This window comes from Cytobacillus sp. T106, assembly GCF_040492155.1.
Classification (GTDB): Bacteria; Bacillota; Bacilli; order Bacillales; family Cytobacillaceae; genus Bacillus_AB; species Bacillus_AB infantis.
The window spans coordinates 459,700-516,606 of record NZ_JBEUMK010000003.1 but is presented as its reverse complement, the minus strand read 5'-3'; the positions used below and the strand labels follow the sequence as shown (position 1 = coordinate 516,606).

Genomic DNA, 56,907 nt, shown 5'->3' with positions numbered 1-56,907 from the left:
CCGCCACATCCTTTGCGAGCTTGCCTCCCGTCCTGATGACATCCCCATTGGCCAGGACCACTTCAAGGCCCATGACATAATCTCTGGTCACACCATATTTAAGGCCTCGCAATCCGCCGGAGTTTTCATTTATATTTCCTCCGATTGTAGATATTTTCATGGAACTTGGATCAGGAGGATAAAAAAGTCCTTTTGCTTCTGCTTCGCGTATCAAGTCAAGTGTGACAAGCCCGGGCTGAACAGTAATGGCGAGATTCTCTTCATCAAGGTCAAGAATTCTGTTCATATGCTTGAACAGAATAACAAGCCCGCCCTCGGTCGGGCATGTGCCGGCGCACAAATTTGTGCCCGAGCCTCTTGGGACGATGGGAATGGAATACTCGCTGCATACTTTTACAATTTCAGATACTTCGCCTGTATTTCGCGGGCTAATGACCGCATCAGGGAGGGATTGAAAATTCGGGGTGGCATCATAGGAATAAACCAGGCGCACCGCATTAGAGTCATCATATTGGTCTTTGCCTGCAATCGCTGTCAATTTCTCTTTAGCAGCTTTCGGTATCATAACAGGAGCCTCCAGTTGCAGCCGGCTTCTGCCGGCAGTACTTTTAGCTTCATTATATGGAAGGATATTTAGAATTTCTATAGATATTAATACGAATATTATCCGCTTAATTAGTGATCATTTGTATGTTCATCCAATAGCAGGCATGCCATATAAAGGATGAACAGCTGCTGTGCATTTCCCGTGCCCAGCCCAGTCAGATCCTCAATCTTCCTAAGGCGATAGTGAAGTGTATTGATATGTATATGCATGCTTTCAGCAGTCTTTTTCAATGAATGGTTCTGCCTGAACAGCTCTTTCAGTGTTGCAAGTACGTCGGGGTGCTGCTGCAGGGGTCCGATGGTCCTTTTAATATAATCCAATTTGGTTTCAGGCTTGATTTCATCCATCAGCATCTCCAAGGTAAGATTTTTATCAAATCTCAGGCCCCTGGCTTTCTTTGCAGCCTTCACAGCCCGTTCCGCCTGCCTGAAGGAACGGGAGAGTGCAGAGGAAGCGGCCGGCTGCCCAGCCCCTCCAGAAAGCGGAGAACCGGAACTTCTGTCGAGATACCAGTAATACCTGGATACTCTGTCCTCAAGCCTTTGGATGTGCTCTTCTGAATGATGTGCGAAGAGCGCAACAATTCGATCATGACCCCAGCGTATGAAAAGGTCATTACTGTTTTTTTCTGGCCAGGATAGGAGCCTTTGCCAGATTTCCCTTGAAGGAATCTTTTCAGGTTCGAGGAATTCTGCTATAAACACCAGCCGGTCAAGCCTGGTATCGACCTTAAGCATAAGCGCCCTGTCTATAAAAGAACTGCCGTGCCCCCGCTCCTGCAGCCAATCAAAGACAAAGCCTTCAAGGGCCCTTGACTGCCAGTCAATCTGTTCGCTGTAGAAATTTTCGCTGATTAAAAGCTCTGTCATTTTCCTAATAATTTCTCCGTAAGGAGCTACCTTTTCCGGGTCGCCTGTGATCCCAATCACTGCGGCAACTTCTTTTTGAAAGAAAACAGGAAGATTGATCCCGGCTTTGACGCCTTTCAGCTTTTTTTCATCATCTGCTGTGATGATTCTTTTATCCCGTTTTTTAACAGACTGGAGTGCTCCTTCATGGAAGGCTCCAACTCTATCTGGAGATGTGCTTGAAACGATGATTCCATCTGTATTGACCACGATGATTTCTTCTTTCAAGACCCCCCGGACCTCGCGAAGGATCTTTTCGGCAAGTGCTGGCAAAAGCATGATCGAGCCTCCTGATTTTGTTGATATAATTATTATCTTTATACTTAATTATATAAAAATAAAAAAAATCACGCTAATAGCCTCATAATCCTTTTAAACCCTTCTGTTTTTCTTTATGATAGGGGATAGGCAATTTAGGAGGGAAAGATCATAATGTGGGATGAAATAAAAGAAAGGCTGGATAAATTATCCCCTGCCCAGGTTATCACCGGCTACTATTTGCTTGCTGTCACCATTTCGGTGCTGCTGCTGCGCATTCCTGCAGTCCATCAGCCCGGTGTTGAGGTTTCCTGGCTCGATTCGGCCTTCACGGCTGTCAGTGCCGTTAGTGTAACGGGGCTTTCAGTTATAAATATATCTGAAACATACAGTACCTTCGGGGTCTTTATGCTGATGTTCGTCCTGCAATTCGGGGGAATCGGCATCATGACGCTGGGTACTTTTTTCTGGATCTTGCTAGGCAAGAAAATCGGTTTAAGGGGAAGGCGGCTCATCATGGTCGACCATAACCAGTCGAACCTGTCGGGCCTGGTCAATTTGATCAGGGAAATCCTGAAGCTGATCCTAATTATTGAAGCGGCGGGGGCACTTATACTGGGTGTGCACTTCCTCAGTTATTATGATACATTCCAGGAAGCCATGCTGCACGGCCTGTTCGCTTCGGTCAGTGCTACGACAAACGGAGGCTTTGATATTACCGGTGCTTCCTTGATCCCTTATGCGGATGATTATTTTGTACAGCTTATACATATAATCCTGATCACACTTGGGGCAATCGGCTTTCCTGTTCTGATAGAAGTAAAGCATTACCTTTTTGACCGGAGAGATTATAAAAACTTCCGCTTTTCCTTATTCACAAAGCTGACGAGCGCCACCTTTGCCGTGCTGCTGGTGGTTGGGACGGTTCTAATCCTCCTCCTGGAAGGAAGGCATTACTTCAGCGGAATGAGCTGGCATAAAACGTTCTTTTATGCTTTCTTCCAATCTGCCACAACCAGGAGCGGAGGCCTTTCGACTTTGAATGTCAATGATTTTGCGGAGTCTACCCAGCTGCTTCTGAGCGGGCTAATGTTCATCGGAGCTTCCCCAAGCTCGGTCGGTGGAGGGATCAGGACCACGACTTTCGCCCTGAATGTCCTCTTTCTTTATCAGTTTGCCCATGGGAACAGGGATATTAAAGTATTTAAAAGGGAAGTCCATCAGGATGATGTATTAAAATCCCTGGTCATCACCATTTTAGCTGTCGGCATGTGTTTCTTTGCAGTTATTGTGCTCAGTCTGACTGAGGCCCATAGCGTGACAGCTATTATTTTTGAAGTGTGTTCGGCCTTCGGAACGACAGGATTGTCGATGGGGATAACCCCCGATCTGTCAGCGGTCGGGAAGTGCGTGATCATCATACTGATGTTCATTGGAAGAATTGGGCTGACTTCCTTCTTATTCATCATTGGAGGAAAAGAAAAGAAGTCAATCTATCATTATCCAAAGGAAAGAGTCATCATTGGGTAAAAGCATATAACCATGGTTATATGCTTTTTTATCTGGGCAAAAGCCCCAAAACCCGGGCCTCGAGTCATCATAAGCCACGGGATGTGGGTTATGCAGACGTTGCCGCAGTACGTGGTTTTTAGTCTGCGTTCCTTAGTGGGCAAGCCGCTTCCGCACTTCGTTTAGTCCGTTCCCCTGCTCACGTCTTTTTCTGGGTGCATGAAGGGGGAGCTTTGGGGTTTTTGTTTTTTTTCGAGTAGTTCTCTGTTTTCGTCTGTATTCCAGCCGATGTCGTTTGTCGGGTGGATCCATTGTTCCCCTGACATGACAGCAGGGTCGGTTTCATCGGTCCATTGTTCCAGCGGGGAGTTTTCTGAAGCGTAGAAGCTGTCGCCGATTGTAACCCCAAAAGAGTTTTTGAATGGCTCTTCCAGCTTCAGATGCGTCCCTTTTAAGCTGGGAGCGGATATTTGGTGGGGCAGTGTGCCATCAATGCCAATCTGCTTCCCTTTTTTCATCTGTTATGTGCACATCCTTTCTTTAATGCGAAGAGGTTAGGCTACAGAGCTGGACAAGTATTATTTTTTCAAGCTGGCTTCTATTTTATAAAGAAGCAGGACCTGCAAATAAAGGAAAGAGCAAGAAAGAATTCTTTCGGGGTGGAACGAAGAAAATATAGGAGAAACAATGACTTAGGAGGAATCAATATGGCGAAGCGAAAAGCTGAACATGATGCGGTAGAAAAATATTCTAAAACGCCGAAGAAAAATGTTGCAGAATCAGAATTCTCCGCAGAGTTTACACATGGGGAAGAGACTGCTAAAGGAGCCAACCGGAATTCCAAGCAGGGAAGAAAGGGGAGGGGCTGATGAAAAGGAAACCTGAGGGTGACTTGAAGCAGGAGACCTCCAATGTTGAGTTCGGCCTGGAATTTGGGGACATGAACGCAAGCAAATTCTACGAACATCCAGATGCCTTCAGGGAGAAGAACCAGAAGGAAAGAAACAGTAAATAAGAGATGACCGTGCGGCCGATTTGGACCGGTTTTGAGGATTTGGTAGAAAAATTCAGGAAATGATTAAAATATCCGGGAAATAACTAAAAAAACTTTATCTTTAAACAAATAAAGGCTTCAATTGGTAAATAATAGATCCGCGCCAGTTACAAAACCTAAATTCAGCCGGCTATGAGCACAGCACACGGCTTGAAACGGTCATTCTGAACAAAAAAGCCTGAAACTGCAGCAGTTTCAGGCTTTTTTTCAGAAATTAAGCTGGTTTAAGTGTATTTTTGGTGCAAGAAAAAATTTGTGTCTGTTCATTTGAAGCATCGAAAAAGGCGATGATACTGGAAGCTTCCCGTATAATTTCTCCCGTTTCCAGATACGCGCTGATATTAAATTCAACCTGGTCAAGAAGAGTATGTTTGTGAAGGTCCTTCTCGCTCAGGCGCAGATTTTCAAATTGGCTGCCCAATGAAGCTGGGTTCCTTGCAATTTCCTGATAGATAGCGGATCGATCGCTCTTTTCATAGCCGGCTTCCCACCATGGTTTTCTAGGCTTATACTTCTGGTTTGCAAGATAGTCCAATTTCATAAGGCCTTCAATGACCCTTAGATCTTCCAGCTGCTTATATTCGAGGAATTGCTGCAGCCTGCGGAATAGATCTTCGAGCTGATGACCGATCCTGGACCAGCCCATCTCTTCCCAATAACCTCCAAACTCCTGGAAAAAGTCAAAAGGGGTCGGGAACGAACGGGTAGTCAAATACTCAATAGTATGGTCCATGCGATGGTCATTCCAGTATTTTTCCAAAACATCTTCAACCTGTTTGATCCTGATAATATCTTCAAATGGCAGTACATTATTGCCGAGGATTTCATATGGCGAATGATCCATATAAGTGTATCCGTGCTTTTCTGCACTCAGCCTCAGGCCTGTTCCGCGCAGCATTTTTAGGAAACCAAGCTGAAGCTCTTCTGGCCTCATGGCGAACACATCGTTAAAGGTCTTCTTAAACGATTCATAATCTTCCTCAGGCAGACCCGCAATCAAATCAAGATGCTGATCGATTTTTCCGCCGTCTTTGACCATTGTAACCGTCCTTGTCAATTTGGCAAAGTTCTGTTTTCTCATGACCAATTCATTTGTTGCATCATTTGTCGACTGGACGCCGATCTCAAAACGGAATAGTCCAGGAGGGGCTTCCTTGTTGAGAAAATCAATGACTTCCGGCCTCATGATATCAGCAGTGATCTCAAATTGAAAGACAGTCCCCGGCCGATGCTCATCAATCAGAAAACGGAACATCTCCAGCGCATAGCTTCTGCTGATATTGAAGGTACGGTCCACAAACTTAATCGTTTTAGCTCCATTATCCATTAAATATCTGATATCTTCTTTAATTTTCTCTCTGTCAAAATAACGGACGCCAACTTCAATGGAGGAAAGGCAGAACTGGCAGGAGAAAGGGCAGCCTCTGCTCGTTTCTATATAAGTGACGCGTTTGGAAAGATGCGCTTTGTCTTCTTCAAATCGGAAAGGGGATGGAAGTTCGCGCAAATTCAGCTTATTTCGCTGCGGGTTGAACTTCACCTGGCCATTTTCCCTGTAGGCAATACCATGGACATTTTCCATTTTTTTATCACCATCAAGCTCTGCAAGAAGCTGCTTAAACGTTTCTTCTCCTTCACCGATGACGATATAGTCAAATGCTTCTACCTTTCCCATCCATTCCGGCACATCGTAGGAAACCTCAGGGCCTCCGGCAATAATCTGGATGGCAGGATCGATTTTTTTGATGATATTAATGACCTTGATTGTTTCTTCAATATTCCATATATAACAGCTGAATCCGATAATATCCGGTTTTTTTCTAATCAGATCGGTCACGATATTCATGACAGGATCCTTAATGGTGTACTCTGCCAGCTGAATGTCATACTCAGGCTCGGCGTAAGATTTTAAATACCTGATGGCAATATTGGTATGGATATATTTAGCGTTCAATGTGGTGCAAACGATATTCATAATAGTAGAACTCCTTTAAGAGTAGTGCAGTTCAGAACAACTTATTATTATACGTTATTGTTGACAAAAAAAGTAGCTGTAAATCATCTGACCCGCTTAGGCAATCTTCTTTTTTCCAGCCCGGGGATTCCCGATCCCCGGGCTGCCCAAAGTAAAAAGCCCGCCGTCCGGCGGGCTTTCAATCAGCTTAACAGTTTTCTCCTATAAAACTCCAGCCATGTTTTTCCCCGCAGCTGAAGCTGCTTCAGCCTGGAGGTGTTAAGCTCTATAAGCGGCTGGGCAAAAGAAGTTGCAATCCTGCTTGAAAGGATAAGCGTAAGGATCAGGGATATCCCTGCTAAAAGCAGGAAATTCTCGGGCTCATGGAAGTAATCCTGAACCACGCTCTCCCGGAAAATTCTCACAAAGAACCCATGCAGAAGATAGACATATAAAGTGTTCTTGCCGAGATTCGTAAAGAAATATTTTTTTCTTGGTACGAAAGCCAGGAACGAAAACACCATGATGAGGCTGAGAATGTAAAAGGACAGCCTGGTCAGCAATGCTTTAAAAGAAGCTGCGCCCATTTCAGCGTATGGCTTTGATCCAAGCAGCCATTTATAATTGATATCCGGATAAAAATAGAAGCCGATGAACACGATCGCAAAGATGCCTAATGCAGCAAACCTGAATTTTGGCCTGAATAGCATATATAGCTGTTCTTTCCGTAAAAAGTATCCGATCAGGAAAAGCGGGAAGAACACAAACGTCCTGGATAAGCTTAAATAATTGGATACCGTGTCAGCATAGCCGATCAGCAGCCCAATCAATATAGCAGCTCCGATGGAATAAGCAGGCTTGAATTTTGCGAACAAAAGCAGCATGATATTCCAGCAGAACAAGCTCAGCAGAAACCATAGTGACCAGTGCGGCGTAAAAGGATCGAGAGAGATTGTTGATTTGTTATAAAGATAATAATAGAACACAGAATAAATTGCCTGGAAAATTAAATAAGGCAGAATCAGCTTTTTGGCAATTTTCTTCACATATCCCTGTTTCCATATCCCTCTTGCAAAAAATCCTGAAACCAGAATGAAAGCCGGCATATGGAAGGTATAGATGACCTTGTACAGGGTGTAGATTGTTTCATTATCTTCAATAAAGGAACGTAGCAAATGCCCAAAGACAACAAAAAAGATCAAAATGAACTTGGCGTTGTCAAAGTAATAGTCTCGCTGTTTCATAACTCCTCCTTGATTAAAGACCCCCATAAAACTTTTATCTATAATACCCAGCCTAACATGCAGCTAAACAGTTGTGCCGTGTTAATTAGAGGATGGCATACCAGTAAATTCTAAAACAGAATCTGCCGGTTTTTTCTGAAACTTTGGAAAGTATTTCTTCAAAATCAAAAATCTATATATTATAATGAATGTTAATAGTCTAAAAGTTACATAGTTTTATTTCTGCTTATTAGGACAATAGTTTGGTTCAGCGAAGAAGAAATAGGGGGAATAGATGTGAAAGGGGAAAAAAAGGCAAGGGTTAAAAAGGCTAAAGCCAAAAAGCCGAAGATAAAAAAGGAAAGAGGCAGGAAATGGCCCGCCTTGGCTGCAAAGCTGATGAATACTAAGTTCTGGAGAAAGCTTAAGCTGGGACAGAAATATGGAGCGGCTCTATTCATTACTATTGGTCTTTTTGCCGTTTCAACCATCATTACGTTTGTATTGCTGACGATGGTTAATGTAAAGATGAATACAGTTGAAGAAACAGGGGATAAGACGATCCAGACAACAGAAATCGCAGCCCTGTTCAATAATAAAGGAAGCACTATCGGAAATTTCATCATTGATTCTAATCCTAAACACCTCAATAGTTTCAAAGATCTTGAAGAAAGCATGGACAAGCTCAAAAAACAGGTGCAGCCTTCACTCAGGAATGAGGAGACAAAAAGCCTCTATAAGCGGATTGATCAAAATGACAAGCAGATAACAAAGATTTTCAATGATGTCATCATCCCTGAAGTAAAGCTTCAGAATGTCAGGGGCTACCGCCTGGGCAAATTACAGGTGGATAATATTATCACAGAAACAGTCGGCCAGTTGGACGAGCTGCGAAGCATTCTCAAGGAAGACCAAAAAAGTGCTGTTGCATCAGCCAAAGCCGGAACCATTCTGACGATGATTGTATTGGCTGTCTCCGTCGTTGTTTCTTCTGTTCTGGGAGTGGCGAGCATCCTCCTTATCGGGCGACTGATCTCCGGCAAGCTGAGCCAGATTGTCACCTTATCGAATGAGGTTGCAGCAGGAAATCTTAATGTAGAATCGGTGGAAATGGAAGGGGAGGATGAACTCGCAGAGCTGAGCCGTGCCTCTAACTCCATGAAAGAAAAGCTTCAGGCAATGATACAGGAGATTTCAGCCGTGTCCACTTATGTGACTGACAGAAGCGGGGAGTTGAATATCTCGGCGAATGAAGTCAGATCGGCAAGCCAGCAGGCAGCATCCACCATGCAGGAGCTTTCAGGTGGAGCAGAAGAGCAGGCCAATTCTGCAACAAGCCTTGCTGAAATGATGGAAGATTATCTGGGTAAAGTTGAGTATGCCAATAAGAGCGGCGCTGCCATCAGGAAAGATTCAGGCGAAGTTCTGAATATGACGAAAAATGGCGATGAGCTTATGAAAGAATCACAGCAGCAGATGCTGCGCATCAACGAGATCATGAAATCTTCTGTACAAAAGGTGCAGGGACTGGATGAGCAGACTAAGCAAATCTCTAAGCTTGTGCAGGTTATCCATGATATAGCAAACCAAACCAATCTGCTTGCCCTTAATGCTGCCATTGAAGCTGCAAGGGCTGGTGAGCATGGTCGAGGCTTTGCCGTGGTGGCGGATGAGGTAAGGAAACTGGCTGAACAGGTATCTTTCTCTGTGTCAGACATTACCAGGATTGTTAAAGGGATTCAGGCAGAATCCAATGACGTCGTCCTTTCCCTTAAGCATGGATATGAGCAGGTAGAAGAGGGGACCGGCCAGATTGAGCATACAGGCCAGACATTCCAAAATATCTATCAGTCTGTCAACAGGATGTCTGAAAACATCAATGAAATTTCCAGGAGCCTCGAACAAATTTCAAGCAGTTCTGCGGTAATGAATGACTCAATTGAAAATATTGCATCCGTTTCCGAGGAATCTGCAGCAGGGATTGAACAGACGAGTGCCTCCATCAGCCAGACAAATCATTCGATGGAGGAAATTTCTGATAATGCCCAGTCATTGTCCGAGCTCGCAGATCAGCTGAACGAGATGATTTCTAAATTCAGGCTATAAATGAACAAAACAGGCTGCAGGCAAAACTCATTTTTGCCGCAGCCTGTTTTTCATAGAGTCTAAGCTGTTTCGTCTCAACAGAAAAGGGAAAAAATTGCTGGTAATTGTCTAAAAATTGTTTTTTTTTAACCCCAACAGTAATAAAATGTAAGTGTTGTAGTATACAAGCCATAAAAGCCGATAGAATTTTCCAGCACAGTTGGAAAGGTATAAGATAGATGTCAGGCAAGTCTATGTCTTCGAGGAGGAAAATAGGTGGGGGCTTTATCTGATATAGCAAGAAAACAAATGGAGGAAAGGATAGCCGTGCTTGAACTGGAAAATGAAAGGCTGAAACAGGCGGCAGAGCAAATGGGAAAGTCTGTAGTAGCCAATCATGTTTTTGATTCCGCAGCAGATGGAATGATCATCTATACTGAACAGCGGGAGATTATTGCGGTTAATCCTGCCATGTCTCGGTTTTTAGGTACTGAGAAGGGACAGTTCGAGGGACTTAGGCTGGATGACCTGGTTCCCGTCGATTATCATTTTAAGCTGGAAAAGCAGAAAAAGCTGCTGCAGTCCCAGGAAAAAGTCAAAGGTGTTCTGCCGATGGCCAATAACGGCAGCCTTGCCTACTTTGAATTTACAACGAGCCGCCTTCCTGATAGCCGCCTCCTTTTGTCCATATTCAGGGATGTTACAGAGAAGAGACGGCTGGAGCAGAAAATCCGCAAACATGAAGACTTGTATAAAGACCTGTTTGTGGAAGCGCTCGATGGGATCGTTTACTGGAAGGATAAAGGGACAATCATCAATGCAAACCAGGCAGCATGCAGAATATTTGAAAGCACCCATGATGAACTTCTTGCCGGGAAGGTGGATGATTTTGTTCTTCACAAGGATGAAAGCTATTTCCAAATTCTCGAGGAGCTGTACAAAGAGGGACAGGTAAGGAATGAGCTGTTTTTTCTCATGCCAAATGGGCAAAAGAAGCTGCTGGAATTCACCGTTAAGCTGAACGCCGTTGAAGGCTATCATATGACGATTTTCAGGAATGTCAGTGAGCGGCATAAAATGGAAGAAGAACTGCGGGAAAGCGAAAGGAAATTCCGCAGCATTTTTGAAGGTGCCCTGGAGGGGCTGATACTGTGGGATGAAAACTTTACCATTGTCGATATCAATGCTTCAGGAGAAAGAATGCTGCAGATGAGTCAGCATGAAATTGTGGGACAGTCCCTGCTTGCGCTGCTGAATGATTGTAATATAACAGAAGAGGAGCTGCGCATGCATCTGGAGGAACTGTCAGGCAGCGGCCAATCCAACGGGACGATTTCTTATATTTTGAAATCCGGCAGAAAAATGCATTTTGAGTTCTCTTTGAAGCAAAATGTCTTCTCAGGGCTCAGCCTGACGACTTTTAAGGATATTACAGAGAAGCTGGAGATGGAGGACCAGCTGAAGAAGTCTGATACACTGAATGTGATTGGGCAATTAGCAGCGGGAATCGCCCATGAGATCAGAAATCCAATGACAGCTTTGAAAGGGTTCATTCAGCTTCTGGAAGACAGTGCAGGGAGCGGAAATTCCATGTACTTCAATATTATTACCTCTGAACTGCAGAGAATCGACTCCATTATAAATGAATTCCTGATTCTGGCGAAGCCACAGGCCATTCAGTATGTCGAGAAAGATATTATCCAGCTGATGAAAGAGACAGTTGAGTTCCTGACTGCCCAGGCAGTTCTCCATAATGTCCAGTTCAGGACAGATTATGCCAAGAACCTTCCCCTGGTCTTCTGTGAGCCGAACCAATTGAAGAAAGTGTTCATAAATATTATTAAGAATGCGATTGAAGTGATGCCAAAGGGCGGAATCATTACCATTTGCATTCAAAAAAACAGGACAGGCAGCATCCGGATTTCCATAAGGGATGAGGGATCCGGCATTCCGCCGGAAAAATTGCGAAAGCTGGGAGAGCCGTTTTATACAACGAAAGAACGGGGGACCGGGCTGGGCTTAATGGTCACATATAAAATAATTGAAGAGCATGAAGGTAATATTGAAGTGGAAAGCAAAATGGGGGAAGGAACCGTTTTTCATATCGATCTCCCCATAAAGCGGGGCGGGTACCAGGATCCAGGCGGCATTTTTACTTTATAGCAAAAAAGAAATACCGATTGTTCAAATTTGTATCATTCAGCAGAATGATGCATTTTTTTTGCAAAAGAATTGACTGTTGTAATCTAATTTGATATAAATCTAATTAGACATACATCAAATTTGGAGGCTGATCTCATGCAGTTAGACAGACTGGTGGCATTTCATAAAACGATGGGCGACCCTGCCAGAATACGGATTATAGCACTATTATCGAATGGGCCTCTGCATGGCCAGGCAATTGCAGGCAAATTGGGCCTTACTCCCCCGACGATCACCCATCATTTAAACAAGCTAAAAGCTATTAATAGCATCTATCAGCGCCGTGATAAGAACACCATCTATTATTACGTGAATGAATCGGTTATCAAACAGCAGGCAGAGGTTCTCATTAACCTGTTTGATAAAAAGGAAGGAGAGATGGAAGAAATGCTGGAAATGCATAATGAGAAACAAAAGGTTATCGAAAATTTCATCACAAAAGAAGGGAAGCTCAAGAATATACCGGCACAGCGCAAGAAAAAGCTGTTTATCTTTGAGCATATTGCTTCAGGTCTGAAAATGGGAAAGAAATATCCTGAAAAAGAGCTTAATGAGTATATAAAGAAATTCCATGAAGACTATGCGACGATCAGGAGAGAATTTATCGTCAATCATTTCATGTACAGGGAAAACAGCGTTTATGAGTTGAACCCCCGTGAAATGTGGGCTAAGCCGGAGTAGCTTGATATGGCCTATATGTATGAGCATATACCTGGAACTGATTTTGTCCCAGTCTTTGCTTCGGCTGTTCTTGATGGCCTTATACCAGGTGAGGTACAGGAGAGGCAAGGAAGTCTGCTGATATCCCTCACTAGCGGCATCCACTATGCCGCGGGACGAGCGGGAGAAGGGTCATTTGACCTGCTGGCAGGAAAATTGGATGAAGCAGAGAAAAATGGGAGGCGGTTCACACTTTTTTCCGGCTCTGCCGAACTGGATCAATTCATATCCGGCCAGTTTGGAGAGAGGCTCAATAAGCATCACCGCCATTCCTTTCAAAATTTTTCGCCGGTTCCTAAACTGTCTACCAAAAGCAGCGAAGTCTCCTTTTTTCCGCTGGATAGGGAGTCAGCAGGTGAATATCCTGAGTTCCGAATGGATTATTTCAGCACATACTGGGGATCCATTGAGCATTTTCTGAGATCCGGATTCGGCATCAGGGTGCTGATGGGAGAGCAGGCAGCCGGTGAATGTGTTTCTATATTCAGGAGCAATGAATTTGCCGAAATGGATATCCATATAGCAGAAAGTGCCAGGGGAAAGGGGCTGGGAGCCATGCTTGCTGCGAGATTCATTAAAACTGCCCTGGGAAAAAATCTGCAGCCGCGCTGGGATTGCAGCGCGGCCAATCTGGCAAGTAAGAAGCTTGCAGAAAAACTGGGTTTTTCTGAACCTGCGGAATACCTTGTTTTCACCCTGCCGAAACAAGGCTGACAATCCTGCATAAATCCTTTGCATCTGCGATTTCCCTGCGCTGAAGGATCAGGTTTCTCCCTGCAGCCAGTGCAGCTCTCTTGGCAGCCAGGCGCGCCTTTTTGTCTTCTATCCCGTCAAGGTCAGCAACATGGGCCAGTCCGATTGTCCTTCTTATCAGCTCACAGCCTGCAAAGCCAACCGCATCTTCCCAATATTTCTGAAGCACAGCGGATAGAAAACCTTCTGTTCCAGCAAAAGGATCTTTATTATCCTTCTGCCATAAAAGAGAGAAATCATCTGAGAAAGTTCCCCAGAATGTTTCAATATGATGATCTATAAGTCTCGTTTTCTCAGGATTGGCGATAGACTGGAATAACAGATTGGCAATCACCTGTCCGATATCAAAACCTGCAGGGCCGTAGAAAGCAAATTCCGGGTCGATGACTTTTGTCTCCGCATCGGAAGCAAAGATGCTTCCTGTATGCAAATCACCGTGAAGCAGCGCCTCCGCTTCATTTAAGAAAATTTTCCTGAGGCGCGCTGCCTCGAGTTTCAATGCTGAATCAGCCCATAAGGCTTCTGCATCGCCTTTCAGCTCTTCTTCAAAATCATTGGTCGGGCTATTGAAATAAGGATCTGCAAATATCAGGTCTTCCGTAATTTTGCACAGCTCCGGGTTGTAAAAATCTTTGGCAAGCTTTTTCTTATCAGCCTGAAGAAGGCCGTAGTCCGAGGTATAGAACAAAGTTCTTGCCAGGTAGTTTCCAAGATGGCCGGAAAGCAGCGGATATTCTTTTCCAGAGATCAGCCCTGTACGGCTGATCTCCAGGTGTGAAAGATCTTCCATCACAGTCACCGCGAGCTCTTCATCATTGTAGAAAACTTCCGGCACAAAATCCGGAGCAAGCTTTTTAAAAAGTTTAAGCGCTTCTGCTTCAATAGCAGCCCTTTTCAAGGTCAGCGGCCAGCTTTCGCCTACTACCTTGGCAAAAGGGAGAGCCTGCTTGATAATCAGGCTTTTTCCTGTCCCGTTTTCCTTGATCCTAAAGACAAGGTTAAGATTTCCGTCGCCTATTTCTTCCGTGGCTAAAGATGCATTTCCGGGAAACTGGCCAAGGCTTACAGCGAGTTCCGCGGCTGTTTTTTCTGTCAGCGGAGCATATTTATTTTTTACGAGTGTCATCATTTTTCCCTCCTGAATTTGGAGGCTTTATTTATCCATCAGGACATAAAAAGGCCTCTTTCTCATGCTGAAAGAGGCTTGAAGTATTGAGCTTCGCACCTCTTATCTGCCAGAAAGCCAAGCTTTCTGCTGGAATTAGCACCGTGCCTTATGGAGGAATTCTCCGGCGCAAGGATTGCGCCCCATCTCACGATGGAATTACGGTCGGTTGCTGGGCATCATCGGGCCAAGTCCCTCTGCCTGCTCTTGATAAGAGAATATAAGTTTGTATAAACGGCTGCCGCCAGCCATTTGAAAAAATAGTAACAGCGGCATATGTTTTCTGTCAATAAAAATTTAAAAAATTCTAATAGAATTCCGGTTTGCGGTCAGTAAAAACCGGGATGCGTGCCCTCACTTCCTCTACAAGCCTGAGGTCGAGATCTGCTGAAAGGATTTCTTCGTGCTCTGAAGCCTCTGCAACGACTTCGCCCCATGGATTGATGATGATGGAGTGGCCGGCAAATTGATTGGCCGGATCAGATCCGGCCCTGTTGCAGGCAACCACATAGCATTGATTTTCAATGGCTCTTGCAATCAGCAGCGCGCGCCAATGGGCGAGGCGGGGCAGGGGCCATTCAGCCACGACGAAAATGGCTTCTGCTCCTTCAAGTGCATGCTTGCGGATCCATTCAGGAAAACGGATATCGTAGCAGATAAAGCCGGCCATGGGATGGCCATTCAGATTGAAAGAAGCATCCCCGCTCCCGGGTGACAGGTGGAGATGTTCATCCATCAGTTGAAAAAGGTGCAGCTTGCTGTATTGGTGCAGCAGTTCACCTGTGCTGCTGACTGCAAGCAGGGTGTTGAAAACACCATCCTCTGTTTTATTTGCGATGCTTCCTCCAATGAAGGCAGCATGATGCTTATGGGCCATAGTCTGCAAAAACCGGATGCTTGATTCTGCGTGCCTGTCCCCGATTTCTTCCAGTCGGGTTAAATCATAGCCCGTTGTCCACAGCTCAGGCAGCACGATGATATCGGGATTGTCTTTGCTTGCGCGCTCGATCAGCGTTTCAGCTTTTTCGTAATTTTTCTCAGGGCTGCCAAAGGAGATGTCCATTTGGATGCAGGATATTTTCATAGGGTAAACCTCCGTATGCAAAGGATAAAATAATAAAATTTTAGAATATTTCTTTACTTCCTGCCTTTTACGTTATATCTTTGTCATTGGTTTTTCAAATAAAAATTTAATCCACATGTAAAGCAGGTGACTATGTGATGAAAATATTTCCTCAATCTGAACTGTTGCAAAGTCTGCCAAAGCAGTTCTTTGCAACATTGGTGCAAAAAGCAGCCAGGTATGCCGGGCAGGGGCATGATGTCATCAATCTTGGCCAGGGAAACCCTGACAGGCCCACACCGCCGCATATCGTCAGGAAACTTCAGGAAGCAGCCGAAAATCCCCTTAATCATAAATATTCCCCTTTTCGCGGTCAGCACAGCCTGAAAGCTGCAGCAGCTGAATTTTACAAAAGGGAATACGGTGTGGACCTTGATCCGGAAAAGGAAATAGCTATTTTATTCGGCGGGAAGGCTGGCCTGGTTGAAATTCCTCAATGTCTTCTCAATCCAGGGGAAACGATCCTTGTTCCTGACCCGGGGTATCCTGATTATTGGTCAGGAGTGGCCCTTGCGAAAGCTTCTATGGCTGTCATGCCCCTGAAAGAAGACAATCATTTTCTGCCGGATTATGGTGAGCTTTCTGAGCAGGACATCGAATCAGCCAGGATGATGTTCCTCAATTATCCGAATAATCCGACCGGAGCCACGGCTACGAAGGAATTTTTCGAAGAAACGGTCCGCTTTGCAGCGGAAAATGAAATTTGCGTTGTTCATGATTTCGCCTACGGTGCAATTGGCTTTGACAGCAAAAAGCCAGTCAGCTTCCTGCAGACGGAAGGGGCAAAGGAAACAGGCATTGAAATTTATACACTCTCTAAAACTTACAATATGGCAGGCTGGAGAGTGGGGTTTGCGGCTGGGAATGAAAGTGTGATTGAAGCCATCAATCTTATGCAGGATCATCTGTATGTCAGCCTTTTTGGTGCTGTGCAGGAAGCGGCAGCAGAGGCTTTGTCCGGGCCGCAGGCATGTGTGGATGAACTGGTGCAGGTCTATGCTTCCAGGCGGAAAGCTTTTATTGAAGGCCTTAGGGAGATAGGCTGGGATGTTAAAGCACCGCAAGGATCATTTTTTGCCTGGCTGAAAGTTCCGGAAGGCTGGACGTCTGAGCAATTTGCCGATGTTCTGCTCGAAAAAGCGCAAGTAGTTGTGGCTCCCGGCATCGGATTTGGCGAATATGGAGAAGGATATGTCCGCGCAGGTCTGCTTGCAGATGAAGAGAGGCTTAAAGAGGCAGCAGCAAGGATCGGAAAGTTGAATATTTTTTGAAAAATCAATTGACATGTTTTAATAATCATGTCATAATCCAAATGAATTATTGATTATCTGAAAACTTTAAATTCCACATAGATTTCGTTTTCTTATCAAGAGCAGGCGGAGGGACTAGCCCTATGAAGCCCGGCAACCGACTTTGTAAAAAGCACGGTGCTAATTCTTGCAGCGTTTGAGCTGATAGATGAGAAGATGTTGGACACAGCTCTGACCTCTTCTTTCTGAAGGGGTCTTTTTTATTGATTCTATTTTATTATCGTAACTATTCGCAGGTGAGAGAACCGCGATCAGCATGACCATACATAAATGCAGGGGGAACAGGATTATGAGTGAAATTATCGCGTCATATTTACTGAATGGTTCCAGCGGTGATCTGGAGAAAAAGGCAGAGGAAATTGCCTTGGGATTGACGGTAGGATCGTGGACAGATCTGCCGGATCTAGAAAAGGACCAGCTTAAGAAGCATAAAGGGAGAGTCGTTTCTGTTGAAAATGGGGAGCAGGATGGAAATGATGGGGCTGCGCTGATTAAAATTGCCTACCCGGCCGCAAACTTCAGCGCCGACCTGCCTGCTGTTCTGACAACTGTATTTGGAAAGCTTTCGCTCGATGGAAAAATTAAGCTTCTCGACCTGGATGCAGCAGAGAGCTTCAAGCGGAATTTCCCGGGCCCGCTTTTTGGCATTGAAGGAATCCGCAATAAGCTTGGTGTTCACGGACGGCCGCTGTTAATGAGCATCTTCAAAGGCGTGATTGGGAGAGATCTCAATTATCTTATGAAGCAGCTGAAGGAACAGGCACGCGGGGGAATTGATATCGTTAAGGACGATGAAATTTTCTTTGATAATGAGCTTGCCCCTTTCTCAGAGAGGATTACAGAAGGCAAAAGGGTTCTTAGGGAAGCTTTTGAAGAAACAGGGCACAAAACACTTTACGCAGTGAATCTTACGGGCCGTACGTTTGAGCTGAAGGAAAAAGCAAAAAAAGCGGCTGAGCTTGGCGCTGATTTGCTGCTGTTCAATGCCTTTGCCTATGGACTGGATGTTCTTCAGGCATTAAGGGAGGATGGAGATATCGCCCTTCCAATCATGGCTCACCCGGCAGTGAGCGGTGCAATGACTTCTTCTCCTGTTTACGGCTTGAGCCACAGCTTACTGCTTGGAAAGCTGGCCAGGATGGCAGGTGCAGACTTATCCCTGTTTCCGTCGCCATATGGCTCGGTGGCATTGGAGCGGAACCAGGCATTATCCATCAGTTCCGCGCTGACAGAGGATGATATTTATAAAAAAAGCTTTCCTGTTCCTTCAGCCGGGATTCACCCTGGCCTGGTCCCTTTGCTTGTCAGGGACTTCGGGATGGACAGCGTCATAAATGCCGGAGGCGGCGTCCATGGCCACCCTGATGGTGCTAGAGGCGGGGGAGCAGCGTTCCGGCAGGCAATCAGCCTTGTGCTGGAAGGAAAAACCTTGCACCAGCCTCAGCAGGAGTTTCCAGAGCTGGCAAAAGCAATAGCGCTCTGGGGAAGCAAAGAGGTGGCGCAGCATGGATAGGATTGCAGTGTTCTGCGACTTTGACGGGACGATAACAGAATCAGATAATATCATCAGCATCATGAAGCACTTCGCCCCGCCTGAGTGGGAATCGCTGAAGGACAAGGTCCTTGCTGAAGAAATTTCCATTCAGGATGGCGTCGGTCAGATGTTTGCGCTTTTACCGAGCAGCCTGAAGGAGGAAATCACTTCCTATGTCCTCAGTCAGGCAAAGATCAGAAACGGATTTGAAGAGTTCATTGCGTATCTGAAAACAGAAAAAATCCCTTTATACATCGTCAGCGGGGGCATCGACTTTTTCATTCACCCGCTGCTTGAACAGTTCGGCCCTTTTGAAGCCATCTACTGCAATCATTCTGATTTCAGCGGGGAGATAATTAAAATCAACTGGCCGCATGAATGTGATGAAGAATGTGACAACGGATGCGGCTGCTGCAAGCCTTCGATCATGAGATCGCGGGACGAAGAAGGGTTATATAAAATTGTCATCGGCGACAGCATTACAGATCTGCAGGCCGCGAAGCAGGCAGATTTTGTACTGGCAAGAGATCTGCTGCTGCAGAAGAGCAGAGAGTTTGGCCTGGATCACAGGCCGTTTACCGACTTTTTTGATTGCATTACAGAATTAAAGAGATTGATAGGGGTGAAACTATGAGCCTCATCCAGGAAAAATGGGACCAGCTGGCAGATATAAAGGAAGAACTTGCAGGCCGTGACTGGTTTATGGGAACAAGCGGGAACCTTGCGATTAAGGTTGCTGCCGAACCGCTGCAATTCCTCGTTACGGCAAGCGGGAAAGATAAGCGGAAGCGGACAGAAGAGGATTTCCTGCTGGTCGGCCATGATGGGAAGCCGGCAGATGAAACCGGCCTGAAGCCCTCTGCAGAAACGCTTCTCCATGTAGAAATTTATAAAAGGACCAAAGCGGGATGCAGCCTGCACGTCCATACGGTTGACAATAATGTGATTTCTGAATTGTACGGGGATGCAGGATCTGTTGCTTTTAAAGGCCAGGAGCTTATCAAAGCTTTTGATAGGTGGGATGAGGATGCAGTCCTGACGATCCCGATCATTCCTAATCACGCCCATATACCGAAGCTTGCTGAGTCTTTTTCAGAGCATATACTGGCCGACTCGGGTGCTGTCCTGATCCGCAACCATGGCATTACAGTATGGGGCCGAACACCTTTTGAAGCGAAAAAGCTTTTGGAGGCTTCAGAGTTTTTATTCCGTTATCAGCTGAAGCTGCTGCAGCTGAAGCAGATTCAAACCGCTATATAAAAGTTGAAGGGAGACTATAAAGATGGCTTATATCGTATTGCAGGAAACAAGAGAAGAAATCAGGAACCAGGAAGAGGTGGCCTCTTTCCTTGACAGCCAGGAAGTCATTTATGAAAACTGGGATATTCAAAAGCTGCCTGTGGATCTGAGAGAAAAGTATAATCTTTCAGATGAAGAGAAGGAAAGGATCCTTGAGAGTTTTGCCGCTGAAATCAAGGATATCTCTGAACGAAGGGGCTACCAGGCGCAGGACGTTATTTCGCTGTCTGAAAGCACGCCGAATCTTGACCAGCTGCTGAAGAATTTCCAGCAGGAGCACCATCACACAGACGATGAGGTCCGTTTTATTGTCAGCGGGCACGGCGTTTTCATTATACAGGGGAAAGACGGCGGCTTTTTTGAAGTATTCCTGGATCCGGGCGACCTGATTTCTGTGCCGGAAAACATCAGGCATTATTTCACCCTCCAGGAAGATCGCAAGGTTGTCGCCGTACGCATCTTTGTTACCTCTGAAGGCTGGGTTCCAATCTATGAAAAAGAAGGCGCAGAAGCTTAATTAAAGAGAATAGAGGCAGCTGTTCTGCCTGTTAAAAAGGGATCGGGAAAAATACCGGTCCCTTTTTGTCTTTTTGGGAAGATGATATCTATGTGATTAAGAATATTTGCTCCAAAAGTTTGAAACCCTGTTGATTGCAGCGGCAGAGCTGAGACCCCGCAGGAGGCACGACGAGGAGGCTTAGCGCCGCCCCGCGGAAAGCGAAGTGCCTGGAACGGAAATCAACCGCCCCATTCAGGAATAAAAACTATGTACAAAAACTAAATGCTAATCGTAATTATGGTCTCTTGAGTTCCCTCAATAAAAAGTCATATAGGGTTTTTCCTTGCGGTAATAATCAAGACGATCCTGCAGGGTTCCGGTGTGATATTCGAATTTATGCCCATCCGGATCCTCAAAATAGATCGACCGGCCGTCTTTTTCATGCCTGCTTCTGCCTGAAAGAATGACAGCCCCGGCTTTTATAAGCCTTTTTTCCAGCCCTGCCAATTCTCCTTCTTCTGCATGAAATGCAATGTGAGTATAAGAATCCTTTATTTCTCCTCTTGGTATATCTTTTTCTTCATTTAAAGCTATCCACAGCCCATCTAAATCAAAGTAGGCAGTTGTCCTGCCGGAAATCAGCAATTTTGCGTTGAATGCTTCCTGATAGAAAGAAATGGATCTCTCAAGATTTGAAACAGAAAAACAAAAATGGTTAATTAGCTGCATTCCTTTTCCCGCTTTCTTTACTTTACCGTCAGAATAAAATCTGCAAAATAAAAAGAAATTTGTCGAAACAATATATTTCGGATTGTGAAACAACATTTTTTCTTGAAGAATTTGTCTAATATTGCGAATCTATTTACTTTTATAGAAATTCTTGTAATAATGCTTCAAGTGGCCTATTATTCCTTGGCATTCCGCAGATGATGTCAAATAGAGAAGGGAAGCTGGGGAAATCGCCTCTGTTTTTATTATTATATAAAGAGAGACATAATTAAAGAGGGAAGATAGAATGATTGGATTATAAAAAAAGGAATGGGACACGGATTAGGAGGAAAAGAAAGTTGTGCCAGTCAAATGAATATTTAATGAAAGAAATCCAGGTGAAAAGGGAAGCGATGATTAAGATTGCAGAGAGAGAAGGAATTTCAAGTGCGGCGACGATCCGCTGCAGCCAGGAGCTTGACAAGCTGATTCTGGAGTTTCAGCAAAGCATGAAGAAAGAGAGCAGAAATCATGAAACTGTTAAGGGACCCTATAAAGAGATGATCCTTTGGCCGAGGGAGCTTGCTAAAGTCTAAGCGGCAGATTTGACAGTTGTCAGCTCTAAAAAGGATTATCCGGGTTCTGCCCAAACATTATTGCGTATCTTATTACTTCAGCCAAAATACTCGCAAATTACACTTCACAGCTATTCTCCTCATAGAAGAAAACAGCACAGCATAAACATTTGGAAAAGCATAGGCTCTGCGGCGGGATCTCCCGGGGCTGATCAAAATCCGTTGAAGAGGGGCCTGTTTTATAAGGGCCCCTCTTCATTTTTACCCTGCAGTTAAAAAATATTGATCAGAAAGATCATGAAGAGCAAGCCTATGATGAAGGAATAAGTGGCAGTGCGTTCGTTTCCGTCTCCATGGCTCTCAGGGATCAGCTCTTTATAAATAATGAACAGCATGGCGCCTGCGGCGAAAGCAAGGCCATAGGGAACAAGAATGCTGATAAATGATGTAAGATAGAATCCGAGAAGCCCGGTGACGATCTCTATCGCACCTGTCAGGGTGGCAATAATAAATGCCTTGAATTTGTTTATTTTCTGGTTTACCAGAAATAAAGCCACAAGGAATCCTTCAGGGGCATTTTGCAATCCAATGGCAAAGGCGATCAAATTGCCTGTATCTTCTGTGCTCGAAGCGTAGCTGACCCCTACGGATAACCCCTCAGGAATATTATGCAGTGTGATGGCTGCGATGATCAGCATTGCCTTTTCATCAAATTCGAGCCCTTTCTTCGAATGCTGAAGATCAATATGAGGGATATTCTTCTCCAGCAGCGTCAAGGAGAGAACACCGAGGAAAACACCCGCAGCCAGCGGCAGAAATCCACCCGCAGCCAGCGCTTCCGGAATAAGCCCCATCATGGAGGCTGCCATCATGATGCCTGCTGTGAAAGCCAATAGGATGTCTCTCCAGCTGTGGGTGATGCTCCCGTGCATAAACAGTATGATCAAAGCCCCAAGTCCTGTTGAAAGGGCAGACAGTACGCTCCCGATAATTACCTCGCTCATGGTATAAAGCTCCCCGCCTTTCCTTTGAAGCATGATGAGCACCATGCAATCTGGTCTAACCGTATTTATGGGCTTAACGCGCAATACTAATATATACAGCAGAAAGAAAAAAGTTCCCCGTAAAATAATTGTGCAGCTGAAAAGAATATGAAAAAGGCTGTCCAAACCGGTACCAGGGTTCGGACAGCCTGCATAATAGCTGATCTTATATATCTTCGGCCTGCATTTCTGCAAGCTGGCGGTCTGATGGAAGCACAGCCGATAAAAGGCCTAATAGAGGAAGGAAGCCAGTGACAGCCAAAGTCAGGGGAAGGCCGATCATATCTGCGAGCCATCCGAGCGCAACCGAACCGATTGCTCCCATGCCGAAGGCCAGGCCCACTGTGAGACCGGACATGGTGCCGATTTTTCCAGGCACCAGCTCCTGCGCATACACTACAGTAACCGAAAAGCTTGCCATCAGAATAAAGCCGGTTAACAGCAAAAAAATAAAAGCAAGTTCTTTTGGCATATACGGCAGCAGAATTGAAAATGGTGCAGATGCAGCCATTGAGACAAAAATGATTCTCTTTTTTCCAAACCGGTCAGATAATGGGCCGCCAAAGAATGTTCCTGCAGCGCCTGCTGCCAGGAATGCAAATAAAAATACTTGTGCCTGCGTAATCGTGAAGGAATACTCCGTTATCGCGTAAAAAGCGTAGAAATTGGTGATGGCTGATATATACCAGGAACGAGCAAATATCAGGAAAAGGATGACGGCCAGTGAAAGTACTATTTTGTTTTTTAGGGCAGTTTGCCGTTTTTTGCCGGCCCTGGATTTTTTCAGCCCCAGCTGCTTTTCCTCCTTCAGTCTTCCTGAATACCAGAAGGCGATATAAACAAGAAGGCCGGAAGCGAGGGCTGCAGCCAATGTAAACCAGGAAGCTCCTCTTTGCCCCAGAGGCACAAGAATGAGGGCTGTAATTAGCGGTGCAAGTGCCTGTCCTGTATTGCCTCCCACCTGATAAATTGACTGTGCCAGTCCCCTTTTTGTCCCTGCAGCCATATAAGCGACGCGCGATCCTTCAGGATGGAAAATGGCTGAACCAAGGCCAATCAGCACAACAGACAATACTATTGAAAGAAAATTCCCGGCCAAAGCGAGGCCGAGCACCCCGGCCAGTGAAATGGCCAGCCCAATTGGAAGAGCGAATGGCATCGGCTTACGGTCAGTCAGTATGCCAGTAACCGGCTGGAGGAGCGAAGACACGATGTTAAGGGAAAAAGCAATGAATCCAAGCTCCGTATAAGTCAGCCCCATTGACTTTTCGAGGATGGGAAACATGGCAGGCACTACAGCCTGGATCGTATCGTTCAACAGATGGCAGAGCCCGATGATGAATAAAACTTTATAGGCTGTACCTTCGTTATATTTTTGCTTTTGGACTGCTGCAGGGTGTCCCATTGAATTCCCTCCTGGTGTTTATTTGCCGATAGAGTTCTTGATTGAAATAACACATAATAAAATAGCATAATATATTTTAGTAGATTTATCCATGATTCATTTACAATGGATCTGGGAGGATGTCATTTTTGGAGGCAAATATGGAAAAATATATTCAGGAATTGCTGGATGGCAGCTCCATCCTTAAAGACATGAAGAATACTTTTGGACTTGAAGAGGATTGCAGACTTCTTGGGGATTTTGAGAATTTTGTTTATGAAGTAAATAAGGGTGGAACGCCCTATATTCTCAGGCTGACTCATCAATCGCATCGGTCTTTTCACAATATTGCAGCCGAGATTGACTGGCTAAATCATTTATTCTCTGAGGGTATTCAAGTTCCTGAGGTGATGATGGCTTCAGGAGAAAGGATCATAACCGCCGGGTGCAGGGATGGCAGCAGTTTCTACGCCTGTCTGTATTCGAAAGCTCCGGGCAGGCCAATCAAAGTAACTGATAGAGAGTTTGACAAAGATCTTTTCAGGTCATGGGGCAGGATCATTGCCCAGATGCATGAAGCAACAGCCAATTATAAGGCAAATGCTGAAATTGGAGCAAGGCCGGGCTGGGATGAGGAAGATGTCCTTTTCCCTGAAAGGTATGTTCCCGCAGAAGGGCATGCAAGAATCATTGCGAACAGCAGGGAGCTCATCAGCAGGATTAAAACGCTGCCTGCAGGAAAAGACAGCTTTGGGCTTGTACATACAGATCTTCATTCAGGCAACTTCTTTTTTGATGGAAAAAAGGTCTATCCGTTTGACTTTGATGACTGTGCCTATCACTGGTTTGCCTCAGATATAGCCATCCCGGTGTATTACTCGGTCCTTTACCGCTTTAAAAACGGAACACAGCAGGAGAAAAATGCTTTTGCAGCAGGATTTCTGAAGGAATTTGCTTCAGGATATGAGGAAATCAGGCAGCTTCCTCCCGGGTGGCTTGATCAGCTCCCGCTGTTTCTGAAGCTTAGGGATGTTGTCCTCTATACTGTCCTCCATAAAAAGATTGCGCCTGAGGATAGAAGCACTGGACTGCTTTCAATGATGGCTGATTTGAAGGGCAGGATCGAGGACAAACAGCCGATTTTCACCCTTGAATGAGTAAAGCAGAGCACCGCATGGTGCTCTGCTTTACACGTGTTGATAAATTGGGCCTGACACCTTAGTCTTTTACAGGCAGCAGGATCTCAGCTTTTGTGCCTTCATTCACTCTGCTTGAGATGGTGATGCTGCCTCCAAAGGACTCAATGATCCTTTGGCATACAACAAGGCCTAGCCCAGTTCCCATATCCTTTGAAGTGAAAAATGGCGTGAATACCTTCTCAAGGTCTTCCTCACGGATGCCGGAGCCTGTGTCTTCCAGTATGATACTGTGCCATTTGCCGCCGGTGTGCAGGGAGATGGAGAGCCGTCCCCCGTCCGGCATTGCTTCAAAAGCGTTCTTTGCAAGATTGAGAAGTACCTGCTTCAGCTGATCCTGGGTACCCTCGGCAATCGCCGGGTTATCCGGAAGATGGTAGGTGCACTGTACATTTGCCAGGGACGCTTCTGATTCGAAAAGGGGAATCAGGTCAGAAATGATTTCTTTCAGATTGATTTTTTCCAATTTCAGGGCAGCAGGTTTTCCCAGGATCAGAAACTCACTTACAATTTCATTGATTCTGCTTATTTCCTTGTCAATCACTTTAAAGAAGTACTGATCGTCGGAATGTGTGTATTTTTCACTGAGAAGCTGGACAAGCCCTTTTATTCCGGTCAAAGGATTCCGGATTTCGTGGGCTGTACTTGCTGCAAGGGTGCCGACCAGCTCAAGCTTCTGCAATTCGTTTTTCTTCTTTTCCTCTGCCGCCTGCTTTTTAAGCATGAAATATTTGATAAAAAAGAAGATGATATGGAAGATGATCAGCAGTCTTGCAATAAATCCCGCAGCCTCTTTAAAGATTGCTGCGTTATCTCTGTCAGGGACTGCTGTTTTGATCGTCCAGGGGAGTCTCTCGATCGGGATCATGACTGTCTGCTTATTGCCAAATGAATCGGAACCGGCCATATTAAAGCTCATGATCGGCGCATCCTCCTGGTTGTAGACGACCAGCCTGGCATCGGGCGTCAGCATGGTCAATATATTTTCAATGTGGTCTACCCTGATCTGTGCTATGGCAATTCCGGCGATCTCCCGGTTCTCTTTAAGCACCGGCGCTGCCAGGCCAATAACCTTCTGGCCGTTTTCGAGCGTTTCCTGCCTGGAGGAAATGACGATATCCTTAGCATCCATCGCTTCCTGTATATAATTTTTTTCGAGCATATTTTTGTTGTCAAACAGAGAGTTTGATCCTGCGATGACTTCTCCGCCGGCATTGGCTACATATAATCCCCCATAGCGTGAATCCATCAGATGGATGCGCTGAAGCAGCGGTGAGATTTTAGCAGGATCCTGCATTTCCGCAGAGGCCGCAATAGAAAGGACCTCAAGGGTAGAAACGGTTTCCGAGATAAAGTCATCCCAATGCCGCTGGTGGATGGCTGCCGTCCACCTGGCAGCTTCCTGGCGGTCGCTGATATTCTGATCCAGCAGCTTGTTCATATAAAAGAGGCTGGAAATGACAGCAGGGATCATAACGGCTGCGAGATACAGAATATAGTTCTTTGGTTTTTTCATTTGTATGTACCTCAATAGATATTTGTATAATTGAGAAGAGCGCCTCGTATCCGGGCGGGCTTATTTGTTATTATACCACTTATGAACAAATCAAGTTTAACAGCAGCCAAGAATGATAAATAGGTACTAAAGGGAGGAGTTAGATGAAAAATAAAGAGATAGTATCGTTCCTGATTACATCTGATTTGCATGGCAGCATCTATCCTTATGATTACAGCACGGGAAAAGAACAAGCAGCGGGGCTTGCCAAACTGGCATCAGTGATCAGGCAGGAGAAGGCGAAGGCAGACCATACACTCCTTCTGGACAATGGCGACCTGATCCAGGGCACGCCGCTTATGTACCATTATTCCCGGTTCTTAAAGCACCGTGTCAATCCCATGGTCCAGGTCCTGAATAAGCTGGAGTATGATGCTGCTGTAATCGGCAACCATGAATTCAATTATGGCATCGAAATGATCAAGAGTGCAGCCAGCGAATCCAATTTCCCCTGGCTGAGCGCCAATGTGCTGCACCGGACAACGAAGGAGCCGTATTTCGGAGTGCCCTATATGATTAAGGAAATGAATGAGCTTAAGATTGCGGTCCTGGGGATTACAACAAGCCATATCCCGAATTGGGAAAGGCCTGACTATATCCAGGAACTTTTCTTCGATTCTGCAATTGAGACCCTTGCACGCTGGATTCCTTATGTAGAAGAAACTGAAAAGCCCGACTTCCTGGCGGTCGCTTATCATGGAGGCTTTGAACGGGATATGGAAACAGGCGCCAAAGCGGAGGAGGAAACAGGAGAAAATGAAGCTTACAGGATCTGCATGGAATTTCCGGAAATCGATCTGCTGATTACCGGCCATCAGCATAGGAGGCTGTCTGGCAAAGAGGTGAACGGGGTGCCGGTCATCATGCCGGGAGCCCATGGAAGCCATTTGGGCAAAGTAGAAGTGACTTTTGAAAAGGTCCGTCATGAATGGACAATCGCCGGCCTCGACTCATCTTTGATCAGCAATGAAGGTGAGTGTGATAAGGAAATCATCCACGATGCAAGCTTTTACGAAAATGAAACGCAAAAGTGGCTTGATGAAGAAATCGGCTCTCTGACAGAAAGTATGCTGATCACAGATCCACTGGAAGCCAGGATCAGGGAGCATCCATTGATTGAACTGGTTAACCGCGTCCAGATGGATGCTTCCGGGGCAAAGATATCCTGTACAGCCCTGTTCAATGAAGGAGCACCGGGGTTCAGCAGCACGGTGACCATGAGAGATATCATGACCAATTATATTTATCCAAACACACTTGCTGTATTGCAGATAACAGGCCAGGACATTAAAGATGCACTGGAAAGGTCTGCCTCCTACTTCAGGGTCGGTGAAGATGGGGAAATTGCGGTCAATCCGTCATTTTCAAAGCCTAAGCCGCAGCATTATAATTATGATATGTGGGAAGGGATCGAATATGAACTGAATCTATCCCAGCCTGAAGGAAGCCGTGTCACTGTTTTGGAGCACAGAGGAGAGGCCATGAAAATGGATGAAGTGTTTGAGGTGGTCATGAACCACTACCGTGCAGGTGGAGGAGGCGGCTACTGGATGTTTAAGAACAAACCTGTTATCCGGGAAATCCATAAGGACATGACAGAACTGCTGGCTGAATATATCAGGAAAGAACAGCCTGTAAAGGCAGAAGTGAATGCAAACTGGAAGGTTACAGCCAATTCTCATTTATTGCAGCCCAAAAATTGACACAAGAGGCAAGCTTCCTTATAATAATGCTGAATTTGAGATAAAATAACGTGTTAAAGGATCTGTTTAAAAATGGGGAATGAACAGGTAAATCAATCATTAAAGCTTTTTATCGTTTTATCAAGGGCCTGCAGGGCTGTTAATGAGAATGTCAATAAGCTGATTCAGACATACGGATTGAATCCGACTGAATTTGCGGTGCTTGAGCTGCTCTATCACAAAGGAGACCAGCCGCTGCAGCAAATCGGCGGCAAAATCCTGCTCGCAAGCGGCAGTATTACTTATGTTGTGGACAAGCTTGAGGAAAAAGGGTACCTCCGCCGGGTGGCCTGCCCGACAGACCGGCGCGTGACATTTGCCCAGATTACAGAAAAAGGCAAAGCGTTCATTGAGGAGATCTTTCCGTCTCATGAGCAGTTCATCCATGAACTGATGTCAGAGCTATCTAATGAAGAAAAGCAGACAGCGATCGATCTTTTAAAGAAGCTCGGCTTATCTGTCGGAAGATTTTAAAGCAAAGCACAGTGATCTTGCTGTGTTTTTTGTTTTTTAGGAGGATTTTCCTGCTGGATGTCGAATCTTTAGTATGGTTTTTTAAAATAAAGCTATTCGGGGGGAAAAGAATGAAATTCAGTGAATATACATATGTCCGTCCAGACATGGACGAAGCAGGAAGGAAATTTGAAGCTGCACTGGAGAGGTTCAGGGGGGCAGCAAGTGCCGATGAACAGAATGAAGCGATGAAGGAGATCAATCAGATTCGCAACGATATCGGGACAATGTTCAACTTATGCTATATCCGCCATTCAATTGATACTAATGATGAATTTTATAAAAATGAACAAGACTATATGGATGAAGTACAGCCGCAGCTGGAAGGGTTTGTAACAGATTACTATAAAGAACTGGTAGATTCCAAGTTTCGTTCAGAACTTGAAGGAAAATGGGGTAAGCAGCTTTTTGCGCTGGCAGATGCCCAGCTGAAGGTATTCAAGCCGGAAATCCTGCCACTTATGCAGAAGGAGAATAAGCTATCTTCTGAATATACGAAGCTGATGGCCTCCGCCAAGATCGATTTTGAAGGGGAAGAGCGTACACTGGCCCAAATGGAGCCATTTACCGAGTCGACCGACAGGGAAATGAGAAAGAGGGCCCAGGAGGCACGTTTCGGATTCCTTGCTGACAATGAAGAGGAGCTTGACCGTATCTATGACGATCTTGTAAAAGTCAGGACAGAAATCGCACATAAGCTTGGCTATAATAACTTTGTAGAGCTGGCTTACTACAGAATGTACCGGACGGATTATAATGCAGAAATGGTCGCCAAATTCCGCGGACAGGTCAAAGAGCATATAGTCCCGATCGCGACAAAGCTAAAGCAGCGCCAGCAGGAAAGAATCGGACTTGATGAATTAAAATACTATGATGAGCCTTTCCAATATAAGACGGGCAATGCAGCACCGAAGGGAAGCCCTGAGTGGATCATTGAAAACGGCCAGAAAATGTATGACGAACTCTCAGAAGAAACAGGCAGATTCTTTTCTTTTATGAATGAAAATCAGCTGATGGATCTTGTGGCGAAGAAGGGGAAAGCAGGAGGCGGCTACTGCACCTATATTGAAAACCATAAAGCACCTTTCATCTTTTCCAATTTCAATGGCACTTCAGGTGATATCGATGTGCTGACACATGAAGCCGGCCATGCTTTCCAGGTATATTCCAGCAGCCATTTTGAAATTCCTGAATACAACTGGCCGACATATGAAGCAGCAGAAATACATTCCATGAGCATGGAGTTCTTTACATGGCCATGGATGGAAAATTTCTTTAAGGAAGATACAGATAAGTATAAGTTTTCCCATCTGAGCTCTGCATTGCTTTTCCTTCCTTATGGCGTAAGCGTAGACGAATTCCAGCATTGGGTATACGAAAACCACACTGCTACTCCGCAGGAACGTAAGCAGGCCTGGAGGGAAATTGAGAGGAAATATCAGCCGCATAAAGACTATGAAGGAAATGAGTATTTGGAGAATGGCGGTTTCTGGCAGCGCCAGGGGCATATCTTTAATTCTCCTTTCTATTATATCGATTATACACTTGCACAGATTTGCGCTTTCCAGTTCTGGAAGCGTTCAAGGGAAAACCAGGAAGAGGCATGGAGTGATTATGTCAAGCTGTGCGGATTAGGCGGAAGCCTTCCTTTCACAGAGCTGGTCAAGGAAGCCAATCTTCTTTCGCCATTCGAGGAAGGCTGTGTAGAATCCGTAATTGGTGAAATTGAAAGCTGGCTGAATTCTGTAGATGACAAAAGCCTGTAAAATTAGATGAGCCGGGGATTCCCCGGCTCTTTCTTGCTGTTCAGGAAATTTTAAATCGTATATCCTGGGGACTATTTTCAATACCTGATCAATGTCCAGCAGCTGCGCCGGGATCACAAACCAAACCTCCCAAAAAGTCAAAGAATTCCTTTCCGTGAGGCACCCAGGAAGCTGGCCATGCCGACGTTGCCACAGGACTTGGCGTTCTTAGTCTGCGTTCCTAAAGGTGATCAAGGCTCTTGCGCTTTTGTTCTGCAGATATTACTATTTTACTGGCTGCTGTCCAGATCTTCTTTAAAAAGGGGGAGATGGATTTCGGCTGTTGTGCCGGAGCCCATCCTGCTTGTAATCGAGAGCCTGCCTTTATGCTGCTGGATAATCTGCTCTGTAATCATCAGACCGAGGCCAGTACCTGATTCCTTTGTGGTAAAAAAAGGTTTTTTGATATTTTGCAAAAGTTCTTCGGGCATTCCGCATCCGCTGTCTTCGATTAAAATTCTTGCTTCACCAGTGCTGGTCTGTCTGCATGAGATCTTTACAACACCGCCCTCCGGCATAGCGTCGATGCTGTTTTGGACAAGATTGATGCATGCCTGCTTCAGCTTGCCGGTGTCGCAAAGGACAGTTCCGCATCCAGGAAGAATATCCTTCAAAAGGTGCACATTTTTATAATGTGCCTCAGATTCAAACAGGAGCGCTGTTTCATTTAGCAGCGGTTCCAGCGGCTGAGGCTTCATGTTTGGTGTGTGCGGTTTGGACAGATATAGAAATTCATTAATAATTCCGTTCATCCGCTCCAGTTCTGAATGGATGATTGAAATATATTGCCTATAGTCATTCTCCTTTTCACCAATCATTTGTATAAATCCTGATATAACGGTTAATGGATTTTTAATTTCATGGGCGACGCTCGCTGCCATTTCACCGGTGACCTTCAGTTTTTCAGAATTCCGCAGATACTCTTCCAGCTTTTTCTTCTCAGTAACATCCCTTATGACCATCGATACTGCAAAAATTTTATGCTGAGCATTATAGACAGGGGATACGGTCGCCTCTAGCACGCTCGGCTCATCACTGACACCCGGAAAGGAAAGTTCAGCTCCGGAAATACTGCGGCCAAGAAGCGCCGAATCCAGCATATCCGAGATTTTACCATTTTCATCCGCTATGATGGTTTCAAGGCTGTCCCCAGGCTCTGGAGCTGTGGAGTGAAACAGCAGGGAGAAACTGTTATTCATTCTTAGAATCCTTTTTTCTGCATCTGCAATTACAATGGAATCGCTGGTATTGTCAAAAAAAGCGTCGATATAGGATCTGGTCGATTCCAGGTCTTTCCTTGCAGCCATTTCGCTTCTCTCTGCTTTTTCCCACAGCCTGTTCGCGTGTTTGATCATGAAAAACAGCAGAATGCTTGTGAGCAGGGCAAAAAGGAGGATATAAGGCAGGTCCTCAGGGCCGGACATTTCTGCAATTAAATGTCCATTTGCTGCATTCAGGATGATAAGGGCTGCAGCAGCCAGCGAGGTGGAAATGCCAAGCGCAAGATAACTCTGATAAAAGGCTGATAAAATGATCCCGAACACCAGAAAAATATAATTGACCAGATAAGGAAGCTGCAGGTTCAGGTAAAACAGATAACTGTATATACTGGCCAGGATTACAATCATCATGAAGTGAGGCTTCGGCTTAAGATAATAGAGGCCGGTGAGCAGCAGGCAAAAGCCAAGGCCGACAGGCGGCCACAGCAAATCATAGCGCTGATCGACCAATGTGTAAAAAGCTGTATCGATTATGTAAAACAGCCAGAGCAGCTGTATCAAAAGCAGATTCCGGCTTTCTATCAGGCTTGTTTTGTTCATGCTTAGGGTGCCTTTCGGTTAGTATATTAACCAATTTTATCACAATTTGTCAGATTTTGTTGAGCGACTTTCATGTCTAACAGAAAAAGACATACAGTAAGCCTGTATTAAGCTTCTGTATGCCTTTCGCAATTGATTTGTATCTTTATTTTCCAGTAACCACAATATTTCCATCCAAAAGGTCTGCATGCAGCTGTGTGCATGATGGATCTTCCAGAATAAAGTCCGCAATTTTGTCTTCCAGCTGCTCCTGGATTGCCCTTCTAAGCGGACGGGCTCCAAACGCCGGATGATAGCCAAGCTCGGCCAGTTTTTCAACTGCTTCATCAGTAAAAGTCAGCAGCATATCCTGTTCTTTGAGTGCTGTATTCAGCTCTTCCAGCATCAGCTGCACAATTTTCAGCAGGCTGTCTTTTTCAAGCTGTTTGAACTCTATGATGCTGTCGAATCTGTTCAGGAACTCAGGCTTGAAGAAACTGCCCAGAGAATCAAGAATTCCTGATTCCTTGACAGCTTCGCTGCTGCCGAAACCGACCTTGATTTCCCTGTGTCCTGCACCGGCGTTGCTTGTCATGATGATAACAGAATCCTTAAAGCTGACGGTCCTTCCCTGGCTGTCTGTCAGGCGGCCGTCTTCGAGTATCTGGAGGAACATATGCTGTACGTCAGGGTGGGCTTTTTCTATCTCATCCAGCAGAATGATGCTGTATGGATTCCTCCGCACCTTCTCAGTCAGCTGGCCTGCTTCATCATGGCCGACATATCCCGGAGGGGAACCGATAATTTTTGAAATGCTGTGTTTTTCCATATATTCGCTCATATCAAGCCTGATCATGCTGTCTTTAGAGCCGAAGAGCTCTTCAGCAAGTGTTTTTGTCAGTTCGGTCTTACCAACACCGGTTGGTCCGACAAATAAGAAAGAGCCGATTGGGCGGTTTTTGGATTTTAATCCAGCTCTGCTTCTGCGTACTGCCTTTGCGACCTTTTTAACAGCTTCTTCCTGGCCGATCACTTTTTCGGAAAGGGATTTTTCAAGGTTCTTCATCTTGGATTGTTCATCCTGCTGAATTTTGCCGACCGGAATGCCGGTCTTTCTTTCAATGATCTCCTGGATATGTCCCGCTTCCACTACCGGCCTCTTTGCCGAATCATTGTTCAATGCTTTTTCAAGCTTGATTTCCTGTTCACGGAGCTTGGCCGCTTTTTCATAGTCTTCTTTCTTCAGGACTTCTTCTTTGGCAGCTGATATTTCAGCCAGCTTCTGCTCGATTTCTTCCCCTGGTGTATATTCTGCTGTCAGATTGATTTTTGATCCTGCTTCATCCAGCAGATCAATGGCTTTATCCGGAAGAAATCTGTCCTGTATATATCTGCTTGATAGAGTGACGCATGCCGACAGCGCCTCTTCCGAATAGGTGACTTCATGGAAGTCCTCATATTTGGACTGGAGGCCTTTCAGGATTTCTAAGGCTTGTTCCTGTGTTGGCTCCTGAATGTGAACAGGCTGGAAACGCCTTTCAAGCGCAGGGTCTTTTTCAATCTGGCGATATTCTTTTAAAGTTGTCGCACCGATTACCTGAAGTTCGCCGCGGGCAAGAGCAGGCTTCAGGATGTTGCCTGCGTCCATGGAGCCTTCGGCGGATCCTGCTCCGACAAGAAGATGGATTTCATCAATGAACAGGATAATATTTTTCCTTTCCTGCAGCTCTGTGATAAGCTGTTTCATCCGTTCTTCAAACTGTCCGCGAATGCCGGTATTGGCAACAAGCGAAGCGACATCAAGAAGATAAACTTCTTTATTCAGCAGTTTGCGGGGTGCTTTCTTTTCAGATATTTTCAGTGCCAATCCTTCTGCAATGGCAGTTTTCCCGACACCGGGCTCTCCGATCAGTACTGGATTATTTTTATTTCTCCGATTGAGTATTTCAATGACACGGTCAATTTCTTCATCCCTGCCAATGACAGGATCTATTAAGCCTGCATTGGCTGCATTGCTCAAGTTCTTGCCAAACTGTTCAATAAAGCCGTTTGACTTTTTGCCTGGCTGCTGTTTCATTCCCTTGCCGGCACTAGCTTCACCGGCGCCCATTTGTTTGAACAAGTCTTCCATGCCGGAAGCCTCGAAGGGATTCTGGTAACCGAAGGAAGCGTTCATTTTTCGCTTTTCGGTCTGATAGCAGCTGCTGCAGAGATGTGTTTCTATTTTATTTCCATTTATATTAAACCTTAATTGGATGGTTGCCTGGTTTTGTTGACATTTTTCACAGTTCATCAATCAATGCCTCCTATATGTTGACTTTGACTATCTTTGACTAACTTTGATTTTATTATACTTTGACCTTATTTGACTTTCAAGCAATAAGACTTGGCAATTTAAGCCAAAGGAATGAATTGTTTTGAAAAGCTCGTCTTTGTTGGAAAAGCCGGTCATATACATGAAGGGGAGGAGGCGGTTTCGTGAAAAATTGGACTGGAGCCTTGCAGATTGCTGCTGTCTATGTTGGTACAGTAGTCGGGGCGGGTTTTGCAACAGGCAAGGAGATAGTAGAGTTTTTTACCCGGTTCGGGTTTATCGGGCTGATCGGAATTCTGATGAGCGGATATATATTTATTATGCTGGGAACAAAGCTGATGAGGATCTCAGCACGGATACATGCAAAGTCCTACCAGGAGCTGAATGATTATCTGTTCGGCAGATATTTCGGAAAAGTGATCAATGTGCTGACATTAATTATGCTCCTTGGCGTATGTGCTGTCATGCTGTCAGGCGCAGGAGCTGTATTTCAGGAGCAGCTTGGATTGTCCAAGCTCTCAGGGGTGCTTGCAACAATCATATTATCGGTGGTTGTAATGATTCTCGGCATTAAAGGGCTGTTTGCTGTGAATTTGTTTGTAGTGCCTATGATGATTGCCTTCAGTTTTATCTTAATGTTCATTTCTATAAAGCTCCCGGGCTTTAAGGAGCAGATGCTGTTCATTCCGTTTGCGGAGGATGGGTGGAAAGCTGTAGCCGCGCCATTTTCCTATACCGCGCTCAATCTGGCCCTGGCACAGGCGGTGCTGGTGCCTGTTGCAGCTGAAATAAAAGATGACCGGACCATCAGGATGGGAGGGTATATCGGAGGGGCGGCATTGACCATCATCCTTTTATCAAGCCATCTGACTCTTGTAATGCTCCCTAACCTGGAAGTATATGAAATACCAATGGCAGTCATCATGAAAAATCTTGCATCCGGTTTTTACGGCCTGTTTGTACTGGTCATTTATGGAGAAATTTTTACCTCAATAATAGGAAATATTTTCGGGCTGGAGAGGCAGATAAGGCAGTATATTTCAATCCCGGCCATCTGGTCGGTCGGGGGAATTTATCTAATTACCTGTTTAATCAGCATGATAGAATACAGTACACTGCTTTCCTATCTTTATCCGATATTCGGATATGTCAGCATTCTATTTATTGTCCTGCTCTGGATAAAACCTACAGAAGAAAAAGAAGCATGAAAAAAAACAGGCCGATGAGGTGTTTCATCGGCCTGTTTTCCTTATTTCTCTGCTGAAATGGTTTTTGCCATTTGAATAAAAGCATCAGTGTGATCAGCATCATTTTTTGTGTAGATGCTCAGCTTTAGGGGCTGTCCACCGTTTTTAATCAGGTATACCGCTGCTTTATCTTCTTTTGAAGCTGCTTCGTAAATGATTGCATCCTGCAGGAATTCATCATCAGAAGCCTCCGCAGATTGCACCTCACTGCTTACCGCTGTCAGCTGGGATTTTGCGTTCTCTTCAGCCATTTCCCAATCTGTATCTTCCGGCAGCAGCTCAATCCTCATGAATACTTGATCATTATCTGTCAGATAGAGTACATCTTTATTAGGCTCTTCAGCTGTCAGTTCGTATGAAGGAAGGACATACATAGAATAATTCTGGTTGTCGCTTTTTTCAAGGACTGCAGTTTCTTCCATCGTTTCTCCATTCACCTGGTATGACAGGGATTTTTCCTGCTCCATTTCAGAGCTGCCTGTCTCCTCGTTTTCTTCTCCTTCAGACTGATCATCCGTCTGCTCTATGTCTTCACCATTTGAATTGTCACCGGTTTCCTGGGTGCCGTCTGTTGTGCCCGCTGTTTCTTCTGTATTGGTTCCATTGTCTTCACTTCCTGTGTCCTCTGTAGTCCCGCACCCGGCAAGTGCAAGTGAAAGGATCCCTGTAGCCAGCAATAGTTTTTGAAGTGTGTTCATTTTGGCATTCCTCCTGTATGTCATGCAGTTTTATAATAGAGTAGACGATGTTATCTGCAGAAAGTTACAAATTTTGCTGATTTCATCAGTTGAATGGCAAGATAATAAAAATTAATAGATCGAATATGAGATGAGAGACAATGACCAGGGGCAGGCTTTTCTTCCAGGCATACAGATATCCCCAGAACAGCCCGGCTGCAAATGCTGCAAGGGCAAGGACCGGATAGCCGGAATAGAAATGGACGGAGGCGTAAAGCAAAGCAGCTGATATCACTGCCCATCCTGGTTTTATGTAGCTTTGCAGGCGTTTTTGGACAAAACCCCGCCAAAAAATTTCTTCGCCCGGAATGATGACAAGGATCAGGACGATATATTGCCAGATTACTTCCGGGGAAAGCCGGCTGTACAATCTCCCGATTTGGCTTGCGAATGGCAGGTTCAAAATCTCTATCAGAAAATGGCCTGTCCAGAATAATCCATAGAGGAGTACCCCGGAAACTGCTCCAAAGAAAAGGTAAGACCGGAAAGAAGCCTCATCCTCCACTTCTTCTGCCATAATTGAATAGCTGATCAGAAACAGCATGGAAGCGGTGAATATATACCAAAATACTGCCCTGTCCTGAAAAGTGAAAAACAGTAACAAATGGGCAATCATGATCCCCAGGATCAGTTTTATATCAATTGAGCCAATTTTCATTCATGATCTCCTTTCAGCCAGGTGGAAAATATAAATGCGGGTTTACGGTGCAATGCTTCTTCTGCTGTATAATCAGTAAGTAAGCTGTTGGCTCGTACAATTTATTGGTGTTCTAACAAACCAATCACTATTTTATCAAAAAATGAAAGTACTCTGCTACTACTTTTGTTCATACAACTGTTTTTAACAGCATACAGGAGGGAAAAAGATGCGAAAAGCACTAATTTTAGGAGCTACCGGCTTGACAGGGGGCCATCTTTTGGAGCTGCTCCTGGGCAGCGGCCAGTACTCAGAAATAAAAGTGATCAGCAGACGCCCGCTCAGCATAGAACATCCTAAACTGACGGTATACATTGGGGGCTTCAGCAGGCTGGAGGAGATGGGGGATGCCTTCAAGGCTGACGATATATTCTGCTGTATTGGCACAACGATTAAGAAGGCGGGAAGCAAAGACGCTTTTCGGGCAACCGATTTAGAGTATCCCTTAAAGGCGGCACATCTTGCACAAGAAGCAGGTGCAGCCAGATTCCTGATTATATCGTCAATGGGGGCAGACCCGGATTCTAAGTTTTTTTATAATAAGGTAAAAGGACAGATGGAAGAACAGCTTAAGACACTGAATGCTTTCAGCCTCCACATTTTCCGGCCGTCCCTTCTTGTCGGCGATAGGGCGGAGTTCAGGCTGGGGGAAAAGGCCGGCGAGGTTTTCTTAAGGGCGGCAGGGCCGTTTATGAAGGGAAAGCTTCAAAAGTATAAATCCATCAAGGCATTAGATGTGGCAAAAGGGATGGCAGCGGCCGCAATCCGTGATAAGGAAGCCCGCAAGGCTGCAATGATATATGAATCGGATGAAATAGCCCGCCTTGCAGGCAAATAAAAAAACTCCGCCTGGCAGCGGAGTTTTATTTACTTTATATTATAGCAGCGCTTACATTTTACGATTAGAATACCGATTCTTTAATGACTTTATAGTTTTTATGGTTAACAACAGTCCTTTGCTCTAACTCAAGATCACGATAGTCATCCATGTATGTAAGATCGACAATCACCGAATTTTCGTTCACTTTTTCAACTATGCCCTTCAAGCCTTCCCTGAATTCAATCACGTTTCCGACTTCTGCTTTCTTCATACATCCTCTCCCTCTCCCGTGTTTGTTTCTTCTCTAAAAGCTTATTAACATTTTGCACTACTTTTTGAATTTCGTAAAGAATTTTGAACATTTTTAACTGAAACTTCCATTTTTCGGATTGAAACATAAGGGTATTGCATAACTGTGCTTCTGCAAGTATTTCCGTGGAAATTCTTATAGTAATTTGGTATACAGTAAGTATGTGAAAAGGAGGTATTGGCTTGGAACAAAACTTGGTGAATGAATTGCTAGATAAGCTCAAAGACGGTGAACTTGCGGAGTACTATGTAAAAAAGGAAGACTTCCTTGAGTTTCGCAGGGTGCTTGTCAGCCGCCCGGACTTTAAGCATTTCCGCGGCATTGGCCAGCGAGGCGGAGATGTATTGTATCAATATCTACCTGAGCCCCGCAGCTGAAGGCTCAATATAGATAGGAAGGGAGTCGATGGAGCAATGAAGTTTAAAGACAGGACAGTGTTCATAACCGGTGGTGCAAATGGGATTGGCAAGGGCATTGCCAAGTCATTTGCTGAAGAAGGTGCAAAGGTAGTTATTGCAGATATAGCCGAAAAGGAAGGGGCTGAGCTTCAGGAGAAGCTGGTATCCGAAGGCAGGGAAGCCTTTTTTGTGTATACAGATGTGAGAGATGAAAGAAGCATTATAACTGCCATGGAAAAGGCAGCCGCTCAGTTTGGAACTATAGACATCCTTATCAATAATGCCGGGATTTCAAAGTTTATTTCATTTACGGAGATGACATTGGATGAATGGGATGAGATCCTCCAGACTAATTTGCGGAGCGTTTTCCTCTGCAGCAGGGAAGCAGTGAAGCTGATGAAAAGTGGAGGCTCAATCGTAAATATGGCTTCGACCCGGGCGTCCATGTCTGAGCCTGACACAGAGGCTTATTCTGCATCCAAGGGAGGGATCACGAGCATTACCCACGCTTTGGCAAGAACCTTGGCAGGCAAGGGAATCAGGGTTAATTCCATCAGCCCGGGCTGGATTGAAACAAAGCATTATGATGAATTGCGGGAAAAGGACCATAAGCAGCATCTTTCAGGAAGAGTAGGTAAACCGTCTGATATAGCGCGCTGCTGCCTCTACCTTTGTGATCCGGAAAACGATTTTGTAACGGGCGAAAACATCGTGGTCGATGGGGGAATGACCAGGAAAATGATGTACGAGGAATAGCAGGATTCCTTCTAGTTTTTCCGCAGCAGCAGGATGCTGAAAATGAAAATAGTCCCAACGAAAATCAGGCAGCTTAAGAGATGGGAAAACATATGAAGCCTCCTCAAGTGGTTTATTCCATCATATAGGTGATTCATAATGTTTCCGTTGCATGAACGTAAAGTTCCAGTAAAAAAAACTCCAGCAGAATGCGCTGGAGTTTTTTATCTTGATTTGTAAGAGCCGGCAGCCTTTCTGGCATACTCTTTAAGCTGCTGGATAATCTCAAGGCTTTTTTCGCTGCCTTCTGCAGATACGAAGCCATAGGTGCTGCTATTCCATTCGTGCTTTTGCCATACCGGCTCACCGGTCATGGTGATAAGAGAATCGTTAATGATGAAAGACATTTCCATCAGCAGCTTTTTTTCTCTTACCGGAAGGTCCATGGAAGCCTTGAAACGCAGGCCGTTCGGGCTCAAATCCATTATCTCCGCTGTGCCTGGCCTTGCCTCAACCGGTTTATCGTCAATTTTTATAATCCTGAAGGACCCATGGAGCGGCTTAGGGAATTGAAACCGGAACGGCTCATCCCGTTTATATCTCATATGATCACCTTCATATATTTGTTTGTTAATTCTTGTAAGTTTATTGAATCACCAGACCGCCTTTTTTGCAACCATTTTCTCTGCTGAGTCTATTTCTTCCAATCACTTGCTATGCTTGTATAATTTCATGTTATATTTAAAAAGACAAAATATTAGAATAATAGAGGTGTGCAAATGCTTGATCAAATAGAAAAACTGAAAAGAGAAATAGGAAAGGTGATTGTCGGCCGGGATAAAGAAGCAGAGTTGCTGGTGATTTCGCTCATCTTCAATGGCCATGTGCTTCTTGAAAGTGTGCCTGGAACAGGCAAGACACTCATGGCAAAAACATTCGCTGAAACATTTGGAGGAAAGTTCTCGCGGATTCAATTTACACCGGACGTACTTCCGAGTGATATTACAGGAATCCAATTTTTCAATCCGAAAAACCATGAATTTGAGTTCCGCCCAGGACCCATCCTTGCCAATATTGTACTTGCTGATGAAATAAACAGGGCTACCCCGCGGACACAGTCAAGCCTGCTTGAGGCCATGGAGGAACGCCAGGTAACGATTGACGGACATACATTCAGGGCGGAAGAACCCTTTATGGTCATTGCGACGCAGAATCCGGCAGAGTCGCAGCAAGGGACCTTTCCGCTGCCGGCAGCACAGCTTGACCGCTTTTTCATGAGGGTTAAACTGGGCTATCCCAGCCTTGAAGAAGAAAGGATGATAATAAAGGGAAAAAGGAGGCAGTCAGCTGCCGTAAAACAGGCTGTAAGCCGGCAGGAACTCGCTTTATTGAGGGAGGCAGCAGCACAGATACATATATCGGAAGAGCTTGAAGGTTATCTGCTCGAAATTGTCAGGAAGACGAGGGAAACCCCTGCCATCGAACTTGGGGTCAGCCCAAGGGGGTCGCTTGCCCTGCTGAGGGCTGCAATTGGTGCTGCACTGATAAAAGGCAGAAAATATGCCGTCCCGGAGGATATCAAGGAAATGGCTCCATATGTGCTGGCACATAGAATCTATCTTACCGCCGAAGCATCCCTTACAAGCACAGAGGAAGAAGTGATTAAAAAAGTTATTGATTCCGTTGAAGTCCCTGTTGAAGCAGGTGCCCGCTAGAATGGAGTGGAAAAAGTATACGGTCGAAAACAGGTCCTTGCAGATTATGTCTGCACTTGCCCTGCTGCTGGTTTTGCTTAGCCTTTATCTGACCTCGGCAATTTTGTTCCTGATGTCCAGTTTGTTTTTTTGTGTCCTCCTTGCCAATAATTATTATTTGAAGAAAATGGGGGAAGGAGTCGAATTTGAAAATAAAGCTGTCAGGAAACGGATGTTTATTGAAGAGCATCATGAATGGGAGCTGGGTTTTGTAAATAACGGACTTCCCATTTTGAATGCACGGCTCTACGTCTATTTCGATGATCTTGTAATCCCCTTGAAAGGGGTTCAGCAGCCGAGATTTTCAAAGTACGAGCTATCCATCCCATTCACTCTTCCAAGAAAAGGGGAATATTCAGTCCGGATTCCATTTTCAGCCGGCAGGAGGGGGCTTGCGAAAATCCGCAGCATGGAGCTTCGGATTCCCCATTTCTTCGGTTTTGGCGAGACAGTGCTGGAATACAGGACAATGATCGCCCAGGAAGCGCTCATCTATCCGAAAAGGCTGCCTGTAGAAAACAAAGAACAGTTTGTATCAGCAAAACCAGGAAATGAGGCTGCCAGGCATACACTATTTCAGGATGTTTTGTCTCCTGCCGGCACGAGGAATTACGTGCCCACCGACAGCTTCAATCAAATTCATTGGAAAGCAACGGCAAGGAGCCGGAGCATCCAGACCAAGGTATATGAAAATGTTTCTGAAAAAGGCCTGCTGCTTTCTTTGAATCTTTCCGAAGGATACTCCATTACTCCGAGGCTTGAGGAGCTTCTGAGCTGTTCGGCCGAGCTTGCATACACAGCTGTAAAAGAAGGGATTCCCTTTGCGGTTTGCATGAATATCCGGACAGCAGGATCCGTCCCTTTTCAATATATTCCCGCCGGGACCGGAAAGGCGCATCTCCAGAAGGTGCTGGAAAGCTTTGCGGTTGCAGGCTATCATTCTGTCCTGTATCCATATGACAAGATGGCTGCCCATTATACAAGGCATTTTGCCCTTCAGCCTTATATTATCCATGGAGGCTTAAAGCCGCAGGCTGGAGATAAGTATTTTAAAGAATTGGAACAGAAAGGTTTTACAGTGCTCGAAATGCAGCTGCTGGAGCAAAAAGCCTGGATAAAGCCGTTTCCGAAACCTATCCATAAAGAGGTGATTTAATTGCCCGGAATCAAATGGCATCCCTATATGACGCTCATTTCGGAGGCTGCTCTTGCAAGCATGCTGCTCTGCCCAGTGTTTATGCCCTCAGGCGACATGCTGCCGGTGTTATATTCGTTTACTCTCCTGGCAGCATCAGCCGTGCTGTATTTCTTCCTGCTGAATGCCGGCGGCAGCAGAGGGAGCCTGCTGTTTTTTGCCGCTGTACTGCCTTTTATATTTATTGCTGGAACCCTTCTGGGCTTCTCCTGGTTCGCACTGCTATGTTTCGGGGTACTTGTATTCTGGAGGACAGAAGCTGCCTATAAAGACCCTGAAGGAAGTTCTGACAGCAATCTCTTCCTGCTGGTTTTCGCGGGAGGCTTTGCCGTTATCCTGGCGGCTGTTTTCCTGGATCGCACATGGATTGGCAAGTTGGTTTGGATGGTCGTCCTGCAGGAAGCCTTTATTATTGTAGCAGGATTTTTTTCAAGATTGGCTGCCTCCGGAACTTCCCGGAAAAACAAAGGGCTTCTGATTCGTGATTTTGTACTTGCCATGCTGGGGGTTTTTGCAATTGGAGCGGCGGCTGTGGCTGCTATTCCCGCTGTCACCGGGCTGTTCTTTTCTATGATGAGGGGCGTTGCTTATCTTTTTGGCGCAGCTGCATCCCCATTTTTCCAATGGGCCGAAAAACGCGACTGGAGCGTTTCTTTAAATGAAGAGCCTGAAAGCCAGGATCAGCAGCTGGGTGAGAGCAGGGAACAGCCTTTAATGGAAGAACAGGGCCAGGGATTTGAAATGGTGCTGGCAGCAGCTGCTGCAGCCAGTCTTATTTTTATCATGTACTATCTATATAAAAAAAGAAAGAAATCTTCCGGAAATGCGATGAAGGATAAAGAGAAATCATATATCACTGTCGAGCGGGAGCCTGGCAGTAATGGAGGCATGGACCGCGGAAAAAAACGGACAGAGGCGCCTTTAGACCCTGTCAGGAGGGAGATATACCAGCTCGAATCATACAGTGATAAACTGCAGCTCGGCAGAAGGCAGTCCGAAAGCTTTCCGGAGTGGATGAACAGGATCGGCCTGCATGTTGACCCCATTACCAGCAGCATATATGAAAAAGTAAGATACGGAGAAAAGCTGGCTGATGCCGCTGAAGCTGCTGCTTTTCTAAAAGAGATTGCCTTATTGAAAAAAGATCTGAAGCGGATCCATTTGCATCTTGTTAAGGAAGGGGAACTATCTTCAGCGAGGTTTCTTGGCATTTTCCAAAAAAAGCAGCTGAAAGGACGTAAATCCTAACATCTAAAGAAGCCTCCGGCATATAAATCTAAAAAGCACGGAGGAGGCGGCGGAATGGAATTAACAAAACAAGAACGTCTGAACAGGATCGTGGATCTTGCAGATTCAATACTGGAGCAGCTGGTCGAAGACCGGACTGAATTCAGGGCGAAGGATTTGAAGCAGGCAGCCGAACTGCTTGCAAGATGCGTAAAAGAAATCGCTAAGCTGCAGTCCCATGGGACAGGGAACACCCTATATGAATATGAGGCTGCCATTAATAAGCTGAGAGTAAGTTATAATATCCTCTTTTTGGGTAAAGAAAAGAAAACAATGGCAAATGAAAGCGTTTCATAAAAAAAATACCTGCAAATCCTTAAAAAATAAGGCATTAACGTTGTCTAAGACGGGAGGAAATGCTATTCTTTTTTTTGAGATGTTGGTTGTCTGATGACTTGAAAAAAAGGCGACTAAACTATACTTAATTTCATACATGAATAAACCATAGATGGAAAAAATACTATTGCGTAGATAAATAACTGCAATATGTACTGGCGCTTTTGGCCTGTTCCATTTAGAACGGGATGCGGCTTTTATGGGCGTTTCCGGCAACTGCTTAGTCGTTTTGGCATAAATCGGTTAGATTAAGTTAGTAGGCAACAAACTCATATACATCTTGCTATAATTATTAATTAATTCTAAAGGAGACTGATCTCAATGGTTGAAAAACAATTCAAAGTAACGGCTGAAACTGGAATCCATGCTCGTCCAGCTACATTATTGGTTCAAACTGCAAGCAAATTCGATTCTGATGTGCATTTAGAATATAAAGAAAAAAAGGTTAACCTAAAGTCAATCATGGGTGTTATGTCTCTTGGTGTCGGCCAGGGCGCTGATATTAAAATCATTGCTGAAGGAAACGACGAAGCTGAGGCTGTAAAAGCACTTGAAGACACTCTAACAAAAGAAGGACTTGCTGAATAATGAGCTTTCTACAGGGAATTGCAGCTTCAAGCGGCATTGCGATTGCTAAAGCATACCGTTTGGTAGAACCTGATCTGTCTTTCAGCAAAAAGACGGTTGAGGATGCAGACAATGAAGTCGGCCGCTTTCAGCAGGCTTTGGCCACTTCCAAATCAGAGCTTGAGGCCATCAGGGAGAAAGCGGAAAAAGACCTGGGCGCAGATAAAGCGGCCATCTTTGATGCACATCTCCTGGTACTCAGCGATCCGGAATTAATATCACCCATCGAAGACAAGATCAAGACAGAAAAAGTGAATGCTGAACAGGCATTGAAGGAAACAGCTGATATGTTCGTCAGCATGTTCGAACAAATGGACAATGAGTATATGAAGGAACGCGCAGCAGACATCCGCGATGTCACCAAGCGTGTGCTTTCCCATTTGCTTGGAGTCCAGGTCGTCAACCCTAGCATGATTGCCGAAGAAGTGATCATCATTGCAGAAGACTTGACGCCATCTGATACTGCGCAGTTGAACAGGCAGTTTGTTAAAGGGTTTACAACTGATATCGGCGGAAGGACGTCCCATTCAGCCATCATGGCCCGTTCAATGGAAATACCTGCGGTTGTCGGCACTAAGACAGCTACAGAGGAAATCCAGAATGGCGATATGGTGATTGTTGATGGTCTTACCGGCCAGGTTCATGTAAATCCTACACCTGAGGCGATTGAAAGCTACAAAGAGCAAAACGCTGCCTTTGAAGCTCAGAAAGCTGAATGGGCAAAGCTTGTCAACGAAAAGACGGTTTCTGCCGACGGACATCATGTAGAACTGGCAGCCAATATCGGAACGCCTAAGGACCTTAAAGGAGTCATCAATAATGGCGGTGAGGCTGTAGGCCTCTACCGTACAGAATTCCTTTATATGGGCAGGGACCAGCTTCCGACAGAGGAAGAGCAGTTTGAAGCCTATAAAGCTGTCCTTGAAGGGATGGAAGGAAAGCCTGTTGTTGTCCGTACACTGGATATCGGCGGGGATAAAGAGCTTCCTTACCTGAACCTGCCGAAGGAAATGAATCCTTTCCTAGGCTTCCGTGCGATCCGCCTTTGCCTCGAAGAACAGGATATCTTCCGTACGCAGCTGAGAGCCTTGCTTAGAGCGAGCTCTTACGGCAATCTGAAGATCATGTTCCCAATGATCGCCACTCTGGATGAATTCCGCCAGGGGAAAGCAATCCTTGAAGAGGAAAAGCAAAAGCTTTCATCTGAAGGCGTGAAAACAGCTGACAAGATTGAGCTTGGCATCATGGTCGAAATTCCATCGACTGCGGTCCTTGCCGATCAGTTTGCCAAAGAGGTTGATTTCTTCAGCATCGGCACGAACGATCTGATTCAGTATACAATGGCAGCTGACAGGATGAATGAAAGGGTATCTTATTTATACCAGCCATATAATCCGGCTATTCTGCGCCTTGTAAAAATGGTGATCGATGCAGCTCATAAAGAAGGCAAATGGGCTGGCATGTGCGGTGAGATGGCAGGGGACGAGACTGCCATTCCGCTTCTGCTCGGCCTCGGTTTGGACGAGTTCTCCATGAGTGCCACTTCCATACTGAAAGCACGCTCGCAAATTCTTCGCCTGTCAACGGAAGAAATGAAAGAGCTTGCCGAAAAGGCGCTTCAGATGGGGACTGCAGAGGAAGTAGTGGCAGCTGTTAAGCAGGCCACACAAAAATAAAAACTTTTTTAAAAAAAGGTTTTAACGGGATAATCACGGGGTATATGCAGAGTAAGCACTTAAGCAAGATGTAAGTAAGCTGATCATTCTCATTTTCCCCCCTTACTGACCGACTGGCAATGCCAGTCGGTATTTTTTTGTCCATAAACCTCCGCCATAGGAGGAGAAAGCATTCAGACCACAGGATGAGAAAAATCCATCCTCTTGATTGTTACTCATCCGTTTCCAGGTTTTTATAATTAAAACATAAGAAACGGAAGGATGCTGATAAAAATGATTAGCATGATCATCAGCTTTTTTATTCATCAGGATAGATATCGCCAATTGAAAGAAAAACAGAGGAATGAACTGTATATTTCACAAAGCCCCTTTTTAAGCAGGGTCCTCCATTGAGCCGGACAGAGTGCCGGCAGGATGCCTGATGCACAATCTGTGTAATTTGCCTGTATATTCTGTATAATATTGCTATAACTACATGTACAGGAGGCTGACTAATGGAATTGAACCTAAAAGGAAAAACAGCGCTTGTCGCTGCTTCCAGCCAGGGGCTGGGAAAGGCAATCGCAAAGGCGCTTCTGCAAGAAGGCGCGAATGTTATGCTGGCAAGCAGGGATGAGGGAAAGCTGAAGGAAGTTAAGTCAGAGCTTGAGAATTTGGGCGGTGAGGTAGAGTTCATACGTGCAGACGTCACTTCTGAAAACGATATAAAGAATATGGTGAAAGCTGCAGCTGAACGTTTTGGAGGAATCGATATCCTGGTTAATAATGCAGGAGGCCCTCCTTCCGGCTCTTTTGAAACTCTTTCAGATGAAGAATGGTTCCAATCTTTCGAACTGAACCTGCTCTCATATGTGCGAAATATAAGGGAAGCACTGCCGTACTTGAAGAAAAACGGCGGGAAAATCATCAATATTGCCTCTTCCTCCATTAAAGAGCCGATTCCTGGCCTTGTGCTTTCCAATACATTCAGGACAGGGATAGTCGGGCTTTCCAAGACTTTGGCACAGGAATTTGCTCCATACGGCATCCTTGTGAATACACTGGCTCCGGGGAGAATTGACACGGACAGGGTGAAGCATCTGGATCAGGTGAATGGGGAAAAAGCGGGTGTCTCACCTGAGGAGATGAAGGAGAAATCAGAAAAATCCATCCCGCTCAATCGCTATGGGACTCCTGAAGAGTTTGCAAAAGTTGCCGTTTTTCTGGCTTCGGATGCAAATAGCTATATGACAGGAAGTTCGTTTCTTGTGGATGGGGGCATGGTTAAATCAATCTAAAGAAAAAGCCGGGAGAGAATCCCGGCTTTTTGATTGGTCTGAAATGACGGAATTTCCCTTTTTTAAAAATTAGCGTTTAAGACAGCAGACTATAGGAAATGGTAATGGCAAGGAGGTGTGTTTATGAAACTATTGATGCCGCTCCTCTTCCTATTGTCTGCGGCCATCTTGCCAGGCTGCATGCCTGCAGACGACAAGGCGATTGTAAACAAGCATGCAGAAGCTTATTTGACGAACCAGAATGAGCTTCAGTTCCGCTTTAAGCTTAACAGCCAGATCTTAAGCGGGGAAGAGCTGTTCAAGGTAAAGGTATTAATACATAACCAAAAGCTTGCAAAGGCGCTCGGTACAAAAGAAATCATTTACGGCGCAGAATCTGTTTATGATGGAGAGTATATGGAAGCTGAAGAAAATGGCGAAGAGAAAATGGTTTATATGGAACCAATCCCTCTTAAGCAAGATTTGCTCTCCTCGGATATTGAAAGGATGATCTCCATGGATCAGGCTGTATCGGTCGAAGTGTATAATGATCAAAAAGTCATTGCGGAAGCATATCTGACTAACTTTTCAACACAATTTTAGGGTTTGCGGTCCCATATAGCGGGTAAAGAGCTTTACGCGCATAAAATTGGGGATAGGCCGGGCAGGAATTGCCCGGTCTTTTGTCATTTAACAGAACAGAATGTGTCAGGGCTTCTGCAAAGCTGATTTTATGCCAATATGCTACAATCTAAATGCAGATATAAGCAGAGAGGGGAATGAAAATGGTGTCACCTGAAAAAACAGCCATCGGCTTCATTGGTACAGGGGTTATGGGGAATAGCATGGCTAAGAACCTGATTGCGGCAGGCTATTCACTGGCTGTGTATACGAGAACAAAGTCCAAGGCGGAAGAGCTTTTGGAACTGGGCGCCCAATGGGCAGAATCCCCCCGGAAGATAGCCGAAACGTCTGATATCATCATTACAATGGTCGGCTACCCGAAGGATGTGGAAGAGATTTTTCTTGGGGAAGAAGGCTTGATTGCTCATGGGAAAAAACATACATATTTGATTGATATGACAACATCTACTCCGACTTTAGCCAAAGAAATCTTTGAAAGAGCCCGTCAGAAGGGGCTGAGAGCCATTGATGCACCTGTCTCAGGCGGCGATATCGGCGCGCGGGAAGGCAGGCTGTCCATCATGGCAGGCGGGGAAAAGGATGACTTTGACACTTTGCTTCCTTTGCTGGAGGTGCTTGGTAGCAATATTGTCCACCAGGGACCGGCTGGTGCGGGCCAGCATACGAAGATGTGCAATCAAATTGCCATTGCATCCAATATGATCGGTGTCAGTGAAGCGATTGTCTATGCAGAAAAGGCAGGGCTTGATCCAGAGACAGTGCTGAAAAGCATTTCTGCAGGGGCAGCCGGCAGCTGGTCGTTGTCCAATCTGGCACCAAGAATGATTGCAGGGAACTTCGAGCCGGGATTTTACATAAAGCATTTTCTGAAAGATATGAATATCGCCCTGGAAGAAGCAAGGAAAATGGGCATGGATACTCCCGGACTTGCTCTCTCGGAATCGCTCTACAGGGAGCTTGCTGAAAAAGGGGAAGAAGACAGCGGAACACAGGCCCTGTACAAGCATTGGAACAAATAAAGAAACTTAAGGCCAGGATGGTGCAGCAAGAAACCCGCAGTCTAAGGACTGCGGGTTTCTCCAATTCTACCTGTCGAGCCTGCCAAGATAGGCTTCAAGCCTATCCAGCCCTTCTTTAAGCGTATCCTTCGAATAGGCAAAGGAAAGGCGGAAATAACCTTCTCCTAACTCCGAAAAAGAACTTCCGGGAACGAAAGCGACTCCTGCCTCGTTTACAAGCTTCAGGCAAAAATCAAAAGAAGCAATATTTTTCTCCGGAATTTTGACGAACATGTAGAAGGCGCCGTCCGGTTTGACAACGTCCAGCCCCATGTCTACCAGGCGGCCGTACACATAATCCCTTCTTGACAGATATTCTTCCCTCATGGGAACAGCATCATCGATTCCCTCTGTCAGAGCCTCCAGGGCGGCCATCTGGGAGATGGAAGAAGCACAGGTAACATTATACTGATGCACCTTGAGGATATGCCTTGCTATGGCTTCCGGCGCAAACAGCAGGCCGATTCTCCAGCCTGTCATGGAGTGGGATTTAGAGAGTCCGTTAATGACGATTGTCTGCTCCCGAAGCAGGGAGGAAATTGATGTATGAGGCTTGCCGTAGTTCAGCTCGCTGTATATTTCGTCGGCCAGTATAAAAATGTCCCTGCCTTTTACAAGGTCCGCTATTTCTGCCAATTCTTCATCGGTGAGGCTGACGCCGGTCGGGTTCGAAGGATAAGGCAAAACGATGCAGCGGGTCTTCGGGCTGAGATGCCTGCGGATGACTTCTGCAGTAAACCTGAACCGGCTGTCCCTTATATCGGCGTGTACCGGCACAGCACCGCACAGCCTTATAATCGGTTCGTACCCAGGATAGACCGGCCCGGGAAGGATCACTTCGGCTCCTTCCTCGAGAATGGTTCGGAACGCAATGTCGATCGCTTCGCTGGCGCCAGTTGTCACAATCACTTCATTTTCCGCATTATAATCCATTTTGTATTTTTGCCGGACAAAAGAGGCAGCCGCTTCTCTCAGCCTAATATCACCGGCATTATGGGTGTAGGATGTAAAGCCGCTGTCAATCGCTTTTATTGCAGCATCCCTGACATGAAGAGGGGTAGGGAAATCAGGCTGTCCAATGGTGAGGGAAATCATGTCCTTCGTCCCTGCAACCATATTAAAGAATCTCCTGATGCCTGATATTTCAATTTGCTGCACGTTTTTATTGATCAAATGTTCCAAAATATGTACCTCCTACAGAAAGTGCTGGAGAGAAGATGATGCCCAGCTGTGGTATTCAATAGCAATATTTTATCAGATTTAATGAATTGTAACCATGCAGGCTGTTTCAGATATTTAGCTTCGGGGTAAAAGGTGGTGGTTCGATATTCCAATTATGGCTTATTTAAGGAAAAAACAGCTATTGAATATCGGCAGGGAAACCTTTAACATGAAATTGATAATGGTAAGGGAGGTATTTTGGTGGAGGCAGCATTTGAAAAACAGAATTATTCAGAACCAAAGGAGTATGGGGGTTTTTGGCTCAGATTCGGGGCCTACCTGATTGACGGCATCATAGTGGGAATTCCAATCGGCATTATAACAACGATCATCTTTGTCGTCTTTCTCGGCACCTCAGATTCAGTCATGTCCTCATTCACTGACCCGGCCTATATGGAATCCGGAGAGATGACAGAGGCAGAGACTATAGACTTTATCAGCCGCTACTTCGGGGCGCTGCTGCTGACATTACTGATCGGCACTGTAATCGCGGTAGCATATTTTGCAGGAATGCACGCATCTAAATGGCAGGCGACTTTAGGGAAGAAGCTTGTCGGCCTGAAAGTAACAGACCTTCAAGGGAACAGAATTACTTTCTGGAGAGCGCTTGGCAGATATATGGCACAAGCCTTTTTATCGCAAATTTTGCTGATTGGCTATATTTTGGCAGCTTTTACGGAAAGAAAGCAGGCTCTGCATGATATGATTGCCGGCACGGTTGTTGTAAGAAATTGAGAATGATAATGCTGGGGAAAAGGTGGCGCAAGCAATTGCGGCTGCCTTTTTTTTTAGGGAAAAAGGATTTTATGAGTAAGCTGATGAATGTATTAACTAGTAAGAGGAGGTGCATCTCAGGTGAAGAAACAAGATTTGATAGAACATAATGAAAGTATTTCAGAATGGGTTCTTTCTCTGGAAGAAGCGGGTGATGAGGCATGGCTTGCACCGACAGCCGAGGGTAAATGGCCGCCGGCTGCTATTGTCAGCCATATGCTGTTCTGGGATCAATATTCCTTAACTGAAAGGTTTCCGTACTTTGCAGAAGGGGCTAAGCTTCCCGGCTTTCCTGATTTTCAAAAGATCAATGATGAAGCAGAGGCTTACGCCCTGAGCGGGACCGCCAAAGAGGAGATTCTCCGCCGGTTTGCCGAAACGAGGGCCAGAATCATTCAAATGCTTGCAGGCCTGGAAGAAAGCGACCTGGATAAGGAATTCTTCATTGGCGGCAATAAACTTTCGGCAAGAGAATATTTCATTGATTTTGCTGAACATGATCTGCACCATAAAGAGCAGGTGGAGCAGTTCTTGAATGCCCGAAGCAGCTGGGCCTCCCAATAGCCAAAGGAGATCAGCCCCTTCGCTAATGGTGTGAGCTCTTCAATCTGAAAAGATAAAGCCCAGCCATGCCGGCCATCAGTTCTTCCAGTGATTCCTGCTCATAATGATGGACCCAATGAAAAAGGGTTCCGAAGAAAGAGTTGACAATCATCTGCGCAAAGGGCTCCGCATCTATGGAGCTGGAAAACTCGTTGGATTCCTGGCCTTCCTTAATCATGCTGGCCAGGAACTCCTTGAAAAATCCGGTCATTTTGAGCTCAGAATGCTGAAAGTCTTTCTGAACCGTCATTATATGAAAAATAGATAGCAGCAGATTCGGGCCGTATTCTTCATTGACGGCTGCCATTTTGCTGAAGAGCGCCATAAACGCCGCCTCGATGCTTGTACAGGATTCGTATTCCGATTTAAAATCCTTCAGCACAGCTATTTGATGTGATCCAATTGCGTGCAGCGCCGCTTCTTTGGATGTGAAATAATTAAAGAATGTCCCTTTGGCAACCCCTGCATGATTGCTGATTTGCTGAACGGTCGTATTTTGAAATCCCTGCTTTTTGAATAATTCGATCGCACTGTCAAATAAAAGCTGTTTTGTCTGTTCTTTTTGTTCCTTCCTCCTCATCGTTCCCCACCTTTAAATTAATTCCTGTCATTATACCATATTCGTCCTGAATAATTATTGAAAAACTTAAATTAATATGAGTTGCGTTTCCTTGTAAATTAATTGTAAAAAGAAAGGTGTTTTGTACTAAGAGATTGAATATATGATGGGTGGAGAGAGGGGGATAAAAGAGAAAGAGGCTCTGCAGCCTGTTTACCGGCAAGTCAAGCAGGTATACAATGAAACTGGGAAAAGAAAAAGAGAAATGAAAAAAGAAAAAAGGGGTTGTAAGGATGCCTGCACTGGAAAAGAAGCAGACAGCTAAGGCAGGAAGCGGCATAAGCCCATGGAAGCTGTATTTCACACTTCCTGTTATATCCTGGGCTTTATACGATTTTGCCAATACGATATTTTCATCCAATATCAATACTATTTTCTTTCCGTTTTATCTGGATGAAGTGGTCGGAACGAGCGAAGTGCTCGATCAGATTGCCAGCACTTTTATCTCTTATTCAAACGCAGTAGCAAGTTTCTTTTTAGTTTTATTTTCACCGCTGTTCGGTGTCATGATCGATAGGACCGGAAGAAAGAAGAAATACATTGTCATATTTACGCTCATTTCCGTGGCGGCCATCATCCTGATGGGAGTTTTTGCAGGAAGCAGCATGGACAGTACCCTATTCGGGCTGCCAATGTCCCTGGCGCTTGTAGTGGTTTCCTTTGTGATAGCCAAGTTCTTCTTCCATTCCAGCCTGGTTTTCTATGATTCTATGATTACGGATATAGGGACCAAGGAGAATATCCCTCTCATTTCCGGCTTTGGTGTTGCTGTCGGCTATATCGGTACTTTAGTAGGGCTCACTGTCTATCCTTTTATAGGAGATGACAATTTTCATGAAGCCTTCATTCCTACCGGGATTTTATTCCTTGTATTTTCCCTGCCGCTATTCTTTTTTGTAAAAGATAATCCGAAGCCTGCGGCTAAATTAAAGAAAGAATCTTTTTTGTCGGGATACAGGGAAATCTATCAGACTTTTAAAGAGATGAAGCTGTATAAACCGGTCTTTACCTTCATGATTGCTTATTTCTTTTTGAATGATGCGATAGCTACAACCATTGCCATGATGGCTATCTATGCAAAGGCAATCATTGGCTTTTCCACCGGCCAATTCATCCTGCTATATCTGGTGTCCACCTTATCAAGCATCATCGGTTCATTTGTTTTCGGGTATATCACGAAAGCAAAGGGAGCGAACAAGGCTGTCAAATATGTCGGCATATTGCTTCTGGCAGCCCTTATCATAGCCACTTTTGCTGTCAACGAAGCGATGTTCTGGGCAGCCGGCAGCATGTTTGGCATTTCCCTGGGAGCCATGTGGGTGACAACGAGGACCTATATTGTTGAGCTGACACCCGAGGACAAAAGAGGCCAGTTCTTTGGGCTGTTTGCTTTTTCCGGGAAGGTTTCCTCCATCATCGGCCCTTTCCTATACGGCAGCATCACACTCATTTTCGCGGACTGGGGAGATACTGCCAGCCGTATGGCTCTTGGATCACTCATGATTCTTACTATCATCGGCCTTATTGTCCATTCAAAGATCCAGCAGCCAGATGAGGTAAAGCAGGGTTGATATCCGGAATGCTAAACTGAGACGTTTTCTTGCCGATATAAAGAATGAGACCAGTTTTTTTGAAGAGGGCAGGAGATTAAAATGGAATCTAATAATGGTATTTTGCTGGAAAGCGGCACAAATGAACTTGAAATCGTCGAGTTTACAGTTGGAGGCAATCAATTCGGAATCAATGTCATCAAGGTGAAGGAAATCATCAATCCTCTTCCTGTTGTGCAAATTCCGCGTTCACACAAAAATGTAGAGGGAATCATTGAGCTGCGCGGAGAGGTGCTTCCAGTCATCAATGTAGCGGAAGCTCTCGGGCTTGCCGCGGGCGGGAGTCCGGAAACCGATAAATATATCGTGGCAGAATTCAACCAGCAGAAGGTTGTATTCCATGTCCAGAATGTTACCCAGATCCACCGGATATCATGGGATAAAATTGAGAAGCCGTCAGAACTGTACCAGGGAGCTGAAAGCCAGATCATCGGGGTCGTTAAGATAAATGGCGGCATGGTATTATTGCTCGACTTTGAAAAAATAGTCGTCGATATCAACCCTGAATCAGGAATCAATGTCCAAATGGTGCAAAAGCTTGGTGATAGGGAGCGCAGCACCAAGAGGCTTATTGTTGCAGAAGATTCTCCCCTTCTCCGGAAGCTTCTGCACGATACCCTGGCGGAAGCAGGCTTTCAATACGTGGAATTCTTCGAAAATGGGCGGGATGTACTCGAATATCTCCAGAAGCTGGAAAGTGATGGAAAGAATCTCAAAGAAGAAGTCCAGCTGGTCATAACGGATATAGAGATGCCGCAGATGGACGGCCATCATTTAACAAAGCGGATCAAATCAAGCCAGTCCTTCGGGGAGCTGCCTGTGATTATATTCTCTTCGCTGATTACGGATGATCTGCGCCATAAGGGGCAAATGGTAGGGGCAGATGCCCAGGTGAGCAAGCCGGAGATTGCTGAGCTCGTTTTATTGATCGATAAACATGCATTATGATGGGAAACAAAAAAGACATCTGCGGATGTCTTTTTTGTTTGCGCAGGACTTGGTGCTTTTGGTCCGTGCCTTTATTGAGCGAGGTTTTTCCGCTTTTCTGCAGCTCCGGGCGCTAGCCCCTCGAGTCATAAGCCACTCCAGGATTGAAGGCAAAGAACGCCTTCTATCCTGGAGCGTTTTATGCTTGTCGGGGCTGAGCAAGCGCCCTCCGCTTTTCGATTTGTCCAGCTCCGGGCGCTAGCCCCTCGAGTCATAAGCCACTCCAGGATTGAAGGCAAAGAACGCCTTCTATCCTGGAGCGTCTTATGCTTGTCGGGGCTGAACAAGCGCCCTCCGCTTTTCTTAGTAGCTTTCTCCCAGTTTCTTGAATACCGGTTTTTGGTATTTCTTCTTTTTATCATGCTGCTGATTTTCCGATTCTTCCTTTAATCCTGTATAAGAAGACAGGAGTTTTTTTGCTTGTCCGAGTGGAAGCCGGGTTTTTGGATTGCGCACGGCGGAATCAAGCTTCCCGAGGTGGGGAAGGTCCTCGAAATCCTTTTTGGCAGGAGGGATGTGGAAGGTATAGCTCCCGCACTCCACCAGGACGTCTGATTGCTGCTGGCTGTATCTTGGATTGCCGGAATAGTGAAGGCCGATTTTACGGGCATCTCCGTTTTTAATCAGCTTCAGGATTGCTTCGTGCTTCAGTTTATATAAAAATTTAGGGTTTGTCGCTGTTTTCGCATGGCGGTTCACAGTGAAGATGGCTTGAGAGAGGTTTTCAACCGTTGAATGCAGCCGGGGGGTCTGACTCTTGTCCGAATTCAATGTTTTGGCTCCTTTCTAATCTTTAAACATAATAGAAAACATTGTACCAGCTTTTTCCGCAGATTAAAAGTCATGTCTTCCATAAAACTGCCAGAAGAAGAGATATAATTCATTATACCTGTTCCTTCTGGTTTTTGGAAAGATTATCAGACGGAGTGGCTGATTGATTTCTCCGGAGCTGACGCTTTAAGCTTCTTAAGAACGTAGAGCAGCACTAGAGCCCCCATTAGGCAAGTGGCGCTTCCTGCACCAGCCATAACATAAGATACACCCCATAATTTGGCCAGAAGGGCTCCCGCAGCAGGTGCAATCAGCATCGCGAAGGTCTGCAGGCCCATGGCTGCAGCAGATACCCTGCCCATCATTTTCTGCGGTGTTTCGGACTGCAGCACATAACCATATGGAACAGCTTCACCTGCTCCGAAAAAGCCGAGCAGGAAGGCACCTGCAAGCCAGACTATTTGGGGGAGATCAAGGATGCCGAAGCTGCCCAATCCGACCAGGATAATAAAAAGTCCGCTGATAAATGCTGAAGCAGACATTAAATGGATCGGACCCTTTTTCCAGAAAGTCCATTTTCCAAGCGCCAGTGACCCGGCAACACTCCCAAGGCCCACAGCACTGATCAAAAAGGTGAAACTTTCTTGCGTGAATCCGAGATTTTTTGCGACAAAGATAAACAGTCCATCATATAGGAAGATGATGAA

General features: G+C 45.4%; 56 protein-coding genes and 2 riboswitches (2 of these 58 cut by a window edge). Of the genes, 34 read left to right on the top strand and 22 right to left on the bottom strand.

Features of this window, described 5'->3' with window-relative positions; all coding sequences use genetic code 11:
* Positions 1–565, bottom strand: the 5' portion of a protein-coding gene (glcD, locus tag ABU165_RS10185; RefSeq protein WP_318060163.1) for a glycolate oxidase subunit GlcD. 848 nt of this gene lie to the left of the window's left edge; the window shows 565 of its 1,413 coding nt (coding positions 1–565); the start codon lies at positions 563–565; its stop codon lies beyond the left edge, outside the window.
* 110 nt (positions 566–675) lie between these two features.
* A complete protein-coding gene (locus ABU165_RS10180) occupies positions 676–1,794 on the bottom strand; it encodes a CdaR family transcriptional regulator (RefSeq protein WP_101550770.1) in 1,119 nt (372 codons plus the stop codon).
* Between the two features lie 153 nt (positions 1,795–1,947).
* Between ABU165_RS10180 and ABU165_RS10175 the strand changes: the two genes are divergently transcribed.
* Positions 1,948–3,303, top strand: a complete 1,356-nt coding sequence (locus ABU165_RS10175) for a TrkH family potassium uptake protein (RefSeq protein ID WP_009794245.1) — start codon at positions 1,948–1,950, stop codon at positions 3,301–3,303.
* 161 nt (positions 3,304–3,464) lie between these two features.
* Here the strand turns inward: ABU165_RS10175 and ABU165_RS10170 are convergent, their stop codons facing one another.
* Positions 3,465–3,800 (bottom strand): DUF3905 domain-containing protein, encoded by a 336-nt coding sequence (locus tag ABU165_RS10170; protein WP_009794246.1) that lies wholly within the window; start codon positions 3,798–3,800, stop codon positions 3,465–3,467.
* 189 nt (positions 3,801–3,989) lie between these two features.
* Between ABU165_RS10170 and ABU165_RS10165 the strand changes: the two genes are divergently transcribed.
* Together ABU165_RS10165 and ABU165_RS10160 are read left to right on the top strand one after the other, a co-directional pair.
* Entirely contained in the window at positions 3,990–4,151 is a 162-nt protein-coding gene (locus ABU165_RS10165; protein ID WP_022543641.1) for a hypothetical protein, read from the top strand.
* Entirely contained in the window at positions 4,151–4,297 is a 147-nt protein-coding gene (locus ABU165_RS10160) for a hypothetical protein (RefSeq protein ID WP_009794248.1), read from the top strand. The genes ABU165_RS10165 and ABU165_RS10160 overlap by 1 nt, the downstream gene beginning before the upstream one ends.
* Positions 4,298–4,550: 253 nt before the next feature.
* On the opposite strand, the gene ABU165_RS10155 is transcribed toward ABU165_RS10160, so the two are convergent.
* On the bottom strand, positions 4,551–6,311 hold the full coding sequence (locus tag ABU165_RS10155; protein WP_101550768.1) for a B12-binding domain-containing radical SAM protein: 1,761 nt from the start codon (positions 6,309–6,311) through the stop codon (positions 4,551–4,553).
* 182 nt (positions 6,312–6,493) lie between these two features.
* The gene (locus ABU165_RS10150) at positions 6,494–7,534 is read right to left on the bottom strand and encodes an acyltransferase family protein (protein WP_022543642.1); all 1,041 of its coding nucleotides are present in this window, start codon (positions 7,532–7,534) and stop codon (positions 6,494–6,496) included.
* A gap of 276 nt (positions 7,535–7,810) precedes the next feature.
* On the opposite strand from ABU165_RS10150, the gene ABU165_RS10145 reads away from it, so the two are divergent.
* From ABU165_RS10145 to ABU165_RS10130, 4 genes are all read left to right on the top strand, one after another.
* Entirely contained in the window at positions 7,811–9,619 is a 1,809-nt protein-coding gene (locus ABU165_RS10145; protein WP_094768837.1) for a methyl-accepting chemotaxis protein, read from the top strand.
* A 255-nt stretch (positions 9,620–9,874) separates the two neighbouring features.
* Positions 9,875–11,761: a PAS domain-containing sensor histidine kinase gene (locus tag ABU165_RS10140; RefSeq protein ID WP_224950112.1), complete on the top strand. Its 1,887-nt coding sequence runs from the start codon at positions 9,875–9,877 to the stop codon at positions 11,759–11,761.
* Between the two features lie 135 nt (positions 11,762–11,896).
* Positions 11,897–12,481 carry a DUF2087 domain-containing protein gene (locus ABU165_RS10135; protein WP_094768838.1) on the top strand — a complete coding sequence of 195 codons (585 nt, stop codon included), beginning with the start codon at positions 11,897–11,899 and terminating at the stop codon, positions 12,479–12,481.
* Positions 12,482–12,487: 6 nt separating this feature from the next.
* Positions 12,488–13,234: a GNAT family N-acetyltransferase gene (locus ABU165_RS10130; protein WP_009794255.1), complete on the top strand. Its 747-nt coding sequence runs from the start codon at positions 12,488–12,490 to the stop codon at positions 13,232–13,234.
* Here ABU165_RS10130 and mtnK read toward each other — a convergent pair.
* On the bottom strand, positions 13,212–14,402 hold the full coding sequence (mtnK, locus tag ABU165_RS10125) for an S-methyl-5-thioribose kinase (RefSeq protein WP_101550767.1): 1,191 nt from the start codon (positions 14,400–14,402) through the stop codon (positions 13,212–13,214). The two genes, ABU165_RS10130 and mtnK, sit on opposite strands and share 23 nt — an antisense overlap.
* Before the next feature lie 96 nt (positions 14,403–14,498).
* A riboswitch (SAM riboswitch) is annotated at positions 14,499–14,655 on the bottom strand.
* Between the two features lie 90 nt (positions 14,656–14,745).
* Positions 14,746–15,522 carry a carbon-nitrogen family hydrolase gene (locus ABU165_RS10120; protein ID WP_248137325.1) on the bottom strand — a complete coding sequence of 259 codons (777 nt, stop codon included), beginning with the start codon at positions 15,520–15,522 and terminating at the stop codon, positions 14,746–14,748.
* A gap of 137 nt (positions 15,523–15,659) precedes the next feature.
* On the opposite strand from ABU165_RS10120, the gene ABU165_RS10115 reads away from it, so the two are divergent.
* The 5 genes from ABU165_RS10115 (at position 15,660) to ABU165_RS10095 (ending at position 20,221) form a co-directional block, all read left to right on the top strand.
* Positions 15,660–16,832 (top strand): pyridoxal phosphate-dependent aminotransferase, encoded by a 1,173-nt coding sequence (locus tag ABU165_RS10115; protein ID WP_318060162.1) that lies wholly within the window; start codon positions 15,660–15,662, stop codon positions 16,830–16,832.
* Between the two features lie 89 nt (positions 16,833–16,921).
* Positions 16,922–17,026, top strand: a riboswitch (SAM riboswitch).
* A gap of 134 nt (positions 17,027–17,160) precedes the next feature.
* Positions 17,161–18,384, top strand: a complete 1,224-nt coding sequence (mtnW, locus tag ABU165_RS10110) for a 2,3-diketo-5-methylthiopentyl-1-phosphate enolase (protein ID WP_318060161.1) — start codon at positions 17,161–17,163, stop codon at positions 18,382–18,384.
* Positions 18,377–19,039: a 2-hydroxy-3-keto-5-methylthiopentenyl-1-phosphate phosphatase gene (locus tag ABU165_RS10105; protein ID WP_248137322.1), complete on the top strand. Its 663-nt coding sequence runs from the start codon at positions 18,377–18,379 to the stop codon at positions 19,037–19,039. The genes mtnW and ABU165_RS10105 overlap by 8 nt, the downstream gene beginning before the upstream one ends.
* Positions 19,036–19,665 carry a methylthioribulose 1-phosphate dehydratase gene (locus ABU165_RS10100; protein ID WP_009794262.1) on the top strand — a complete coding sequence of 210 codons (630 nt, stop codon included), beginning with the start codon at positions 19,036–19,038 and terminating at the stop codon, positions 19,663–19,665. The genes ABU165_RS10105 and ABU165_RS10100 overlap by 4 nt, the downstream gene beginning before the upstream one ends.
* Before the next feature lie 22 nt (positions 19,666–19,687).
* The gene (locus tag ABU165_RS10095) at positions 19,688–20,221 is read left to right on the top strand and encodes a cupin domain-containing protein (protein WP_009794263.1); all 534 of its coding nucleotides are present in this window, start codon (positions 19,688–19,690) and stop codon (positions 20,219–20,221) included.
* 297 nt (positions 20,222–20,518) lie between these two features.
* Here ABU165_RS10095 and fosB read toward each other — a convergent pair whose 3' ends face one another.
* Complete coding sequence (gene fosB / locus ABU165_RS10090; protein WP_022543648.1) at positions 20,519–20,932, bottom strand: metallothiol transferase FosB; 414 nt, start codon at positions 20,930–20,932, stop codon at positions 20,519–20,521.
* A 338-nt stretch (positions 20,933–21,270) separates the two neighbouring features.
* Here fosB and ABU165_RS10085 point away from each other — a divergent pair, with 338 nt between their 5' ends.
* Positions 21,271–21,507, top strand: a complete 237-nt coding sequence (locus tag ABU165_RS10085) for an aspartyl-phosphate phosphatase Spo0E family protein (RefSeq protein ID WP_022543649.1) — start codon at positions 21,271–21,273, stop codon at positions 21,505–21,507.
* Positions 21,508–21,758: 251 nt separating this feature from the next.
* Here ABU165_RS10085 and ABU165_RS10080 read toward each other — a convergent pair whose 3' ends face one another.
* Entirely contained in the window at positions 21,759–22,490 is a 732-nt protein-coding gene (locus ABU165_RS10080; protein WP_009794266.1) for a ZIP family metal transporter, read from the bottom strand.
* A 205-nt stretch (positions 22,491–22,695) separates the two neighbouring features.
* The gene (locus ABU165_RS10075; protein ID WP_009794267.1) at positions 22,696–23,934 is read right to left on the bottom strand and encodes an MFS transporter; all 1,239 of its coding nucleotides are present in this window, start codon (positions 23,932–23,934) and stop codon (positions 22,696–22,698) included.
* Positions 23,935–24,074: 140 nt separating this feature from the next.
* Here ABU165_RS10075 and ABU165_RS10070 point away from each other — a divergent pair, with 140 nt between their 5' ends.
* Entirely contained in the window at positions 24,075–25,070 is a 996-nt protein-coding gene (locus tag ABU165_RS10070) for a phosphotransferase enzyme family protein (RefSeq protein WP_318060160.1), read from the top strand.
* Positions 25,071–25,131: 61 nt separating this feature from the next.
* Here the strand turns inward: ABU165_RS10070 and ABU165_RS10065 are convergent, their stop codons facing one another.
* Positions 25,132–26,625 (bottom strand): ATP-binding protein, encoded by a 1,494-nt coding sequence (locus ABU165_RS10065; RefSeq protein WP_318060159.1) that lies wholly within the window; start codon positions 26,623–26,625, stop codon positions 25,132–25,134.
* 143 nt (positions 26,626–26,768) lie between these two features.
* Here ABU165_RS10065 and ABU165_RS10060 point away from each other — a divergent pair, with 143 nt between their 5' ends.
* The 3 genes from ABU165_RS10060 to ABU165_RS10050 all read left to right on the top strand — a co-directional run bounded on the left by ABU165_RS10060 (position 26,769) and on the right by ABU165_RS10050 (position 30,685).
* A complete protein-coding gene (locus ABU165_RS10060; RefSeq protein ID WP_129611844.1) occupies positions 26,769–28,367 on the top strand; it encodes a bifunctional metallophosphatase/5'-nucleotidase in 1,599 nt (532 codons plus the stop codon).
* A 72-nt stretch (positions 28,368–28,439) separates the two neighbouring features.
* Entirely contained in the window at positions 28,440–28,880 is a 441-nt protein-coding gene (locus tag ABU165_RS10055; RefSeq protein ID WP_009794271.1) for a MarR family winged helix-turn-helix transcriptional regulator, read from the top strand.
* Between the two features lie 110 nt (positions 28,881–28,990).
* Entirely contained in the window at positions 28,991–30,685 is a 1,695-nt protein-coding gene (locus tag ABU165_RS10050) for a M3 family oligoendopeptidase (protein ID WP_009794272.1), read from the top strand.
* A gap of 269 nt (positions 30,686–30,954) precedes the next feature.
* On the opposite strand, the gene ABU165_RS10045 is transcribed toward ABU165_RS10050, so the two are convergent.
* Entirely contained in the window at positions 30,955–32,544 is a 1,590-nt protein-coding gene (locus tag ABU165_RS10045) for a two-component system sensor histidine kinase NtrB (protein ID WP_101550746.1), read from the bottom strand.
* A 145-nt stretch (positions 32,545–32,689) separates the two neighbouring features.
* Positions 32,690–34,816 (bottom strand): ATP-dependent Clp protease ATP-binding subunit, encoded by a 2,127-nt coding sequence (locus ABU165_RS10040; protein ID WP_318060158.1) that lies wholly within the window; start codon positions 34,814–34,816, stop codon positions 32,690–32,692.
* 185 nt (positions 34,817–35,001) lie between these two features.
* Between ABU165_RS10040 and ABU165_RS10035 the strand changes: the two genes are divergently transcribed.
* The gene (locus ABU165_RS10035) at positions 35,002–36,045 is read left to right on the top strand and encodes a YkvI family membrane protein (protein ID WP_311224565.1); all 1,044 of its coding nucleotides are present in this window, start codon (positions 35,002–35,004) and stop codon (positions 36,043–36,045) included.
* 41 nt (positions 36,046–36,086) lie between these two features.
* Here the strand turns inward: ABU165_RS10035 and ABU165_RS10030 are convergent, their stop codons facing one another.
* Both ABU165_RS10030 and ABU165_RS10025 read right to left on the bottom strand, forming a co-directional pair.
* The gene (locus ABU165_RS10030) at positions 36,087–36,782 is read right to left on the bottom strand and encodes a hypothetical protein (protein ID WP_318060157.1); all 696 of its coding nucleotides are present in this window, start codon (positions 36,780–36,782) and stop codon (positions 36,087–36,089) included.
* A gap of 85 nt (positions 36,783–36,867) precedes the next feature.
* Positions 36,868–37,479 carry a CPBP family intramembrane glutamic endopeptidase gene (locus ABU165_RS10025; protein WP_009794277.1) on the bottom strand — a complete coding sequence of 204 codons (612 nt, stop codon included), beginning with the start codon at positions 37,477–37,479 and terminating at the stop codon, positions 36,868–36,870.
* 208 nt (positions 37,480–37,687) lie between these two features.
* Between ABU165_RS10025 and ABU165_RS10020 the strand changes: the two genes are divergently transcribed.
* Positions 37,688–38,356, top strand: coding sequence for an NAD(P)H-binding protein (locus tag ABU165_RS10020; protein ID WP_009794278.1), 669 nt, complete (start codon positions 37,688–37,690; stop codon positions 38,354–38,356).
* Positions 38,357–38,420: 64 nt separating this feature from the next.
* On the opposite strand, the gene ABU165_RS10015 is transcribed toward ABU165_RS10020, so the two are convergent.
* The gene (locus ABU165_RS10015; protein WP_009794279.1) at positions 38,421–38,609 is read right to left on the bottom strand and encodes a YkvS family protein; all 189 of its coding nucleotides are present in this window, start codon (positions 38,607–38,609) and stop codon (positions 38,421–38,423) included.
* A 221-nt stretch (positions 38,610–38,830) separates the two neighbouring features.
* Here ABU165_RS10015 and ABU165_RS10010 point away from each other — a divergent pair, with 221 nt between their 5' ends.
* Positions 38,831–39,025, top strand: a complete 195-nt coding sequence (locus ABU165_RS10010) for a hypothetical protein (protein WP_311224563.1) — start codon at positions 38,831–38,833, stop codon at positions 39,023–39,025.
* A 36-nt stretch (positions 39,026–39,061) separates the two neighbouring features.
* Entirely contained in the window at positions 39,062–39,802 is a 741-nt protein-coding gene (locus tag ABU165_RS10005; protein ID WP_009794281.1) for an SDR family NAD(P)-dependent oxidoreductase, read from the top strand.
* A gap of 203 nt (positions 39,803–40,005) precedes the next feature.
* On the opposite strand, the gene ABU165_RS10000 is transcribed toward ABU165_RS10005, so the two are convergent.
* Positions 40,006–40,386 carry a PilZ domain-containing protein gene (locus ABU165_RS10000; RefSeq protein WP_094768857.1) on the bottom strand — a complete coding sequence of 127 codons (381 nt, stop codon included), beginning with the start codon at positions 40,384–40,386 and terminating at the stop codon, positions 40,006–40,008.
* Positions 40,387–40,560: 174 nt separating this feature from the next.
* Between ABU165_RS10000 and ABU165_RS09995 the strand changes: the two genes are divergently transcribed.
* The 6 genes from ABU165_RS09995 to ptsP all read left to right on the top strand — a co-directional run bounded on the left by ABU165_RS09995 (position 40,561) and on the right by ptsP (position 46,656).
* Entirely contained in the window at positions 40,561–41,496 is a 936-nt protein-coding gene (locus ABU165_RS09995; RefSeq protein ID WP_009794284.1) for an AAA family ATPase, read from the top strand.
* Position 41,497: 1 nt separating this feature from the next.
* Positions 41,498–42,691: a DUF58 domain-containing protein gene (locus ABU165_RS09990; RefSeq protein WP_318060156.1), complete on the top strand. Its 1,194-nt coding sequence runs from the start codon at positions 41,498–41,500 to the stop codon at positions 42,689–42,691.
* Positions 42,692–43,978, top strand: a complete 1,287-nt coding sequence (locus tag ABU165_RS09985; protein ID WP_253616608.1) for a hypothetical protein — start codon at positions 42,692–42,694, stop codon at positions 43,976–43,978.
* Between the two features lie 54 nt (positions 43,979–44,032).
* Positions 44,033–44,314 (top strand): hypothetical protein, encoded by a 282-nt coding sequence (locus ABU165_RS09980; RefSeq protein WP_009794287.1) that lies wholly within the window; start codon positions 44,033–44,035, stop codon positions 44,312–44,314.
* Positions 44,315–44,674: 360 nt separating this feature from the next.
* Positions 44,675–44,941: a phosphocarrier protein HPr gene (locus ABU165_RS09975; RefSeq protein ID WP_009794289.1), complete on the top strand. Its 267-nt coding sequence runs from the start codon at positions 44,675–44,677 to the stop codon at positions 44,939–44,941.
* Positions 44,941–46,656 carry a phosphoenolpyruvate--protein phosphotransferase gene (gene ptsP, locus ABU165_RS09970; RefSeq protein WP_009794290.1) on the top strand — a complete coding sequence of 572 codons (1,716 nt, stop codon included), beginning with the start codon at positions 44,941–44,943 and terminating at the stop codon, positions 46,654–46,656. The genes ABU165_RS09975 and ptsP overlap by 1 nt, the downstream gene beginning before the upstream one ends.
* 102 nt (positions 46,657–46,758) lie before the next feature.
* Here ptsP and ABU165_RS09965 read toward each other — a convergent pair whose 3' ends face one another.
* On the bottom strand, positions 46,759–46,962 hold the full coding sequence (locus ABU165_RS09965) for a hypothetical protein (RefSeq protein ID WP_318060155.1): 204 nt from the start codon (positions 46,960–46,962) through the stop codon (positions 46,759–46,761).
* A gap of 188 nt (positions 46,963–47,150) precedes the next feature.
* On the opposite strand from ABU165_RS09965, the gene ABU165_RS09960 reads away from it, so the two are divergent.
* From ABU165_RS09960 to ABU165_RS09950, 3 genes are all read left to right on the top strand, one after another.
* A complete protein-coding gene (locus ABU165_RS09960) occupies positions 47,151–47,933 on the top strand; it encodes an SDR family oxidoreductase (protein WP_009794292.1) in 783 nt (260 codons plus the stop codon).
* Between the two features lie 123 nt (positions 47,934–48,056).
* Entirely contained in the window at positions 48,057–48,515 is a 459-nt protein-coding gene (locus ABU165_RS09955; protein ID WP_224950129.1) for a hypothetical protein, read from the top strand.
* Between the two features lie 182 nt (positions 48,516–48,697).
* Positions 48,698–49,576, top strand: a complete 879-nt coding sequence (locus ABU165_RS09950; RefSeq protein ID WP_094768861.1) for an NAD(P)-dependent oxidoreductase — start codon at positions 48,698–48,700, stop codon at positions 49,574–49,576.
* A 66-nt stretch (positions 49,577–49,642) separates the two neighbouring features.
* Here the strand turns inward: ABU165_RS09950 and ABU165_RS09945 are convergent, their stop codons facing one another.
* Positions 49,643–50,797 (bottom strand): aminotransferase A, encoded by a 1,155-nt coding sequence (locus tag ABU165_RS09945; RefSeq protein ID WP_318060154.1) that lies wholly within the window; start codon positions 50,795–50,797, stop codon positions 49,643–49,645.
* A gap of 240 nt (positions 50,798–51,037) precedes the next feature.
* Between ABU165_RS09945 and ABU165_RS09940 the strand changes: the two genes are divergently transcribed.
* Together ABU165_RS09940 and ABU165_RS09935 are read left to right on the top strand one after the other, a co-directional pair.
* Positions 51,038–51,571, top strand: a complete 534-nt coding sequence (locus tag ABU165_RS09940; protein WP_022543656.1) for an RDD family protein — start codon at positions 51,038–51,040, stop codon at positions 51,569–51,571.
* A 120-nt stretch (positions 51,572–51,691) separates the two neighbouring features.
* Complete coding sequence (locus tag ABU165_RS09935; protein WP_094768863.1) at positions 51,692–52,174, top strand: DinB family protein; 483 nt, start codon at positions 51,692–51,694, stop codon at positions 52,172–52,174.
* A 22-nt stretch (positions 52,175–52,196) separates the two neighbouring features.
* Here the strand turns inward: ABU165_RS09935 and ABU165_RS09930 are convergent, their stop codons facing one another.
* Entirely contained in the window at positions 52,197–52,793 is a 597-nt protein-coding gene (locus ABU165_RS09930; protein ID WP_009794298.1) for a TetR/AcrR family transcriptional regulator, read from the bottom strand.
* 272 nt (positions 52,794–53,065) lie between these two features.
* On the opposite strand from ABU165_RS09930, the gene ABU165_RS09925 reads away from it, so the two are divergent.
* Together ABU165_RS09925 and ABU165_RS09920 are read left to right on the top strand one after the other, a co-directional pair.
* Complete coding sequence (locus tag ABU165_RS09925) at positions 53,066–54,403, top strand: MFS transporter (RefSeq protein ID WP_094768864.1); 1,338 nt, start codon at positions 53,066–53,068, stop codon at positions 54,401–54,403.
* An 81-nt stretch (positions 54,404–54,484) separates the two neighbouring features.
* On the top strand, positions 54,485–55,390 hold the full coding sequence (locus ABU165_RS09920; RefSeq protein ID WP_318060153.1) for a chemotaxis protein: 906 nt from the start codon (positions 54,485–54,487) through the stop codon (positions 55,388–55,390).
* A 342-nt stretch (positions 55,391–55,732) separates the two neighbouring features.
* On the opposite strand, the gene ABU165_RS09915 is transcribed toward ABU165_RS09920, so the two are convergent.
* On the bottom strand, positions 55,733–56,200 hold the full coding sequence (locus ABU165_RS09915; protein WP_009794302.1) for a YkyB family protein: 468 nt from the start codon (positions 56,198–56,200) through the stop codon (positions 55,733–55,735).
* Positions 56,201–56,346: 146 nt separating this feature from the next.
* Positions 56,347–56,907, bottom strand: partial view of an MFS transporter gene (locus tag ABU165_RS09910; RefSeq protein WP_318060152.1) — the 3' portion only. The gene runs 714 nt beyond the window's last position; only the last 561 of its 1,275 coding nucleotides appear in the window; its start codon lies beyond the right edge, outside the window; the stop codon is at positions 56,347–56,349.

Coding starts and splice junctions, on each gene's coding strand:
- ABU165_RS10180 (WP_101550770.1), bottom strand. CDS start 1,794: ATGCTTTTGCCAGCACTTGCCGAAAAGATCCTTCGCGAGGTCCGGGGG.
- ABU165_RS10175 (WP_009794245.1), top strand. CDS start 1,948: ATGTGGGATGAAATAAAAGAAAGGCTGGATAAATTATCCCCTGCCCAG.
- ABU165_RS10170 (WP_009794246.1), bottom strand. CDS start 3,800: ATGAAAAAAGGGAAGCAGATTGGCATTGATGGCACACTGCCCCACCAA.
- ABU165_RS10165 (WP_022543641.1), top strand. CDS start 3,990: ATGGCGAAGCGAAAAGCTGAACATGATGCGGTAGAAAAATATTCTAAA.
- ABU165_RS10160 (WP_009794248.1), top strand. CDS start 4,151: ATGAAAAGGAAACCTGAGGGTGACTTGAAGCAGGAGACCTCCAATGTT.
- ABU165_RS10155 (WP_101550768.1), bottom strand. CDS start 6,311: ATGAATATCGTTTGCACCACATTGAACGCTAAATATATCCATACCAAT.
- ABU165_RS10150 (WP_022543642.1), bottom strand. CDS start 7,534: ATGAAACAGCGAGACTATTACTTTGACAACGCCAAGTTCATTTTGATC.
- ABU165_RS10135 (WP_094768838.1), top strand. CDS start 11,897: ATGCAGTTAGACAGACTGGTGGCATTTCATAAAACGATGGGCGACCCT.
- ABU165_RS10130 (WP_009794255.1), top strand. CDS start 12,488: ATGGCCTATATGTATGAGCATATACCTGGAACTGATTTTGTCCCAGTC.
- mtnK (WP_101550767.1), bottom strand. CDS start 14,402: ATGATGACACTCGTAAAAAATAAATATGCTCCGCTGACAGAAAAAACA.
- ABU165_RS10120 (WP_248137325.1), bottom strand. CDS start 15,522: ATGAAAATATCCTGCATCCAAATGGACATCTCCTTTGGCAGCCCTGAG.
- ABU165_RS10115 (WP_318060162.1), top strand. CDS start 15,660: ATGAAAATATTTCCTCAATCTGAACTGTTGCAAAGTCTGCCAAAGCAG.
- mtnW (WP_318060161.1), top strand. CDS start 17,161: ATGAGTGAAATTATCGCGTCATATTTACTGAATGGTTCCAGCGGTGAT.
- ABU165_RS10105 (WP_248137322.1), top strand. CDS start 18,377: ATGGATAGGATTGCAGTGTTCTGCGACTTTGACGGGACGATAACAGAA.
- ABU165_RS10100 (WP_009794262.1), top strand. CDS start 19,036: ATGAGCCTCATCCAGGAAAAATGGGACCAGCTGGCAGATATAAAGGAA.
- ABU165_RS10095 (WP_009794263.1), top strand. CDS start 19,688: ATGGCTTATATCGTATTGCAGGAAACAAGAGAAGAAATCAGGAACCAG.
- fosB (WP_022543648.1), bottom strand. CDS start 20,932: ATGCAGCTAATTAACCATTTTTGTTTTTCTGTTTCAAATCTTGAGAGA.
- ABU165_RS10080 (WP_009794266.1), bottom strand. CDS start 22,490: ATGAGCGAGGTAATTATCGGGAGCGTACTGTCTGCCCTTTCAACAGGA.
- ABU165_RS10075 (WP_009794267.1), bottom strand. CDS start 23,934: ATGGGACACCCTGCAGCAGTCCAAAAGCAAAAATATAACGAAGGTACA.
- ABU165_RS10070 (WP_318060160.1), top strand. CDS start 24,075: ATGGAAAAATATATTCAGGAATTGCTGGATGGCAGCTCCATCCTTAAA.
- ABU165_RS10065 (WP_318060159.1), bottom strand. CDS start 26,625: ATGAAAAAACCAAAGAACTATATTCTGTATCTCGCAGCCGTTATGATC.
- ABU165_RS10060 (WP_129611844.1), top strand. CDS start 26,769: ATGAAAAATAAAGAGATAGTATCGTTCCTGATTACATCTGATTTGCAT.
- ABU165_RS10055 (WP_009794271.1), top strand. CDS start 28,440: ATGGGGAATGAACAGGTAAATCAATCATTAAAGCTTTTTATCGTTTTA.
- ABU165_RS10050 (WP_009794272.1), top strand. CDS start 28,991: ATGAAATTCAGTGAATATACATATGTCCGTCCAGACATGGACGAAGCA.
- ABU165_RS10045 (WP_101550746.1), bottom strand. CDS start 32,544: ATGAACAAAACAAGCCTGATAGAAAGCCGGAATCTGCTTTTGATACAG.
- ABU165_RS10040 (WP_318060158.1), bottom strand. CDS start 34,816: ATGAACTGTGAAAAATGTCAACAAAACCAGGCAACCATCCAATTAAGG.
- ABU165_RS10030 (WP_318060157.1), bottom strand. CDS start 36,782: ATGAACACACTTCAAAAACTATTGCTGGCTACAGGGATCCTTTCACTT.
- ABU165_RS10025 (WP_009794277.1), bottom strand. CDS start 37,479: ATGAAAATTGGCTCAATTGATATAAAACTGATCCTGGGGATCATGATT.
- ABU165_RS10020 (WP_009794278.1), top strand. CDS start 37,688: ATGCGAAAAGCACTAATTTTAGGAGCTACCGGCTTGACAGGGGGCCAT.
- ABU165_RS10015 (WP_009794279.1), bottom strand. CDS start 38,609: ATGAAGAAAGCAGAAGTCGGAAACGTGATTGAATTCAGGGAAGGCTTG.
- ABU165_RS10005 (WP_009794281.1), top strand. CDS start 39,062: ATGAAGTTTAAAGACAGGACAGTGTTCATAACCGGTGGTGCAAATGGG.
- ABU165_RS10000 (WP_094768857.1), bottom strand. CDS start 40,386: ATGAGATATAAACGGGATGAGCCGTTCCGGTTTCAATTCCCTAAGCCG.
- ABU165_RS09995 (WP_009794284.1), top strand. CDS start 40,561: ATGCTTGATCAAATAGAAAAACTGAAAAGAGAAATAGGAAAGGTGATT.
- ABU165_RS09990 (WP_318060156.1), top strand. CDS start 41,498: ATGGAGTGGAAAAAGTATACGGTCGAAAACAGGTCCTTGCAGATTATG.
- ABU165_RS09980 (WP_009794287.1), top strand. CDS start 44,033: ATGGAATTAACAAAACAAGAACGTCTGAACAGGATCGTGGATCTTGCA.
- ABU165_RS09975 (WP_009794289.1), top strand. CDS start 44,675: ATGGTTGAAAAACAATTCAAAGTAACGGCTGAAACTGGAATCCATGCT.
- ptsP (WP_009794290.1), top strand. CDS start 44,941: ATGAGCTTTCTACAGGGAATTGCAGCTTCAAGCGGCATTGCGATTGCT.
- ABU165_RS09965 (WP_318060155.1), bottom strand. CDS start 46,962: ATGAATAAAAAAGCTGATGATCATGCTAATCATTTTTATCAGCATCCT.
- ABU165_RS09960 (WP_009794292.1), top strand. CDS start 47,151: ATGGAATTGAACCTAAAAGGAAAAACAGCGCTTGTCGCTGCTTCCAGC.
- ABU165_RS09955 (WP_224950129.1), top strand. CDS start 48,057: ATGAAACTATTGATGCCGCTCCTCTTCCTATTGTCTGCGGCCATCTTG.
- ABU165_RS09950 (WP_094768861.1), top strand. CDS start 48,698: ATGGTGTCACCTGAAAAAACAGCCATCGGCTTCATTGGTACAGGGGTT.
- ABU165_RS09930 (WP_009794298.1), bottom strand. CDS start 52,793: ATGAGGAGGAAGGAACAAAAAGAACAGACAAAACAGCTTTTATTTGAC.
- ABU165_RS09925 (WP_094768864.1), top strand. CDS start 53,066: ATGCCTGCACTGGAAAAGAAGCAGACAGCTAAGGCAGGAAGCGGCATA.
- ABU165_RS09920 (WP_318060153.1), top strand. CDS start 54,485: ATGGAATCTAATAATGGTATTTTGCTGGAAAGCGGCACAAATGAACTT.